43 protein-coding genes, 4 tRNA genes, 6 rRNA genes and 1 pseudogene (1 of these 54 only partly in view) are annotated in these 57671 nt (G+C 34.2%); 6 read left to right on the top strand and 48 right to left on the bottom strand.

Annotated elements, in window-relative coordinates; translation table 11 throughout:
* The 19 genes from AC1QSP_RS10245 to AC1QSP_RS10155 all read right to left on the bottom strand — a co-directional run.
* Nucleotides 1-642, bottom strand: partial view of a glycosyltransferase family 4 protein gene (locus AC1QSP_RS10245; RefSeq protein ID WP_484078606.1) — the 5' portion only. The gene continues 435 nt to the left of window position 1, outside the view; the window shows 642 of its 1077 coding nt (coding positions 1-642); the start codon lies at nucleotides 640-642; its stop codon lies beyond the left edge, outside the window.
* Nucleotides 639-2495 carry an acyltransferase family protein gene (locus AC1QSP_RS10240; protein ID WP_484078605.1) on the bottom strand — a complete coding sequence of 619 codons (1857 nt, stop codon included), beginning with the start codon at nucleotides 2493-2495 and terminating at the stop codon, nucleotides 639-641. Before AC1QSP_RS10240 ends, AC1QSP_RS10245 begins: the two co-directional genes overlap by 4 nt.
* Nucleotides 2496-2498: 3 nt before the next feature.
* Entirely contained in the window at nucleotides 2499-3536 is a 1038-nt protein-coding gene (locus AC1QSP_RS10235) for an acyltransferase family protein (RefSeq protein WP_484078604.1), read from the bottom strand.
* Entirely contained in the window at nucleotides 3529-4503 is a 975-nt protein-coding gene (locus AC1QSP_RS10230) for a glycosyltransferase family 2 protein (RefSeq protein WP_484078603.1), read from the bottom strand. The genes AC1QSP_RS10235 and AC1QSP_RS10230 overlap by 8 nt, the downstream gene beginning before the upstream one ends.
* A gap of 4 nt (nucleotides 4504-4507) precedes the next feature.
* Nucleotides 4508-5584 carry a polysaccharide pyruvyl transferase family protein gene (locus AC1QSP_RS10225; RefSeq protein WP_484078602.1) on the bottom strand — a complete coding sequence of 359 codons (1077 nt, stop codon included), beginning with the start codon at nucleotides 5582-5584 and terminating at the stop codon, nucleotides 4508-4510.
* Nucleotides 5581-6960, bottom strand: coding sequence for a Coenzyme F420 hydrogenase/dehydrogenase, beta subunit C-terminal domain (locus AC1QSP_RS10220; RefSeq protein WP_484078601.1), 1380 nt, complete (start codon nucleotides 6958-6960; stop codon nucleotides 5581-5583). Before AC1QSP_RS10220 ends, AC1QSP_RS10225 begins: the two co-directional genes overlap by 4 nt.
* Nucleotides 6945-7643: a hypothetical protein gene (locus AC1QSP_RS10215; protein ID WP_484078600.1), complete on the bottom strand. Its 699-nt coding sequence runs from the start codon at nucleotides 7641-7643 to the stop codon at nucleotides 6945-6947. Before AC1QSP_RS10215 ends, AC1QSP_RS10220 begins: the two co-directional genes overlap by 16 nt.
* Entirely contained in the window at nucleotides 7640-9073 is a 1434-nt protein-coding gene (locus tag AC1QSP_RS10210; RefSeq protein WP_484078599.1) for a lipopolysaccharide biosynthesis protein, read from the bottom strand. Before AC1QSP_RS10210 ends, AC1QSP_RS10215 begins: the two co-directional genes overlap by 4 nt.
* A gap of 486 nt (nucleotides 9074-9559) precedes the next feature.
* Nucleotides 9560-10726 carry a nucleotide sugar dehydrogenase gene (locus AC1QSP_RS10205; protein ID WP_484078598.1) on the bottom strand — a complete coding sequence of 389 codons (1167 nt, stop codon included), beginning with the start codon at nucleotides 10724-10726 and terminating at the stop codon, nucleotides 9560-9562.
* 18 nt (nucleotides 10727-10744) lie between these two features.
* A complete protein-coding gene (locus AC1QSP_RS10200; RefSeq protein ID WP_484078597.1) occupies nucleotides 10745-12049 on the bottom strand; it encodes a nucleotide sugar dehydrogenase in 1305 nt (434 codons plus the stop codon).
* A 101-nt stretch (nucleotides 12050-12150) separates the two neighbouring features.
* The gene (locus AC1QSP_RS10195; RefSeq protein WP_484078596.1) at nucleotides 12151-13119 is read right to left on the bottom strand and encodes an SDR family oxidoreductase; all 969 of its coding nucleotides are present in this window, start codon (nucleotides 13117-13119) and stop codon (nucleotides 12151-12153) included.
* Nucleotides 13120-13176: 57 nt separating this feature from the next.
* Nucleotides 13177-14184 carry an NAD-dependent epimerase/dehydratase family protein gene (locus AC1QSP_RS10190; protein WP_484078595.1) on the bottom strand — a complete coding sequence of 336 codons (1008 nt, stop codon included), beginning with the start codon at nucleotides 14182-14184 and terminating at the stop codon, nucleotides 13177-13179.
* Between the two features lie 20 nt (nucleotides 14185-14204).
* Entirely contained in the window at nucleotides 14205-14624 is a 420-nt protein-coding gene (locus tag AC1QSP_RS10185) for an adenylyltransferase/cytidyltransferase family protein (protein ID WP_322971408.1), read from the bottom strand.
* Between the two features lie 109 nt (nucleotides 14625-14733).
* Nucleotides 14734-15726: a mannose-1-phosphate guanylyltransferase gene (locus tag AC1QSP_RS10180; protein WP_484078594.1), complete on the bottom strand. Its 993-nt coding sequence runs from the start codon at nucleotides 15724-15726 to the stop codon at nucleotides 14734-14736.
* A 792-nt stretch (nucleotides 15727-16518) separates the two neighbouring features.
* A 5S ribosomal RNA gene (rrf, locus tag AC1QSP_RS10175) occupies nucleotides 16519-16626 on the bottom strand.
* A 147-nt stretch (nucleotides 16627-16773) separates the two neighbouring features.
* A 23S ribosomal RNA gene (locus AC1QSP_RS10170) occupies nucleotides 16774-19551 on the bottom strand.
* 216 nt (nucleotides 19552-19767) lie between these two features.
* Nucleotides 19768-19841, bottom strand: a tRNA-Ala gene (locus AC1QSP_RS10165).
* Between the two features lie 41 nt (nucleotides 19842-19882).
* Nucleotides 19883-19956, bottom strand: a tRNA-Ile gene (locus tag AC1QSP_RS10160).
* A 119-nt stretch (nucleotides 19957-20075) separates the two neighbouring features.
* A 16S ribosomal RNA gene (locus tag AC1QSP_RS10155) occupies nucleotides 20076-21592 on the bottom strand.
* The 16S, 23S and 5S rRNA genes sit together here with 2 tRNA genes alongside, the layout of an rRNA operon.
* Nucleotides 21593-22398: 806 nt before the next feature.
* On the opposite strand from AC1QSP_RS10155, the pseudogene AC1QSP_RS10150 reads away from it, so the two are divergent.
* Nucleotides 22399-23592: pseudogene (locus AC1QSP_RS10150) on the top strand (IS256 family transposase).
* Nucleotides 23593-24094: 502 nt separating this feature from the next.
* Here AC1QSP_RS10150 and rrf (AC1QSP_RS10145) read toward each other — a convergent pair.
* From rrf (AC1QSP_RS10145) to AC1QSP_RS10100, 10 genes are all read right to left on the bottom strand, one after another.
* Nucleotides 24095-24202 (bottom strand): 5S ribosomal RNA (rrf, locus tag AC1QSP_RS10145).
* Nucleotides 24203-24348: 146 nt separating this feature from the next.
* Nucleotides 24349-27126 (bottom strand): 23S ribosomal RNA (locus AC1QSP_RS10140).
* Between the two features lie 216 nt (nucleotides 27127-27342).
* Nucleotides 27343-27416: transfer RNA gene (locus tag AC1QSP_RS10135), tRNA-Ala, on the bottom strand.
* A 41-nt stretch (nucleotides 27417-27457) separates the two neighbouring features.
* Nucleotides 27458-27531, bottom strand: a tRNA-Ile gene (locus tag AC1QSP_RS10130).
* Between the two features lie 119 nt (nucleotides 27532-27650).
* Nucleotides 27651-29167 (bottom strand): 16S ribosomal RNA (locus AC1QSP_RS10125).
* Nucleotides 29168-30130: 963 nt separating this feature from the next.
* Nucleotides 30131-30424, bottom strand: coding sequence for a FoF1 ATP synthase subunit delta/epsilon (locus AC1QSP_RS10120; RefSeq protein ID WP_230477400.1), 294 nt, complete (start codon nucleotides 30422-30424; stop codon nucleotides 30131-30133).
* Between the two features lie 85 nt (nucleotides 30425-30509).
* Complete coding sequence (gene atpD / locus AC1QSP_RS10115; RefSeq protein WP_484078593.1) at nucleotides 30510-32018, bottom strand: F0F1 ATP synthase subunit beta; 1509 nt, start codon at nucleotides 32016-32018, stop codon at nucleotides 30510-30512.
* Between the two features lie 143 nt (nucleotides 32019-32161).
* Nucleotides 32162-32875 carry a GLPGLI family protein gene (locus AC1QSP_RS10110; RefSeq protein ID WP_484078592.1) on the bottom strand — a complete coding sequence of 238 codons (714 nt, stop codon included), beginning with the start codon at nucleotides 32873-32875 and terminating at the stop codon, nucleotides 32162-32164.
* Between the two features lie 6 nt (nucleotides 32876-32881).
* Nucleotides 32882-33529 (bottom strand): GLPGLI family protein, encoded by a 648-nt coding sequence (locus tag AC1QSP_RS10105; RefSeq protein WP_484078591.1) that lies wholly within the window; start codon nucleotides 33527-33529, stop codon nucleotides 32882-32884.
* Nucleotides 33530-33581: 52 nt separating this feature from the next.
* A complete protein-coding gene (locus AC1QSP_RS10100) occupies nucleotides 33582-33710 on the bottom strand; it encodes a hypothetical protein (RefSeq protein WP_484078590.1) in 129 nt (42 codons plus the stop codon).
* Nucleotides 33711-34017: 307 nt separating this feature from the next.
* Between AC1QSP_RS10100 and AC1QSP_RS10095 the strand changes: the two genes are divergently transcribed.
* Entirely contained in the window at nucleotides 34018-34944 is a 927-nt protein-coding gene (locus tag AC1QSP_RS10095; RefSeq protein WP_484078589.1) for a bifunctional riboflavin kinase/FAD synthetase, read from the top strand.
* Between the two features lie 42 nt (nucleotides 34945-34986).
* Here AC1QSP_RS10095 and AC1QSP_RS10090 read toward each other — a convergent pair whose 3' ends face one another.
* The 7 genes from AC1QSP_RS10090 to AC1QSP_RS10060 form a co-directional block, all read right to left on the bottom strand.
* On the bottom strand, nucleotides 34987-36561 hold the full coding sequence (locus tag AC1QSP_RS10090) for a S8 family peptidase (RefSeq protein WP_484078588.1): 1575 nt from the start codon (nucleotides 36559-36561) through the stop codon (nucleotides 34987-34989).
* Nucleotides 36562-36613: 52 nt separating this feature from the next.
* The gene (locus AC1QSP_RS10085; protein WP_484078587.1) at nucleotides 36614-37537 is read right to left on the bottom strand and encodes a hypothetical protein; all 924 of its coding nucleotides are present in this window, start codon (nucleotides 37535-37537) and stop codon (nucleotides 36614-36616) included.
* Entirely contained in the window at nucleotides 37534-38013 is a 480-nt protein-coding gene (locus tag AC1QSP_RS10080; RefSeq protein ID WP_484080402.1) for an RNA polymerase sigma factor, read from the bottom strand. Before AC1QSP_RS10080 ends, AC1QSP_RS10085 begins: the two co-directional genes overlap by 4 nt.
* A 204-nt stretch (nucleotides 38014-38217) precedes the next feature.
* On the bottom strand, nucleotides 38218-40470 hold the full coding sequence (locus tag AC1QSP_RS10075) for a CotH kinase family protein (RefSeq protein WP_484078586.1): 2253 nt from the start codon (nucleotides 40468-40470) through the stop codon (nucleotides 38218-38220).
* A gap of 98 nt (nucleotides 40471-40568) precedes the next feature.
* Entirely contained in the window at nucleotides 40569-41564 is a 996-nt protein-coding gene (locus tag AC1QSP_RS10070; RefSeq protein WP_484078585.1) for an aspartate-semialdehyde dehydrogenase, read from the bottom strand.
* Between the two features lie 241 nt (nucleotides 41565-41805).
* Nucleotides 41806-42855: a T9SS type A sorting domain-containing protein gene (locus tag AC1QSP_RS10065; protein WP_484078584.1), complete on the bottom strand. Its 1050-nt coding sequence runs from the start codon at nucleotides 42853-42855 to the stop codon at nucleotides 41806-41808.
* Nucleotides 42856-43122: 267 nt separating this feature from the next.
* Nucleotides 43123-43533 carry a BrxA/BrxB family bacilliredoxin gene (locus AC1QSP_RS10060; RefSeq protein ID WP_322971420.1) on the bottom strand — a complete coding sequence of 137 codons (411 nt, stop codon included), beginning with the start codon at nucleotides 43531-43533 and terminating at the stop codon, nucleotides 43123-43125.
* 109 nt (nucleotides 43534-43642) lie between these two features.
* Here AC1QSP_RS10060 and rnpA point away from each other — a divergent pair, with 109 nt between their 5' ends.
* Nucleotides 43643-44026, top strand: coding sequence for a ribonuclease P protein component (gene rnpA, locus AC1QSP_RS10055; protein WP_484078583.1), 384 nt, complete (start codon nucleotides 43643-43645; stop codon nucleotides 44024-44026).
* 38 nt (nucleotides 44027-44064) lie between these two features.
* Here the strand turns inward: rnpA and AC1QSP_RS10050 are convergent, their stop codons facing one another.
* The 12 genes from AC1QSP_RS10050 to AC1QSP_RS09995 all read right to left on the bottom strand — a co-directional run bounded on the left by AC1QSP_RS10050 (nucleotide 44065) and on the right by AC1QSP_RS09995 (nucleotide 55630).
* The gene (locus AC1QSP_RS10050) at nucleotides 44065-44271 is read right to left on the bottom strand and encodes a hypothetical protein (RefSeq protein ID WP_484078582.1); all 207 of its coding nucleotides are present in this window, start codon (nucleotides 44269-44271) and stop codon (nucleotides 44065-44067) included.
* A 14-nt stretch (nucleotides 44272-44285) separates the two neighbouring features.
* Complete coding sequence (locus AC1QSP_RS10045) at nucleotides 44286-44888, bottom strand: MarC family protein (RefSeq protein WP_484078581.1); 603 nt, start codon at nucleotides 44886-44888, stop codon at nucleotides 44286-44288.
* Between the two features lie 113 nt (nucleotides 44889-45001).
* Nucleotides 45002-45742: a LytR/AlgR family response regulator transcription factor gene (locus tag AC1QSP_RS10040; RefSeq protein WP_484078580.1), complete on the bottom strand. Its 741-nt coding sequence runs from the start codon at nucleotides 45740-45742 to the stop codon at nucleotides 45002-45004.
* Between the two features lie 55 nt (nucleotides 45743-45797).
* Nucleotides 45798-47246: a sensor histidine kinase gene (locus AC1QSP_RS10035; RefSeq protein WP_484078579.1), complete on the bottom strand. Its 1449-nt coding sequence runs from the start codon at nucleotides 47244-47246 to the stop codon at nucleotides 45798-45800.
* Between the two features lie 69 nt (nucleotides 47247-47315).
* Nucleotides 47316-47936, bottom strand: a complete 621-nt coding sequence (locus tag AC1QSP_RS10030; RefSeq protein WP_484078578.1) for a hypothetical protein — start codon at nucleotides 47934-47936, stop codon at nucleotides 47316-47318.
* A gap of 149 nt (nucleotides 47937-48085) precedes the next feature.
* Nucleotides 48086-49906 (bottom strand): BatD family protein, encoded by a 1821-nt coding sequence (locus AC1QSP_RS10025; protein ID WP_484078577.1) that lies wholly within the window; start codon nucleotides 49904-49906, stop codon nucleotides 48086-48088.
* Nucleotides 49906-50760: a tetratricopeptide repeat protein gene (locus AC1QSP_RS10020; RefSeq protein ID WP_484078576.1), complete on the bottom strand. Its 855-nt coding sequence runs from the start codon at nucleotides 50758-50760 to the stop codon at nucleotides 49906-49908. The genes AC1QSP_RS10025 and AC1QSP_RS10020 overlap by 1 nt, the downstream gene beginning before the upstream one ends.
* A 13-nt stretch (nucleotides 50761-50773) precedes the next feature.
* Entirely contained in the window at nucleotides 50774-51787 is a 1014-nt protein-coding gene (locus AC1QSP_RS10015; RefSeq protein ID WP_484078575.1) for a VWA domain-containing protein, read from the bottom strand.
* Entirely contained in the window at nucleotides 51787-52803 is a 1017-nt protein-coding gene (locus AC1QSP_RS10010; RefSeq protein WP_484078574.1) for a vWA domain-containing protein, read from the bottom strand. The genes AC1QSP_RS10015 and AC1QSP_RS10010 overlap by 1 nt, the downstream gene beginning before the upstream one ends.
* On the bottom strand, nucleotides 52803-53768 hold the full coding sequence (locus tag AC1QSP_RS10005; protein WP_484078573.1) for a hypothetical protein: 966 nt from the start codon (nucleotides 53766-53768) through the stop codon (nucleotides 52803-52805). The genes AC1QSP_RS10010 and AC1QSP_RS10005 overlap by 1 nt, the downstream gene beginning before the upstream one ends.
* A gap of 3 nt (nucleotides 53769-53771) precedes the next feature.
* Complete coding sequence (locus AC1QSP_RS10000) at nucleotides 53772-54644, bottom strand: DUF58 domain-containing protein (RefSeq protein ID WP_484078572.1); 873 nt, start codon at nucleotides 54642-54644, stop codon at nucleotides 53772-53774.
* Nucleotides 54645-54646: 2 nt separating this feature from the next.
* Nucleotides 54647-55630, bottom strand: coding sequence for an AAA family ATPase (locus AC1QSP_RS09995; protein WP_322971434.1), 984 nt, complete (start codon nucleotides 55628-55630; stop codon nucleotides 54647-54649).
* 290 nt (nucleotides 55631-55920) lie between these two features.
* On the opposite strand from AC1QSP_RS09995, the gene AC1QSP_RS09990 reads away from it, so the two are divergent.
* The 3 genes from AC1QSP_RS09990 (at nucleotide 55921) to AC1QSP_RS09980 (ending at nucleotide 57473) form a co-directional block, all read left to right on the top strand.
* Nucleotides 55921-56418, top strand: coding sequence for an FUSC family protein (locus AC1QSP_RS09990; RefSeq protein ID WP_322971435.1), 498 nt, complete (start codon nucleotides 55921-55923; stop codon nucleotides 56416-56418).
* Nucleotides 56419-56536: 118 nt separating this feature from the next.
* Nucleotides 56537-56791, top strand: a complete 255-nt coding sequence (locus tag AC1QSP_RS09985; RefSeq protein ID WP_484078571.1) for a hypothetical protein — start codon at nucleotides 56537-56539, stop codon at nucleotides 56789-56791.
* Between the two features lie 223 nt (nucleotides 56792-57014).
* Entirely contained in the window at nucleotides 57015-57473 is a 459-nt protein-coding gene (locus AC1QSP_RS09980) for a hypothetical protein (RefSeq protein WP_484078570.1), read from the top strand.
* Nucleotides 57474-57671 lie beyond the last annotated feature (198 nt).

Genomic DNA, 57671 nt, shown 5'->3' with positions numbered 1-57671 from the left:
GTGTACTTTTTCCCATGCTTTCACCAATAAGTCTTGTCCTTTTTGGTAAGAAATTTTACCAACACAAATCACTATTTTATTTCTTAGATTTGATGAAATTTCAGGATTAAAAGATAATGGATTTGAAATTACTTCCATATTTTTTAAAGAAGTCCATTCCTTTTTATTACCTTCTGTAAGAACTACAAAATAAGAAAACTTCTTCGCTAACATTTCCATTAAACCCCATTTTACTTTTATGGTAATTTTTTTTGTAAATGAATAATAATCCTTCCATTCTATCAATTTAGATACGTGACGTTCATAAATTAATTTTGCGTCCGTCTTTAGAAAATGAGGAATAAAGAAAGCTTTTAATCCATCATCACAAACCAAAACAATATCAGGATTAATTTGATCTACTACTTGCTGAATTCCTTTTTTGTAAGCTGAAATATATTGAATAGGATTTCCGCCTACAGGAATAGAAACCATTTTGATTTGATCACTGAAATTATAAAATGAGTTAAGATGTGCATCGTTTAGCGATAGAATTGTTACCTTATATCCTAACTTTTCTGCAAAATAGGATGCTTTAATAGAGAGAACACGTTCTAATCCCCCCGCCCCATTAATACCATTGGTAATGTATAAAAGCTTCATAAAGATTTTATTTTTGGATACACTAATAATTCTATTACTTGAGATGCTCCATAATGAGTAAAATGATTACTATCAAACATATAAGGCAATTGTTTTCGATTATTGAATTTCTCAATATTCTTATGATCATATATATCTATGTATCGATCTTTTGATATGATTCTTTTTAATTTATTATTTAATTCTCTTGTTTCTTCTTTTATAAATTCGGAATCTTCTCGCCCAAATTGATTTAACATCAGAATTTTAGGATAAGGTAAAGTATACGCTTCACTTTGTCCGAGAATTAAGTAATTTACCTTATAACTATCTAATTTGTTTACTAAATTTTTTACGCCTCTTATAACTTCCTCTTCGGATAAATTAATATTAGAATTATGACGCATTAACCAATGCACAGAAATAATTACTAAATCAACCTTTTTTTCAGGGGCGAAAATATATTGATTTAGGATGGAATCTTGAAATACTTTTCTTTCTTTAATACCATTAGATTCCAGAATTGGTAATACATATCCCAAGCTTATCTCTAACCAATTATACTGTGTATATTTTCTAAAAGCGGAGGAAAATTGAGCCATATGGCTATCGCCTACTAATAATATATTTTTTTTTGTCTGACTTACAATCAGACACTTCTCAGAATTATAATTATATAGATTATCATTATCACTTACATAGCATCCACATGGATTAAATTGGTTTGATCGATAATTATTTTTATATTCTTCAGAAAAATTTGCAATTTGAAAATTATCATTTTGGTAAATAGAGAATCGATTAAAAACATCAACCTTTATATATATTAAACCAGATAACAAAGCCAATAAAATCAAATTACAACTTAATACTTTTCCTTTACTAAAAAATTTATTATTTTCTATAAATTTATAAGATAACCAAGCAGATAAAAACGACAGGACAATAAGAACCGTTATATATACAGGACTTATCAATCCAAAATATTTAAATAGGATAAACCATGGCCAGTGCCATAAATAAATTGAATAGGATAAATTACCTAATACTGTAATGATTTTATTATCAAAAATTGGATTATTATTATTTACAATTAATATAGCTGTAGTAGCTAAGACAGGTATAATTGTTAAAAAAGATGGCCAAATATTACTGTCAGAAATAAAATAAACACTTATTCCAATTATAAGAACAGATATTAAAACTATATAATTTTTTATATTATTTTCAATTGTATATTTTCTACCAAAACCGTAAGCTAAACCACCAATACTTAATTCCCAAAAACGAGTAGGTAACATATAAAAAGCAAAATTATTTTCCATCTTATATACACCTAACATTAATAAGAGTGAGGATAACATAATAATAATAAGTATCATCCAAAATTTAGATTCTTTCGCTAAAAATATTTTTCTAAGTCCTAATAAAATCAGTGGATAAATTAAATAAAATTGCCACTCAACTCCTAATGACCATGTATGTAAAAGAATGTTATCATCAGATGAAAAATAGTTTAAATATTTCCAATAATAAATATTTGATCCAAAGAAATTTGAAAAAAATACATATTTAGCATTTAGTTTTAAATCGGCTTTAAAAAAGAATAAAATTGAAATTAATAATACAAACAATAACATTATTTGTAATGCTGGTATTATTCTTTTAGCTCTTTTAATATAAAATTCCTTAAGCGAAAACTTATCTTTTTCAAAAGCATTCAACGTTATAAGTGTCATCAAAAAACCTGAGATGACAAAGAAAATATCTACTCCAATAAAGCCTCCAGAGAAGCCCGAGATTTGAAAATGAAAAAACATAACCATTAAAACTGAAATGGCACGTAAAAAACTTATATCTGTTCTGAATTGCATGAATTACCTATTACCAACTAAAATGTTATACAATTTGGGAGTTTTTTTATCTACTAATTTCCCAATTGTAATAGAAGTTATAATTACAATTATCCAAGAAATAAAGTATATTATTAATCTTATAAAATCGTTAGAGACAAATATTTGGGTTGCTTTAGAAATCATTGTCATTGGAATTCCATGTAAAGCAAATATGAAAAAACTATATTTATAGTAAGAGTGGATTTTTGGGAATTTCTCTCCATTAATCCAATCATATAATCCCCATACAAAAATACATCCTGCAATATTTTTAAAATTATCTAACAACTTAAAGATTAACGATTGTTTTTCTAAGCACAAATCTAAATTACCATTTGCGAATAAAACACAAATTACTAAATAACAAATTCCAAATAATATGGTATAGTTTCTATTAAACTTTATATCTATTTTTTTTATTCCTAAATAGCATCCAACAGTAAAATAGAAAAGAGGATATATCTGAATAATCTTAATACCTAAATGAAATACATTATCTATAAACAACCCTAATACAAACAAAAAAAGTATAATAAGTATTCCCAGCTTGTCAATTAACAACTTGATAAATGGTGTAAGACATACGAAAAGTAAAAGTTCTCTTATAAACCAAAATGGATAATTATAAGGATAGATTAATGCATTTTTAAAATTTTCTATAAAACTTAGATCTATAAATTTATTCGGATACAAATTTCTTATTAAAGGAAGTTGTTGAAATATAAATACTAGACCGAAAATTCCTATACTCCAAATGATATAAGGGATTAATAAAGTTTTTACTCTCTTTTTAATTTTAGATAAATAGGGTATTTCTTGGTACACATTTCTAAAGAATAGAAAACCTGAAATCATAAGATATATAGGAATGATTATCCCTATTAATTGCTTAGAAATTAAATTTTCAAGAATATCAACAGTTGTAAATTTATCACTTATATTTTCTGCGTGGGCTAACACAACTCCAATCATTAACCAAAACGAGAAGAATTTTAATTTTATACTTAGGGATTTATCCATGAACGAAAGATTTTATAAGAGCAAGAAATTTTTTATAATAAAAAGCCGTAAAAAACATCTTCTTTTTCAAGAAAAAGAAATATGGTTTTACAGATAGTTGGTTTGTCGATTGTATATACAATATATAGTCTATATTTTTTATCTCAATTAAATATTCTTTGAACGAAATATTTGTTGGTATATTAATTATGTAATTGGAATAAAATTCTTGATTACGAGAATGTATAATTTTTTCTAAAGGTTTGTCTTTATACCATTTTAATAATTTTACTTGTACTTTCTGAAACTCTATTATTAAATTTCTTGAAAGTTTTGACGTAATACTATTTTCATTTAAACGATTATACCAATACACACTATCTGTAATTCCATAAACTCCTTTACACTGATGAACATATTGTACTAAAAAACATAAATCTTCTTGATAATGTACATCCGTAGGTAATTGTAAATCATTAAGCTGAATAATTTCTTTTTTAAACATTTTTCCCCAAAGGACACCCATGGTTCCCTTAAATAAAAGGGGTTCAAAATAAGATGTTGAAATAAATCCTACTTGTTGGATTTGGTTTATAAGAGCTCCCTTTACATTATAAGTAGAAAGTTCTTTATAATTACCAATCACTAAATCTACATTTTCTTGCGTTAAAAAAGGATTTAATAATTTAGTTACATAATTTAGATCCAAATAATCATCAGCATCAACAAAGCACACATAATCACCAGTAGCTTTTTGTATACCAATATTTCTTGTTTCTGAAGGACCTGAATTTTCTTTTTGAATCCAAACGATTCTCTTGTCTTTTAAATATTTTTTTATGAGAAACTTGGAGTTATCGGTAGATCCATCATCTATTACCACTACTTCTATATTCCTATAAGATTGCGCTAAAATAGATTGTAAACACCTCTCTATATATTGTTCAGCATTATAAACGGGTAAAATAATTGATACAAGAAAATTCATATTATTAAACAATATATTTATCGAAATAGTTTTGGGATTCTTTTCTTAATTCTTTTAATTTGACGTTTATTGATTGGTAATCAATTGGTTTTAACAATGTAGGAATGTTATCAAGGGATGTTATCAATCTATCTTCTAGTCCAAATAAATTAAGTAATGATTTAAAACGATCTAACCCCCTATTTTTATTACCTAACGTAATGAATTGTTTATTAAATAAAATTGAAAATACACAACCGTGAAAAGAATCTGTAATCACATAATCTGCTTGATAGATTGCTTTTAACCAGTCTTCTACAGTATCTACTGTTTCTTCAATTGATGTATAATTAGATTTGGAAATTTTTAATTTGTCTCCAACCTTATATAGTCTTTTACCTGTTAAACTTTGAACCTCTTTTAAGTATTCATCAGTTTGTGCTTCTTTATCTAAAACATAAGATGTTATACCATTTTTAAATTCTTTCTTACTATTTTGAAAAAGATTGATATAATCGTCTACTTCAAGTAACAAGGTTGGATCTATGTGATGTTCTGCCGCTATCCCAATTTTATTCAACATTATTTTAGCATCGTTTTCTCTAACAGAAATCCCATTAAGATTTGAAATTTTCGGTATTAGTTCTTGATCGGCAAATTGATTGGATCCAAAACTTGCTGCATATGAAATTTTAAGTGCAGCGTATGGAAAATTAAGAACTAAATCTTTATTTAAATTATTAGCATAATTTTTATTCCACACTTGATCACTGCCTGTTATTAAAAGATCTTTCTTACTTTTATTGAGATAATTTATAAAAGTTTCATTGGATTTAATTGGTTTAGATATTTGAATATTTGAATCTATAAATCCTTGCATAGGAGCATAATATTCTTTTACTTTTTGAGTATAGTTATAATTAAAAAGCTTGTATAATTCTGTTTTATAAGAATTAATCTTAGATATATTATAATGTCTATCAATATGTTCTACATCTACTTTATAAGTATTTCTAAGAAAAGTTTGCAGTGCAAAAGCCTGTAAAAGGCCTCCGTAGTTATAGTTACCTAATGGTAAGGTAATAATTGCAACATTTTTCATGAGAAGATTCTTTTAATTTTATTTATAATACGTTGGAGAATATTTTTCTTATAAAGTTTTGCATAATCATCATTAATTAATTGCATATGATTAATAAAAACATTTAAATCATTAGATTGTTTTGCTATATGAAATTGTTTATTACTTTCATCCCTAAGCTTTATTCTCAATTCTTGAATTTTTTTAAATTTTTTATCAAAATTACTTGAAGCCTCTACTCTTTTTCGTGGGCTTAAGTTTCCATTTTTTTGGTTAAGATAAAGTCTATATTTTAACCCATTACGTCTATGACTAATTCCAGAGCTTTGAGATTCTATGACTTTTTCGTGGGATAAATCCTCTATATATAATTGTTTTTTATTACGAGCATTTTGAATTAATTTATCTAATTCAGGATTTCTAACAATTATTATATTAGTACCCTCATAATCATTCACATATTCAGGTAACCATGCATCACCAATTGTAATGTCAGCAGTTTCTGCTGTTACATCATCACAAAAATCACAAGCCTTACTTTTAAAATAACCCAATCCCCAATTAGTACCAAACATCTCGTTAACAGGACCAGAAACAATAGTTTCTGATTTTCCACAAGCATCTTCTTTAGTGACTGTTACTCCATATTGATTAGAACCATATCCTTTTAATTTTGTTCTAAAATCAATCATTTTTAAATCTGTAGGAGCTACTCCTAGTTGCCAACCTAACATTTCAGCAAAAGCTTTACTTTTAAGATGCCCACAAACTAAACCAATACTATATTTAATTCTATCTTTTAAAATTTCATTATGATAAGATAAAAGTCTCAACGATTTAATCATACATGGGATACCGACAATTGCATATCTTCCTTCATTATTAGTTATAAAGTCTAATATTTCATCTAGTTTAACAGGATAGTATTTAGATTTTGAATTGAATTGAATTGATTCTGAAGATTTGGAAACTCCGTATTCAAAAAATGTTTTATCTGAATCTGAATGTATAAGATGAATAACAGCGTCTACCATTTCATTTTTTAATAACTCTTCACATATCCAAGACCCTAAACCTCCTGAACTACCATTAATCCTATAATCATCCACAGAAACATATCCCGCATAAGTTTTATATACGTAACCTAATGTGTTAACATAACTATTCTTAGAAAAAAGATCTTTTCCGATTTCATCTTCATTTAAAGCATTATCTGAAAAAGGACAAATTTGATTTAAAAGTTCTTCATTAAATTTATCTGAAATAATTTTAGATTCATATTGCCCAAAATGATTTAAATCTACCGTAAAAGCTTCTTTATCTGTAAATGCACAAGCTCCACAACCTATACAAAAATTCTCTTTAATTACTTCTTTAATTCCTATTTTTTTATCCATTTCAAAATTTCTTCTATTTTAGAGACAATCGCGTCTAAATCATTTTCTTCTACATTTATTTCAAATAATCTCTCACCGTAATAATTTTTAAGAATATCTATTTTTTGCGTGTAGATTTTATAATTTTTTGAAAAAACATCTAACATATGTTCTTGATCAGTTTGCCTTTCAGTTATATTAGATTTATTCTCTCTAATTCTTTTTAATCTATTTTTATTCACATAATCTTCAGAAGCGTGAAGATAAATAATGAATTGCGGAAGTACTATTGATTCAAGATTCGATTCTTTGATACCATAATTAAGGTGTAAAATTCCATCTTCAGAAAAGAAAATATCCTTTTTTTTAAGTTTAGTTTCTAAAAATTTTATCTCTTTAAATTTGTAAGAATAATACTCTTGTATACATTCTTTAATCTCTTCTTTATTAGAATATAATTGTAAACCTTCTTTAAAGATTTGCTGAGTATTTAAATCGTCATCAGAAAATTTTGGACTAAATTTACTTAAAGATCTATAAAATTGTCTTGCTTTATATTTTCTATATATACCATTACTCATCATAAAATTTGATGATGAAATTCCACATAATTCTATAGGTAATAAAAGTTTTTTCTTTATCAAATAATCATAGATATAACTTTTACCAATTCCTGATGGGCCTAATAATTCAATCCAAATCATTTTTTCTTTTTTATGATGGTTATAAGATGGTTTAAGGCTGATAATCCTATAATTTTAGATATAATAAAATAGAATCCTAAGGTTATTGTAGTAAATAGTATTAAAATACTCAAAGGATAACTAATATAGAAAAACTTAAAAATATAAGCGACCATACTTGCAGATATAAATGAAATTATAATATAGGGAAGAACATCTCTTAATTGCTCTATTAAAGAATAGTTAATCATTTTTTTAGTATAATAACTGTTTAGTACATATATAAAAATACTATTTACAACTTGTCCAATCAGAATTCCATAAATTCCCCAATTAATAGATATAATAAAAATAGTGATTGTAATTATTTTTTTATAGAATTCAAGTTTTAATATCAAATCTGTACGCCCTTTAACAGTTAGTACATTCAAATTATACTCACTTAATGGCATTAATAAACCACTTAAACATAAAATTTGTAAATAAGGTGCAGCTGATAACCATTTCTCAGTAAGCAATACAATTACTATATTCTCTGCTTGAAAAAACATAATTATTAAAATAGGAGATAGCACGAATAGAACTGATGTTAATATTTTTTTGTAATAAATTTTTAGCGTTATATCATCTGTAATTTTAGAAAATAATGGAACTAATACTCGTTTAAGAATATTCATAATATTTGAAACGGGTAAATTCTTAAGACTCTCTGCTCGGTTATAAAAACCTAAAATAGTAGGCGATAATTGCTTTCCTATATATATAGTATATATATTCTGAAATATTACATTTAAAATACTTGTAAGCGTTAAATTAATACCAAATCCAAAATGTTTTTTAAATTTTACTTTATCAAATTCGAACGAAGGAATATAATTAGATTTAATCCAAATTTGAAGAGTATCTAGAGTATATTGAATAATTCCCATATAAACTAAACTCCATACACCAAAACCATAATAAGCCATTAGAATTCCGCAAATTGAACTAATAATTAAAGATGGTAATTGAATAATAAATAACTTTTTAAATTCAAGATGTTTTGATATTAAGGATTTTTGAACTGCTCCAAAGGCTTGAATTACAAAAATTATTGAATAAATTCTAATTATTTGAGCTAATTCATCTATTTTATAAAAATCTTCAATTAACGGTGCTACTATATATATAAGAATATATAGTAGTATTGAAACAATGATATTAAATATAAAAACGGTAGATAAATCTTTATTATCAATATCTTTTGATCGTATTATAGATGTTGTCATTCCACTACTCATCAGTAGAACCGCAATACCCGTAATTATACCAAAAAGACCAATTATCCCAAAATCTTCAGGTTCTAATAATCTTGCTAGAATTATAGAGACAAAAAAAGAAATTAGTTGAGTACTAAATTGTTGAATGGCTGTCCATATTACACTAGTAACAGCTTGTTCTTTTAAAGACATGTGTTATTTTATTGTAGAGTCTTCAAAAGTAATTAAACTATTTTGTTTAAGAAAAGTTAAAATGGGTATTTCTGTCCGAATTAACAATTTATTGTTCTTTACAGAAAAATGCGTCCATTTATAAAAATGATTCAGGCAGTTAACTCCCAAGATAAAGGCAAGATAAAGGCAGGATAAAGGCAGGATAAAGGCAGGATACTTGCTTTCGAATGGCCGAATGTTAAAAACATTAACAACGGATGGAGATTGAAAATAGACAAACGATTGAATCCCCAATCCCTAGTCTCCAGACCCCAATCCCTAGTCCCTAATTCACATAACGCTCTGCATGACAAGGAGGTTAACGTTTTACGCCATACGTTTGATCTCAAAACCCATAACTCACCGCCCTCAACCGTTATCCGTTAAGCAAAGTTAGAACTTACAACAAAAAAGCCTGAACAGTTTCCTATTCAAGCTTTTATAATCTATCGTTAAAAAAATAATTTAATCTTCTCCGTATAAATCGCGCGTATACACCTTTTCAGCGACATCTTCCAATTCAGCAGCACGACGATTAGAAATAATCACATCCGACACTTTTTTAAATTCTTCTAAATCGCGAACGACTTGAGATCCGAAAAAAGTGTCTTCTTTTAAAACCGGTTCAAAGACGATGACTTCAATGCCTTTGGCTTTAATGCGTTTCATAATTCCTTGTATTGCTGAGGCACGGAAATTATCCGAACCCGCTTTCATAATTAAGCGGTAGATTCCGACTTTCTTAGGATTCTTCGCAATAATCGAATCCGCAATAAAATCTTTTCGGGTACGATTAGAATCTACAATGGCTTTGATTAAGTTATTGGGTACGCTGTTATAATTCGCCAATAACTGTTTTGTATCTTTTGGTAAGCAATACCCTCCATATCCAAACGATGGGTTGTTGTAATGCGTTCCAATACGAGGATCTAATCCTACCCCTTCGATAATTTGACGGCTATCTAAATTGAATGTTTCTGCATAACTGTCCAATTCGTTGAAATAAGACACGCGCATCGCCAAATAGGTATTGGAGAACAATTTAATAGCCTCCGCTTCTGATGAGTTGGTAAATAAGACTGGAATCTCTTCTTTTATCGCCCCTTCTTTCAACAATTGCGCAAATTGCTCCGCACGTTCGCTAATTTCTCCAACTATAATGCGAGATGGATATAAATTATCATATAAGGCTTTTCCTTCACGTAAAAACTCTGGAGAGAAAATCACGTTTTGGATGCCTAATTCATTTTTTATTTTCTCTGTAAACCCTACCGGCACTGTGGATTTAATCACACAAACTGCGGTTGGATTATATTGTTGCACTTCCTTTAAAACGCCTTCAACACTTTTGGTATTAAAGTAATTCGTCTCAGGATCATAATCCGTTGGCGTCGCAATAATTATAAATTGAGCGCCTTGATACGCCAAATTCTTATCTAAAGTCGCTGTAAAATTTAATGATTTTTGAGTTAAAAATTCCGTGATTTCTTTATCCTCGATCGGAGAAATCTTTTGATTTAATAAATCAACTTTTTCAGGAACAATATCTAATGCCACCACCTCATGATGTTGTGCCAATAGCATAGCGTTAGATAATCCTACATAACCTGTTCCTACAATTGTTATTTTCATTTTTAACGGATTTAAGTTTTATAATCGACGATCGATTTGTTCTAAGGGTAAAATCCCTTTTACATCATAAATGATTCCATTTTCATGCAAGTAATCAGATAAATTTAAATCTAAAAACGCTTGATGGGCTACCGTTAATACAATCGCATCATATTTCTGACCTTCTAAATCATTTAAAGCTTGGGTAGAAGTAATCCCGTATTCATGCATTACCTCTTCTGGTTTAGCCCATGGATCAAACGTTGTCACATTTAGCGAATAATCGTGTAACCCTTTGATTACATCTACCGCTTTCGTATTACGAACATCAGGACAGTTTTCTTTAAAGGTCACCCCTAAATTTAACACTTTTGCACCATTAACCTTAATGTCTTTCTTAATTAAGGTTTTAACAATTTCAGAGGCTACATACTGACCCATCGAATCATTCAAACGGCGCCCTGCCAAGATAATTTCGGGATGATACCCTTGTTCTTGTGCTTTTTGCGCCAAATAATAAGGATCCACTCCGATACAATGTCCTCCTACTAATCCAGGTTTAAACGGTAAGAAATTCCATTTGGTTCCTGCTGCCGCTAATACCGCATGTGTATCAATATCCAATAAGTTGAAAATTTTAGCCAATTCATTCACAAACGCAATGTTGATATCGCGTTGCGAATTTTCAATCACTTTCGCCGCTTCTGCAACTTTAATGGTGGGCGCAAGATGAGTCCCTGCTACAATTACGGAACGGTATAACGTGTCTACGATTTGTCCAATCGCTGGAGTAGATCCAGAGGTTACTTTTAAAATCTTTTCAACCGTATGTTCTTTATCTCCTGGATTAATTCGCTCTGGTGAATAACCTGCATAAAAATCCTCATTGAATTTTAACCCTGAAACCTTTTCCAACACTGGGATGCATTCTTCTTCCGTCACTCCGGGATAAACTGTTGATTCATAAATCACAATATCTCCTTTAGATAGCACTTTTCCTACCGTTTCAGAAGATTTATACAATGGCGTTAAATCTGGTCGATTGTTTTTATCCACAGGCGTAGGAACGGTTACGATGTATATATTGGCATCTTTTATCTCCTCCAAATTTGCCGAACAATATAACCCATGCTCCCCTGTTGCGAATGGATTTTGAGAAACAAGTACACTTTTTAAGACTTCTTCTTCAACTTCTAAAGTATGATCTTGTCCCTGATTTAATTCTGTAATTCGATTTTGATTGATATCAAATCCGATCACAGGGTATTTTGTTGCAAATAAACGAGCTAAAGGAAGACCGACATAGCCTAAACCAATAACTGCTATTTTATATGTTGAGTTCATGTTTAATTCTTGTTTAAATGGTTGTATGTTATAACGATGAATGGATTCCTTAAATTTTCCGATTGAATACGATTTAAATCGTTTAATCCATCCATCAAAATTTATTTAAGATTCTCCCAATACCACTTTACCGCTTCTTTTAAGCCTTTGTCTATCGTATGGGTGGGTTGATATCCTAGCAATTGTTTGGCTTTTTCTATGGAGGCCAAAGAATGAGGGATATCACCTTGACGATTTGGTCCATGAATCACTTCAACGGAAGCAATTTGAGGATCATATGCACTCAAATAATTTTTTAAATAGCCGATTAAATCGTTTAGAGTAGTTCGATCACCTACTGCGGTGTTATAAACAGTATTAATGGCTCCCGGATTTTCCGTTAACATGGCCAATTCATTCATTTGAATCACATTATCAATATAGGTAAAATCTCTCGAATAATCTCCTGTTCCATTGATTACTGGGGATTCGTGATTCATTAATTGTTTAACAAATAATGGGATAACTGCGGCATAGGCCCCGTTGGGATCTTGTCTTCTTCCAAATACGTTAAAGTAACGCAGACCAATACACGACATGCCATATGTTTTAGAAAAAATATCAGCATATAATTCATTCACATATTTAGTGATCGCATATGGCGATAAAGGTTTTCCAATGATATCTTCTACTTTGGGTAGATTTTCGGAATCTCCATAAGTTGAGGATGATGCCGCATACACAAAACGGTGAACTTTTTCATCTCTTGCCGCTGTCAACATGTTTAAAAATCCCGTCACATTGACCTCATTGGACGTTTGGGGATCTTTAATGGAACGGGGTACTGATCCCAAAGCAGCTTGATGCAAGACATAATCCACTCCTTGTACCGCTTTTTGACAGGTTTCAAAATCACGAATATCTCCTTCGATCAATTGATAATTCTCATGCGTCAAGAAAGGTTGGATATTGTATCGATGTCCTGTTGCAAAATTATCCAAGCAAGTCACACGATATCCTTTTCCTAAAAAATATTCTGTCAGGTTAGATCCTATAAACCCAGCGCCTCCAGTGATTAAAATATGTTTCATGAATTTATTCAATAAGAGATGGAAACAAATGTACCAACTCTTTTAAGATTTTATAGGTTATTTTTTATAATACGAACGATACCATTTGACAAAGTTTTCAACCCCTTTATCTATGGGATAATGGGGTTGATATTCATAATTCTCCATTAAATCATGAACATCCGCCCATGTCTGGTTCACATCGCCTGGTTGCATTGGTAACATTTCTAAAGTAGCTTTTAATCCTGTAGAATGTTCCACTTCTCGAATGAAATCCATCAATTGCACCGGTTTACTGTTCCCTATATTATACAATTGATAATGATTTATAGGCTCCTTTTCAACTAATCTTAGAATCCCTTGTATAATGTCGTCGATGTATGTAAAGTCACGGGATAAATCCCCATGATTAAATACCTTTATCGGGCGTTGGTTAAAAATGGCATCTGTAAATAGAAACATTGCCATATCCGGACGTCCCCACGGCCCATATACCGTAAAGAACCGTAATCCTATTGTTTGTATTCCGTACAAATGACTGTAGGCATGGGCCATCAATTCATTGGACTTTTTCGTGGCCGCATATAAACTAATCGGTAAATCTACATTTTGTTGTGTGGAAAAGGGTACATCAGTTGAATTCCCATAAACACTTGAACTACTGGCATACAACAGATGTTTCACCTTGAACGTTCGACAAGATTCCAAGACATTTAAAAATCCCACCAAATTACTTTGCCCATATGCATGTGGATTTTCGATACTGTAACGAACCCCCGCTTGGGCAGCCAAATGAATAACGCGATCAAATTGATAGGCTTCAAACAAGGAAGTCATAAATTCCAAGTCTTCTAAATTTGCACGGTAGAAGTGAAAGTTAAGCGCCTTCGAAGTACATTTTTGTTGAAAAATACGCGCTTCAGCACGATCAATGCCTAGTTCATTTAAACGACCATACTTTAAATTGACATCGTAATAATCATTGATATTATCATAACCGATTACGTGATGCCCTAAGGCACAAAGCGCTTGGGATAAATGCATACCAATAAATCCGGCAGCTCCTGTGACTAATATTTTTTCCATAGTTAAGTTCGTAGGTGGTATTATTTTATGCTCTCATTATTCGCCACAACTTGGCGTAAAGAAGAGCTTGAAAAACGATGGCTTCTTTTATTGTAATATATTTCAATTTGATTGTCGATACAAAATTGTTTTCCTGTAAAATCTTTATCACGGTATTCTTCTCCAATGATTCGGATGTCAATCGGAATCGCTCTTAAAATATCATCTAAATCTTGTTCGGTAGCATACGGAATTATTTCATCCACATATTTGCATCCCTGCAATTGAATATAACGTTCTACCACACTTTGAGTCGGTTGATTTTTATTCGGATCAATATGTTGTGGATCCGTATTTAATCCTACAATCAAATGGTCACACATTCTTTTTGCTTCTTCGAGCATCATAATGTGACCTGCATGCAATAAATCAAATGCCCCAAAGGTTATTCCAATCTTCATAAGATAATATTTTATATCAAAACGTTATACAAAAATAGAACTTCAAAAAGTTATAACAACAATTTCTGTTAAAAAAGAAAAGGAGATCCTAAGATCTCCTTTTTATTGATTAAACCAATTCTGGCTTTTTCTTTTCTAAATAATTATACACATTCTTCACTTCTTGTGAATCTTCTTTTTGTAAAATTAAATTCGCTGTCGGTGTTGAAACAAAAATACAATTGCTTAATCCAACAAATGCGGTATAAACATTTGTTCCGATTATCATATTTCCGTTACGATCTACCGGGTGCCCTCCTGAACGAAAATAATCATATAAAGCTTCAAATGAACCCAAATCATCCCATGAAAACTTAGCCTGTACCACTTTAATGCGTTTACTGCGTTCCATCACAGCATAATCGATACTATTCGCCGGAATTTCCATAGATAATGCTTCATCCAAATAACCATCTTGGTTAGCATTCCATGCTTGCAAAGATTTTTCGTAGATTTCCGGCTCAAACTGTTTTAATTCGTCCAATAAAATACCTGCTTTGAAACAGAACATTCCACTGTTCCATAAAAAGTTTCCACGTTCAATAAAATCTTGTGCAGTAATATGATTGGGTTTTTCACGGAACGATAAAACGGTATCCCCTTTATGTTCTATATACCCATAACCTGTTTCAGGATGCGTAGGCTCCACACCAAACGTTACAATGTAATCCGAATTCGCTAAATCAATGGCACGTTGAATCGCATCTTGATATTCATCCATGCGTTGAATCAAATGATCCGATGGAGTCACAATCAAAATATCATTCTTATCAACTGCTAAGGCAGCAAAAGCAATTGCTGCAGCCGTATTACGAGGAACTGCTTCGGTAATCTTAATGCAGTCGACGTTTAATTTCTCCAGAATCTTTTGAGATAAACTTTCGTTATCTTTATTTCCAATGACCATTAAATCCGTTGTAATGGCTTTATTTCTTTTAATAGTTAATTCAAATAAAGAACGATCATTGAATATTTCTAAGTATTGTTTGGGATGTGTTTTACGTGATAAAGGCCATAAACGACTTCCTACACCTCCCGACAATACCACATTATATATTTTCATGTATGCTACGACTTAAAATCAACCTACAAATTTAGAGGATTCTATAGAATTTCAACTATTCTTTAAAAAATTAATAGGTTCGAAACAAATGATTTAACTTTTTCTTAAAATATCAACCTATGAATCCCGATTAGCATAAAGCGAATGTTTAAATTCAAATTAATTTTAATTGGACAAATAGGATTCATTTCAGCTTCTGATCCTCCAAGAGCCAATCCGTCAAGCTGGACTTGTATCAGCTTCTCATCCTCCAAATAAAATTTTTAGTTTGTAATCTGAGGTAAGCCATGGTAAATGAAATTATGTTATATGTAATAAGTTATACGTTATACGTTTTTCATTTTTCATTTTTCATTTTTCACTTTCTATAAGCCTCCCTAAAATAAACACATCACCACTTAATCACTTAACCACTTAACCACTCTTCACGCACAAGCCATACAATGAAATTAGGAATTAGGAATGATGAATGATTGATGAGAAGTAAGGCGTAAGACGTAAAACGAAGTTAGAACAAAAGTAATTTTTCATTTTTCATTTTTCACTTTTCACTTTTCACTTTTAGTTATTCACTAATCTTTTTGCTCAAAATTATTTATTCACATACAAAAATCGGTCACTGAGGTTCTCGAAGTGCCGATTTCCTTTGTCTTCGAGAACCTCAGACACCGGAAATCTTTCATTCAGCACGAAACATTAGCAAAGTAAAGATTTAAAGCCTATAGCATAAAGCCTACAGCTTATAGCATAAAAAAATCCCCAACCAAATAAATGATTGAGGATTTAAATAAAGACTGGCGGCGACCTACTCTCCCGCAATAGCAGTACCATCGGCGCTGAAAGGCTTAACTTCTCTGTTCGGAATGGGAAGAGGTGAGCCCTTTCGCTATAACCACCCTAATTTCTTAGTTATTTTTAATTAGGTTTTGTTCCTAATCTATTTTTGACATTATTAGATAATTGAATACAAATACTATTGTTTTATACAATCCAGTATACAATTCAAATAAGATTAACTAACCTTCTCTATGACGGTTAAATTAATATTTGAAAAAGTTTATGGGTAATTAGTACTACTCGACTTTGACATCACTGCCTTTACATCTATAGCCTATCAACGTGGTAGTCTGCCACGACCCTTTAAAGAAGTCTAATCTTGCGGCGAGTTTCGCACTTATATGCTTTCAGTGCTTATCTCATCCAAACGTAGCTACTCAGCGGTGCACCTGGCGGCACAACTGATACACCAGAGGTTTGTTCAACACGGTCCTCTCGTACTAGAGTCAAGTCCGCTCAAACTTCTAACGATCACAACAGATAGAGACCGAACTGTCTCACGACGTTCTGAACCCAGCTCGCGTGCCACTTTAATGGGCGAACAGCCCAACCCTTGGGACCTTCTCCAGCCCCAGGATGTGACGAGCCGACATCGAGGTGCCGAACCTCCCCGTCGATGTGAGCTCTTGGGGGAGACTAGCCTGTTATCCCCGGAGTACCTTTTATCCTTTGAGCGATGGCCCTTCCATACGGAACCACCGGATCACTATGTCCTGCTTTCGCACCTGCTCGGCTTGTTGGCCTCACAGTCAAGCACCCTTATGCCATTACACTCTACGCACGGTTACCAAGCGTGCTGAGGGTACCTTTGAAAGCCTCCGTTACTCTTTTGGAGGCGACCACCCCAGTCAAACTACCCACCATGCACTGTCCTTCTATCTAGAAGTTAGGCTCCAAGTAAATAAAGGGTGGTATTTCAACAATGACTCCACAAATCCTAGCGAACCTGCTTCATAGTCTCCCACCTATCCTACACATTATTTACCCGAAGTCAATACAAAGCTATAGTAAAGGTTCACAGGGTCTTTTCGTCCCGTTGCGATTAACCGGCATCTTCACCGATACTACAATTTCACCGAGCTCATGGTTGAGACAGTGCCCAGATCGTTACACCATTCGTGCAGGTCGGAACTTACCCGACAAGGAATTTCGCTACCTTAGGACCGTTATAGTTACGGCCGCCGTTTACTGGGGCTTCAGTTAAGAGCTTCGCCGAAGCTAACCCCCTTCCTTAACCTTCCAGCACCGGGCAGGTGTCAGACCCTATACGTCATCTTTCGATTTTGCAGAGTCCTGTGTTTTTGATAAACAGTCGCCTGGGCCTTTTTACTGCGGCTGACTTACGCCAGCGACCTTTCTCCCGAAGTTACAGGTCTATTTTGCCTAATTCCTTAACCATGACTCACTCGAGCGCCTTAGGATACTCTCCTCGACCACCTGTGTCGGTTTACGGTACGGGCTGCACATCTCGCTATTTCTTGGAACAATTTTCAGAGGATTATCACGCCACCCGAAGGATTTGTGTACTATCCCTGCTTTACGCAGGTTCAACGTGCTATTCCGTCAGCACGCACCTCCTACAATCATTCGTCACTTTTATTGAGTGCAGGTACGGGAATATTAACCCGTTTGCCATCCACTACCCCGTTTGGGTTCGTGTTAGGACCCGACTAACCCTAAGCTGATTAGCATAGCTTAGGAAACCTTAGTCTTACGGCGAATAAGTTTCTCACTTATTTTATCGTTACTCATGCCTACATTTTCTTTTCTAAAAGCTCCACCACCCATTACCAGGTGACTTCTGCGCCGTTAGAATGCTCCCCTACCAGTCATACATAAGTATGAATCCATAGCTTCGGTAATATGCTTATGCCCGATTATTATCCATGCCGGATCGCTCGACTAGTGAGCTGTTACGCACTCGTTAAATGAATAGCTGCTTCCAAGCTAACATCCTAGCTGTCAATGCAATCCAACCGCGTTTTTTCAACTTAGCATATATTTGGGGACCTTAGCTGATGGTCTGGGTTCTTTCCCTCTCGGACATGGACCTTAGCACCCATGCCCTCACTGCCTAGAAACATATATTAGCATTCGGAGTTTGTCAGGAATTGGTAGGCGGTGAAGCCCCCGCATCCAATCAGTAGCTCTACCTCTAATATACTTCACTAAACGCTGCACCTAAATGCATTTCGGGGAGTACGAGCTATTTCCCAGTTTGATTGGCCTTTCACCCCTACCCACAGGTCATCCGAAGACTTTTCAACGTCAACCGGTTCGGTCCTCCACTTTGTGTTACCAAAGCTTCAACCTGCCCATGGGTAGATCACAAGGTTTCGCGTCTAATACCACTGACTATATCGCCCTATTCAGACTCGCTTTCGCTTCGGCTCCGTACCTGAAGTACTTAACCTTGCCAGTGACATTAACTCGTAGGCTCATTATGCAAAAGGCACGCCGTCACACTTACGTGCTCCGACCGCTTGTAGGCGTACGGTTTCAGGTTCTATTTCAACTATCTATTCGATATGCTTTTCACCTTTCCTTCACAGTACTAGTTCACTATCGGTCTTTGAGGAGTATTTAGCCTTGGAAGATGGTCCTCCCATATTCGGACAGAATTTCTCGTGTTCCGCCTTACTCGTTATCAACCTTATAACACTTTCGCTTACAGGACTATCACCCTCTTCGGTTAACCTTTCCAGGTTATTCTGCTAGCATTATAAAGTCTTTAGGGCTAATCCGCGTTCGCTCGCCACTACTTACGGAATCTCAATTGATTTCTTTTCCTATTGGTACTTAGATGTTTCAGTTCCCAACGTTCGCTCTGCTTGCGCAGTGACATGTCTTCAACATGCCGGGTTGTCCCATTCGGAAATCTACGGATTAATGCGTATGTGCCGCTCCCCGTAGCTTATCGCAGCTTATCACGTCCTTCATCGCCTCTCAAAGCCTAGGCATCCGCCGTACGCCCTTAGTAACTTTTTTCATAATTTAACCGTCATAATAATGAGCGGTTATGTTAATCTTACTCGTTTTTGTTTAATTGTATACCTTCAATTTGCCGAATTAAATCGTTTAATTATTTAATTCTATATTGCTTTGATTAATTTCTTAATCTCTGTTTGATTGTATGTCGTTAACAATTTCTTGTTATCTTTTTCTAATAATGTCAATGAACTCTTCTTGTCCGTTAGGACTTCGTGGAGAATATCGGAGTCGAACCGATGACCTCTTGCGTGCAAGGCAAGCGCTCTAGCCAGCTGAGCTAATCCCCCTCTTTTTACGTATTACGTACGACGTTAAACGTTTTACGTTGTAGTCTCAGGCAGACTCGAACTGCCGACCTCTACATTATCAGTGTAGCGCTCTAACCAGCTGAGCTATGAGACTCTTTAATACTCTTAAAGAGTGGTCTTTGTAATATATGTTTTTGAAATCAATTTTGACAGTAAATAAAACCGAATTAAGGTCAATCTTCTATAAATAGAAGAAAATTCGTCGTTCTCTAAAAATGAGATGTTCCAGCCGCACCTTCCGGTACGGCTACCTTGTTACGACTTAGCCCTAGTTACCAGTTTTACCCTAGGCAGCTCCTGTTACGGTCACCGACTTCAGGTACCCCCAGCTTCCATGGCTTGACGGGCGGTGTGTACAAGGCCCGGGAACGTATTCACCGCATCATGGCTGATATGCGATTACTAGCGATTCCAGCTTCATAGAGTCGAGTTGCAGACTCCAATCCGAACTGAGATAAGTTTTCGAGATTCGCATCCTGTCGCCAGGTAGCTGCCCTCTGTACTTACCATTGTAGCACGTGTGTAGCCCAAGACGTAAGGGCCGTGATGACTTGACGTCGTCCCCACCTTCCTCTCAACTTGCGTTGGCAGTCTCATTAGAGTCCCCGTCTTTAAACGCTGGCAACTAATGATAGGGGTTGCGCTCGTTGCAGGACTTAACCTAACACCTCACGGCACGAGCTGACGACAGCCATGCAGCACCTTGCATTCTGTCCGAAGAAATATCTGTTTCCAAATACGTCATTATGCATTTAAGCCTTGGTAAGGTTCCTCGCGTATCATCGAATTAAACCACATGCTCCACCGCTTGTGCGGGCCCCCGTCAATTCCTTTGAGTTTCATTCTTGCGAACGTACTCCCCAGGTGGGATACTTATAACTTTCGCTTAGCCACTGAACTTGCGCCCAACAGCAAGTATCCATCGTTTACGGCGTGGACTACCAGGGTATCTAATCCTGTTCGCTCCCCACGCTTTCGTCCATCAGCGTCAGTTGAGGCTTAGTGACCTGCCTTCGCAATTGGTGTTCTGCGTAATATCTAAGCATTTCACCGCTACACTACACATTCCAGCCACTGCAACCTCACTCAAGACCAACAGTATCAATGGCAGTTCCATCGTTAAGCGATGGGCTTTCACCACTGACTTATTGGTCCGCCTACGGACCCTTTAAACCCAATAAATCCGGATAACGCTTGCACCCTCCGTATTACCGCGGCTGCTGGCACGGAGTTAGCCGGTGCTTATTCATATGGTACCTTCAGCTACTCACACGTGAGTAGGTTTATCCCCATATAAAAGAAGTTTACAACCCATAAGGCCGTCATCCTTCACGCGGGATGGCTGGATCAGGCTTTCACCCATTGTCCAATATTCCTCACTGCTGCCTCCCGTAGGAGTCTGGTCCGTGTCTCAGTACCAGTGTGGGGGTTCACCCTCTCAGGCCCCCTACAGATCATCGCCTTGGTGAGCCGTTACCTCACCAACTAGCTAATCTGACGCATGCCTATCCTACTGCGATAAATCTTTCAAAATCTCATCATGCAATGAAATTTATTATAAGGTATTAATCCAAATTTCTCTGGGCTATCCCTTTCAGTAGGGCAAGTTGCATACGCGTTACGCACCCGTGCGCCGGTCTCAAGACAGCAAGCTATCTCTACCCCTCGGCTTGCATGTGTTAAGCCTCCCGCTAGCGTTCATCCTGAGCCAGGATCAAACTCTCCATTGTAAATAATTTCTTTTAGCATTTCTGCTTATGTTTTACAACTTCGAATTTCCTTATGACTCTATTATTTAAGGATTGACCTAATTTATATTCGGCTTTTATTTCTTCTGTCTATATTGTAATTTCAAATGAACTTCTCAATTCAAGCAAACTTCTTTCGTTGTTTGCGGTTGCAAAGGTAATACTTATTTTTAAACTGCAAAATCTTTTTTAAAAAATTTTTGAAGTTTTATTTTTTCAAGACTCTATTAAGAATAATCTTAATTCTCATCTCTCATTAACAAGTTACTTCTTCGCGATTTCAAGTTTTCAACACTACTCTTCTTTCGTATTGAGAGTGCAAATATAGGGCAACATATTTCGTTTTTCCAAATGGTTTTGGGAATTATTTTCACTTTTATCCCTAACTCACTGAACCTCGGTGAAATATTTTTTATACACCTGATATGTTTTACGTCAGACGTTCTACTTTTATCTTGTTTTTAACTGGTTTCCGTCTTACTTCTCGTTCTAATTATAAATTAGAAATGATGAATTATGAATGGTGAGGCGTAAGGCATAAGACGTAAGTCTTAAGGCGAACTTAGAACTAAGTTACATTTTACAAAAAAAACAAAACCTATAACGTAAAACGTACCACGTATAACGTAAGACGAAGTTAGAACAAAAGTAATTTTTCATTTTTCACTTTTAGTTATTCACTAATCATTTTTCATGGCAGTATCCAAAAAACTGTGTATATATAAAATAAGGTGGGTTATTATAACTCACATTTATTTTTTAATTACATTTATAAAATACAGTTTTTTATGAAGAAATCTATTGGCAAAATGATCAAAGATCGTGGTTTATTGGAAGTCGTTAAAACGCTAGAAGACCTTAGTAAATTACTAAAATAACTAGATTTAGAATTATTAGAAGCCATACTCCACTGTGAGCTTGAAGCATATTTAGGCTATACAAAAATGAAAAAAGTGATAATTCTAACTCACGAAACGGGACTACTTCCAAACGTATAAAAAGTGAATTCGGAGAATCTACAATAGAAGTTCCTCGTGATCGAGAGGGTAGTTTTGAGCCTATAATTGTACCAAAGCATCAATCCAAATCAGTTTCAGTCGAAAATATGGTGATATCGCTAAATGCTAAAGGTCTGATTGTTTTGGTATTTACAAACTATATGGTTTTGTACTCTCTACTTCTCCGATATATCTATCATCACCGATAAAGTGAATCAACAAGTATTAGATTGGCAAAACCGTCCATTAGAACCGGTTTATTGCTTTGTTTGGATGGATGGCATCGTTTTTAAAGTTTGACAAGTTGGAAAAGTGATAAATAAGACTATTTACTTAGATGTTGGTTTGAATCGTAAAGGGTATAAAGAAATCCTTGGATTGTGGCTTGAAGAGAACAAATCTGCTGCTTTTTGGCAATGAGTAATGAGAGATTTAAAAGTGCGTGGTGTGGAAGATATTTTGGTTTCTGTAACCGATAATTTGAATGGTTTTACACAAGCAATTAGCAATATTTTCCCTCAAACAAACACGCAAATTTGCGTAGCACATCAGTTCAGAAATTCAGCTCGAAATGTGGTGTGGAAAGATAAAAAAGAGTTTACTTCGGATATGAAGTTAATTTATAATGCGACAAGCAGAGAAATGGCGGCGCATGAATTAGATCGTTTTGCAGAAAAATGGAATCAAAAATATCCTTATGCAATACAATCTTGGAGAAAGAATTGGGACGAATTAACCGTATTTTTTGACTTCACGGGAGAAATTAGAAAAGTTATATATACCACTAATTTAATTGAAAATCTAAATGGAAAAGTCCGTAAATGCACTAAAAATAAGATGGTTTTCCCAACGGATGATGCGCTTAAAAAATCGGTATATTTATCCTTAATGCAGATATCCAAAAAATGGACAAAACCAATTCAAAACTGGGGATTAATTTTAAATCAATTTTTAGCTACATTTGAAAAAAGGGTTCAATTATAAAATAGTTAAACCCATCTGAAAATATGTTTACAGAAAATTTTGGAGAGTGTCTTTTTCATTTTACAAAAACAAAACCTATAACGTAAAACGTACCACGTATAACGTAAGATGAAGTTAGAACAAAAGTAAATTTTTCACTTTTCACTTTTCACTTTTCAATTTTCAATTTTCACTTTTAGTTATTCACTAATCTTTTTACATTTTACAAAAACCAAAACGTATAACGTAAGACGAAGTTAGAACAAAAGTAAATTTTTCACTTTTCACTTTTAGTTATTCACTAATCTTTTTGCTCAAAATTATTTATTCACATACAAAAATCGGTCACTGAGGTTCTCGAAGTGCCGATTTCCTTTGTCTTCGAGAACCTCAGACACCGGAAATCTTTCATTCAGCACGAAACATTAGCAAAGTAAAGATTTAAAGCCTATAGCATAAAGCCTACAGCTTATAGCATAAAAAAAAATCCCCAACCAAATAAATGATTGAGGATTTAAATAAAGACTGGCGGCGACCTACTCTCCCGCAATAGCAGTACCATCGGCGCTGAAAGGCTTAACTTCTCTGTTCGGAATGGGAAGAGGTGAGCCCTTTCGCTATAACCACCCTAATTTCTTAGATATTTTTAATTAGGTTTGATTCCTAATCTATTTTTGACATTATTAGATAATTGAATACAAATACTCTTGCTTATACAATCCAGTATACAATTCAAATAAGATTAACTAACCTTCTCTATGACGGTTAAATTAATATTTGAAAAAGTTTATGGGTAATTAGTACTACTCGACTTTGACATCACTGCCTTTACATCTATAGCCTATCAACGTGGTAGTCTGCCACGACCCTTTAAAGAAGTCTAATCTTGCGGCGAGTTTCGCACTTATATGCTTTCAGTGCTTATCTCATCCAAACGTAGCTACTCAGCGGTGCACCTGGCGGCACAACTGATACACCAGAGGTTTGTTCAACACGGTCCTCTCGTACTAGAGTCAAGTCCGCTCAAACTTCTAACGATCACAACAGATAGAGACCGAACTGTCTCACGACGTTCTGAACCCAGCTCGCGTGCCACTTTAATGGGCGAACAGCCCAACCCTTGGGACCTTCTCCAGCCCCAGGATGTGACGAGCCGACATCGAGGTGCCGAACCTCCCCGTCGATGTGAGCTCTTGGGGGAGACTAGCCTGTTATCCCCGGAGTACCTTTTATCCTTTGAGCGATGGCCCTTCCATACGGAACCACCGGATCACTATGTCCTGCTTTCGCACCTGCTCGGCTTGTTGGCCTCACAGTCAAGCACCCTTATGCCATTACACTCTACGCACGGTTACCAAGCGTGCTGAGGGTACCTTTGAAAGCCTCCGTTACTCTTTTGGAGGCGACCACCCCAGTCAAACTACCCACCATGCACTGTCCTTCTATCTAGAAGTTAGGCTCCAAGTAAATAAAGGGTGGTATTTCAACAATGACTCCACAAATCCTAGCGAACCTGCTTCATAGTCTCCCACCTATCCTACACATTATTTACCCGAAGTCAATACAAAGCTATAGTAAAGGTTCACAGGGTCTTTTCGTCCCGTTGCGATTAACCGGCATCTTCACCGATACTACAATTTCACCGAGCTCATGGTTGAGACAGTGCCCAGATCGTTACACCATTCGTGCAGGTCGGAACTTACCCGACAAGGAATTTCGCTACCTTAGGACCGTTATAGTTACGGCCGCCGTTTACTGGGGCTTCAGTTAAGAGCTTCGCCGAAGCTAACCCCCTTCCTTAACCTTCCAGCACCGGGCAGGTGTCAGACCCTATACGTCATCTTTCGATTTTGCAGAGTCCTGTGTTTTTGATAAACAGTCGCCTGGGCCTTTTTACTGCGGCTGACTTACGCCAGCGACCTTTCTCCCGAAGTTACAGGTCTATTTTGCCTAATTCCTTAACCATGACTCACTCGAGCGCCTTAGGATACTCTCCTCGACCACCTGTGTCGGTTTACGGTACGGGCTGCACATCTCGCTATTTCTTGGAACAATTTTCAGAGGATTATCACGCCACCCGAAGGATTTGTGTACTATCCCTGCTTTACGCAGGTTCAACGTGCTATTCCGTCAGCACGCACCTCCTACAATCATTCGTCACTTTTATTGAGTGCAGGTACGGGAATATTAACCCGTTTGCCATCCACTACCCCGTTTGGGTTCGTGTTAGGACCCGACTAACCCTAAGCTGATTAGCATAGCTTAGGAAACCTTAGTCTTACGGCGAATAAGTTTCTCACTTATTTTATCGTTACTCATGCCTACATTTTCTTTTCTAAAAGCTCCACCACCCATTACCAGGTGACTTCTGCGCCGTTAGAATGCTCCCCTACCAGTCATACATAAGTATGAATCCATAGCTTCGGTAATATGCTTATGCCCGATTATTATCCATGCCGGATCGCTCGACTAGTGAGCTGTTACGCACTCGTTAAATGAATAGCTGCTTCCAAGCTAACATCCTAGCTGTCAATGCAATCCAACCGCGTTTTTTCAACTTAGCATATATTTGGGGACCTTAGCTGATGGTCTGGGTTCTTTCCCTCTCGGACATGGACCTTAGCACCCATGCCCTCACTGCCTAGAAACATATATTAGCATTCGGAGTTTGTCAGGAATTGGTAGGCGGTGAAGCCCCCGCATCCAATCAGTAGCTCTACCTCTAATATACTTCACTAAACGCTGCACCTAAATGCATTTCGGGGAGTACGAGCTATTTCCCAGTTTGATTGGCCTTTCACCCCTACCCACAGGTCATCCGAAGACTTTTCAACGTCAACCGGTTCGGTCCTCCACTTTGTGTTACCAAAGCTTCAACCTGCCCATGGGTAGATCACAAGGTTTCGCGTCTAATACCACTGACTATATCGCCCTATTCAGACTCGCTTTCGCTTCGGCTCCGTACCTGAAGTACTTAACCTTGCCAGTGACATTAACTCGTAGGCTCATTATGCAAAAGGCACGCCGTCACACTTACGTGCTCCGACCGCTTGTAGGCGTACGGTTTCAGGTTCTATTTCAACTATCTATTCGATATGCTTTTCACCTTTCCTTCACAGTACTAGTTCACTATCGGTCTTTGAGGAGTATTTAGCCTTGGAAGATGGTCCTCCCATATTCGGACAGAATTTCTCGTGTTCCGCCTTACTCGTTATCAACCTTATAACACTTTCGCTTACAGGACTATCACCCTCTTCGGTTAACCTTTCCAGGTTATTCTGCTAGCATTATAAAGTCTTTAGGGCTAATCCGCGTTCGCTCGCCACTACTTACGGAATCTCAATTGATTTCTTTTCCTATTGGTACTTAGATGTTTCAGTTCCCAACGTTCGCTCTGCTTGCGCAGTGACATGTCTTCAACATGCCGGGTTGTCCCATTCGGAAATCTACGGATTAATGCGTATGTGCCGCTCCCCGTAGCTTATCGCAGCTTATCACGTCCTTCATCGCCTCTCAAAGCCTAGGCATCCGCCGTACGCCCTTAGTAACTTTTTTCATAATTTAACCGTCATAATAATGAGCGGTTATGTTAATCTTACTCGTTTTTGTTTAATTGTATACCTTCAATTTGCCGAATTAAATCGTTTAATTATTTAATTCTATATTGCTTTGATTAATTTCTTAATCTCTGTTTGATTGTATGTCGTTAACAATTTCTTGTTATCTTTTTCTAATAATGTCAATGAACTCTTCTTGTCCGTTAGGACTTCGTGGAGAATATCGGAGTCGAACCGATGACCTCTTGCGTGCAAGGCAAGCGCTCTAGCCAGCTGAGCTAATCCCCCTCTTTTTACGTATTACGTACGACGTTAAACGTTTTACGTTGTAGTCTCAGGCAGACTCGAACTGCCGACCTCTACATTATCAGTGTAGCGCTCTAACCAGCTGAGCTATGAGACTCTTTAATACTCTTAAAGAGTGGTCTTTGTAATATATGTTTTTGAAATCAATTTTGACAGTAAATAAAACCGAATTAAGGTCAATCTTCTATAAATAGAAGAAAATTCGTCGTTCTCTAAAAATGAGATGTTCCAGCCGCACCTTCCGGTACGGCTACCTTGTTACGACTTAGCCCTAGTTACCAGTTTTACCCTAGGCAGCTCCTGTTACGGTCACCGACTTCAGGTACCCCCAGCTTCCATGGCTTGACGGGCGGTGTGTACAAGGCCCGGGAACGTATTCACCGCATCATGGCTGATATGCGATTACTAGCGATTCCAGCTTCATAGAGTCGAGTTGCAGACTCCAATCCGAACTGAGATAAGTTTTCGAGATTCGCATCCTGTCGCCAGGTAGCTGCCCTCTGTACTTACCATTGTAGCACGTGTGTAGCCCAAGACGTAAGGGCCGTGATGACTTGACGTCGTCCCCACCTTCCTCTCAACTTGCGTTGGCAGTCTCATTAGAGTCCCCGTCTTTAAACGCTGGCAACTAATGATAGGGGTTGCGCTCGTTGCAGGACTTAACCTAACACCTCACGGCACGAGCTGACGACAGCCATGCAGCACCTTGCATTCTGTCCGAAGAAATATCTGTTTCCAAATACGTCATTATGCATTTAAGCCTTGGTAAGGTTCCTCGCGTATCATCGAATTAAACCACATGCTCCACCGCTTGTGCGGGCCCCCGTCAATTCCTTTGAGTTTCATTCTTGCGAACGTACTCCCCAGGTGGGATACTTATAACTTTCGCTTAGCCACTGAACTTACGCCCAACAGCAAGTATCCATCGTTTACGGCGTGGACTACCAGGGTATCTAATCCTGTTCGCTCCCCACGCTTTCGTCCATCAGCGTCAGTTGAGGCTTAGTGACCTGCCTTCGCAATTGGTGTTCTGCGTAATATCTAAGCATTTCACCGCTACACTACACATTCCAGCCACTGCAACCTCACTCAAGACCAACAGTATCAATGGCAGTTCCATCGTTAAGCGATGGGCTTTCACCACTGACTTATTGGTCCGCCTACGGACCCTTTAAACCCAATAAATCCGGATAACGCTTGCACCCTCCGTATTACCGCGGCTGCTGGCACGGAGTTAGCCGGTGCTTATTCATATGGTACCTTCAGCTACTCACACGTGAGTAGGTTTATCCCCATATAAAAGAAGTTTACAACCCATAAGGCCGTCATCCTTCACGCGGGATGGCTGGATCAGGCTTTCACCCATTGTCCAATATTCCTCACTGCTGCCTCCCGTAGGAGTCTGGTCCGTGTCTCAGTACCAGTGTGGGGGTTCACCCTCTCAGGCCCCCTACAGATCATCGCCTTGGTGAGCCGTTACCTCACCAACTAGCTAATCTGACGCATGCCTATCCTACTGCGATAAATCTTTCAAGTATTACTGATGCCAGTCTCACTATTATAAGGTATTAATCCAAATTTCTCTGGGCTATCCCTTTCAGTAGGGCAAGTTGCATACGCGTTACGCACCCGTGCGCCGGTCTCAAGATAGCAAGCTATCCCTACCCCTCGGCTTGCATGTGTTAAGCCTCCCGCTAGCGTTCATCCTGAGCCAGGATCAAACTCTCCATTGTAAATAATTTCTTTTAGCATTTCTGCTTATGTTTTACAACTTCGAATTTCCTTTAGCTCTATTATTTAAGGATTGACCTAATTTATATTCGGCTTTTATTTCTTCTGTCTATATTGTAATTTCAAATGAACTTCTCAATTCTAACAAACTTCTTTCGTTGTTTGCGGTTGCAAAGGTAATACTTATTTTTAAACTACAAAATCTTTTTTTAAAAATTTTTGAAGTTTTATTTTTTCAAGACTTTATTAAGAATAATCTTAATTCTCATCTCTCATTAACAAGTTACTTCTTCGCGATTTCAAGTTTTCAACACTACTCTTCTTTCGTATTGAGAGTGCAAATATAGGGCAACATAATTCGTTTTTCCAAATGGTTTTTGAAATTTTTTTCTGTTTTTAACTTAACTAACTGGGTTGAAGGGAAATATTTTTTGTGATATTTTTTGTTTTACCTCGTTCGGTGTTGAAGTTAGTAAGTTGTTACGTTTTTAAGGTACAAGTTGTGGTGAGAGATTAGGGATTAGGGATTAGAAGTTAGAAATAAGGTTTACACTTATTACTTATTACTTAATACAATCAAGGGGATTCTTCACTTCACTAACGCTTCGTTCGGAATAACAGGTTAATTGGGTAATTGGGTAATGTGATAATTAGATAATGTGAAAATGATTTGGAATTAATTTCAAATTTAAAGTAGCATACCTTAGGTCCTAAAACTTAGAACTTAAAACGTAATACGTCCTTTAACCGCGTTAGGGATAGAAGTGGAAATCCTTTGCGGTAGCAAAGATTGTAACGTATAGCCCGACCGAGCGTGCATAAGGAAATAGCGTTATAAAGAAAGATGGGATGGAGAATTAGAAAAGGAGTCGAGAAAAAGATGGGGATAGCGAGGGAACGCCCAAATATAAAAAAAGCATCTACAATAATGCAGATGCTTGATATTATATGAATATGTAATAGAATTAGTTTGCTAATACGATTACAGTATTGTTATTCATTTCTAATGTTCCTCCTTTGATGTCAAATAATAAAGTCTTTGCTTGAGATGGAGAAGTATATACTTTTCCTGAATTATTATCGAAATCTTTGAAAGTAGATTCGTGAACAGCAATTTTAATTGTTCCTTCACCTAAAGTTGCTACAATAGGGGCGTGGTTATTTAAGATTTGGAATTCACCATCTTTACCAGGTAAAGTGATTGCATCAATCTCACCGTCAAAAATTACTTGTTCTGGAGTGATAATTTGTAATTGCATATCCGATCTATTTTAAAAAAAAGAGTACTTCGTTGTCTTTATAAACAAGAAACGTAAGCACTCTTTCATATCGTTATTAAATTAATTATTTAACGTCTGCTAACATTTTCTCACCTGCTTCAATCGCTTCTTCGATTGTACCACGTAAGTTGAATGCTGCTTCTGGGTATTGGTCAACTTCACCGTCTAAGATCATGTTAAATCCTTTGATTGTGTCTTTGATGTCAACTAATACACCTGGGATACCTGTAAACTGCTCTGCAACATGGAATGGTTGAGATAAGAAACGTTGGATACGACGTGCACGGTGTACAACTAATTTATCCTCTTCTGATAACTCTTCCATACCTAAGATCGCGATAATATCTTGTAACGCGTTGTAACGTTGTAAGATTTCTTTTACGCGTTGTGCTGTTTCGTAGTGCTCTTTACCAACGATCTCTGGAGTTAAGATACGAGATGTAGAGTTTAATGGATCTACCGCTGGGTAAATACCTAACGAAGCAATTTTACGATCTAATACAGTCGTAGCATCTAAGTGCGCGAACGTTGTTGCTGGCGCCGGGTCAGTTAAGTCATCCGCAGGAACGTAAACCGCCTGTACAGATGTAATTGATCCGTTTTTAGTAGATGTAATACGCTCTTGCATTGCACCCATCTCAGTTGCTAATGTAGGTTGGTAACCTACCGCAGATGGCATACGTCCTAATAAGGCAGACACCTCAGAACCAGCCTGAGTGAAACGGAAGATATTATCAACGAAGAATAATACGTCTTTTCCTTTTCCTTGTCCATCACCATCACGGAAGTACTCTGCTAATGTTAAACCTGTTAAGGCAACACGAGCACGTGCACCTGGAGGCTCATTCATTTGTCCGAATACGAATGCCGCTTTAGAGTCTTTTAATAACTCCATATTGATTTTAGATAAATCCCATCCACCTTTTTCTGTAGATTCTACGAATTCATCACCATATTTGATAATACCTGATTCGATCATCTCACGAATTAAGTCATTACCTTCACGAGTACGCTCACCAACACCAGCGAATACAGATAAACCTCCGTGTCCTTTTGCGATATTGTTAATTAACTCCTGAATTAATACTGTTTTACCTACTCCGGCACCACCGAATAAACCAATTTTACCTCCTTTTGCGTAAGGCTCAATTAAGTCAATTACTTTAATCCCTGTAAATAAAACTTCAGTTGCTGTTGATAAATCCTCGAATTTTGGAGCAGAACGGTGAATTGGTAATCCATTCGCTTTGTCTAAATTCCCTAAACCATCAATAGCATCTCCAACTACATTGAATACACGTCCTTTAATTTCTTCACCGATTGGAACCATAATTGGTTGTCCAACAGCGATAACTTCTTGTCCTCTTTGTAAACCATCAGAACTATCCATTGCAATACAACGTACAGTATCTTCTCCGATGTGTTGTTCAACCTCAAGGATTAAAGTTTCTTTTCCAGCACGAGGAACTTCTAATGCATCATAAATATTTGGAAGGCCTTCAGCGTTATCAAAAATAACATCAATTACAGGTCCGATAACCTGAGCAATTCTACCTTTCTTTTGATTTGCCATTATATGAAATGATTTAGTTTATTTTATTTGGGTGCAAAGGTAAGTCAATTCTATCTTATTATTATTATAGTTTTTAAGATTTTTGTCATAATATTTTGATTATTAATCAAGAATTTATAATAATTAACTAAATTTTAATCATATTAATCTTTATCAATTCCACCTCCGTACATTTCTTGTACGTTTTTTTGGTAGGCTTTATAAATTTCGCTAAACTCTTCTTGTGTAATTGTTTCATTTGATATTTTAGAGAAATAAGGTTTTAATTCTGAATCATCTTTTAGGAAATCAATATTTTTCATTTTATAAATAACAGTAGGTTTATCATCCGATTTTGGTTGAATAAAAACTTCTAATACCAAACCTGGATAACCTAATATTTTTGATGGACCACATTTTGTTTTGATATCCTTAGCATACCAAACTTCTGTAAAATCATTGATTGATTCTAAGGTTAATTTAGTTGCTAAAATTCCGTTGATTGTTTTTGTTTCGCGATGATTTTGCCATCTATTGCTTAGTTTTAATGGAGACTTAACCTTATAGTTTTTATGCTCGATCGTAATATCTTGATAAATGTATTTTTCTGATGGATTTGTAACAATAAAATTAGTTGTGTAATTACCTATAGATTCTACACGATTTGTTTGACCTAATTTTTCTTGTTTTTTATACAAGCACAAATCGTCTTCATTTATTAGTAAAACATGTTCTTTAGGTGTCTCATAATTACTAATTATTACATCTGAAAGATTCTTTTTAGAACTTTCTGGTAACAAATAAATTTCATCATATTCAACTTTATAATTTTGAGAATAAACGAACACCCCGATAAATAATAAAAGAATATTTTTCATGATTAATTATTTTTTTAGTTCTAAATATTCTTGATAAGTAATTGCAGTTGAAAAATCGTATTCACTAATATATGATTGAACTAATTCGCTAGTATTTTCAAATTTTTCAAATTCAAAAAAAACTGTTTTATCTTCATTATACAATTCTAATATAATACCTTTCAATCCATTAATTGCGATTGGTCCATATGGCAATGGTAATTGTTCTGTAAACCATGCAAAATATTTTTTTTCATTAATAATCTTATACGCCTTAAAACATTTGAAATCTCCTATTTGTTTCGTTTCATCTGTCAAAATCCATTCGTCATTATTAGGAGTTATAGACATTAATATTTCTTGGTTTTTATTGATATTATTTAAGTAAAACTTATTTTTTTTTCTATCATAATAATTAAACAATCTTTTATTAGCTATAGAATCAATTGTATTACTTGGCTGAACAAGTGTTCCATATTCATCTCTGAAAGGTTTTGTTATAGCTTTATCTAATAATGTATAAAAAAATGATTCATGTTCGTCATAGATTAAAATTGAAGTATTCATTTTTCCATCAACATTTATTTTTTTATAAAATATCTTTCCTTGATTTTGTGAATATGTATAATTAGATATCAAAAAAAATATCAGTATTAAAAAACTTAATTTATTCATCTTTTGATTGTATTATTTTTTATTAAAATGGCATACAAAAAAGTCTGCCATTTTAATAAATACCTGGTGCAGATTCTTCTTCTGTATTAGGACAAAGTACTTGTACCCATGGAGTACATGATTTTTCTGTGTAAGTATTTCCATCAGGACCTACAGTAGTTGTAATTGTACATTCTCTCACAAAACATGCGTCAGGTGTCGATTTAGATTCTACAAATTTCTCTTTGTTAATTTTAACTCAAAGATTTGTAGAATTATTAAACTCTGCAATAGAAAAAGAGCTTACCAATAAGGCTCCTAGTAAAATAATTTTCTTCATAATAAATATTTTATATGTTAATAATATTATGAATTTAGTAAATGAATTTAGTAAATTCAAATTTATTTTAATCTCTTTATTTAAAAATCAATCAATTACATTTCACCTTAATAAAAAAGATAACTGAAGTTCGATTTGAATGCCTTAATTTTATGCAAAATTATATGAAGTGGAAGTACATCGATTAATAAAAAATATCAAAACCATCAAAAATCCTGTTTTAACTTTAGGGATGTATGATGGTGTACATATTGGTCATCAAACCATTATCAATCAACTGAATCAAATTGCAGATGAAATTGATGGAGAAAGTGTATTGTTGACATTTGATCCACATCCACGAATGGTGTTACAACCGAATTGCGATTTAAAGTTTATCTATACTTTAAATGAAAAAGAAGAAGCCTTAGAAAAATTAGGTTTAGATCATTTAATCATTCATCCATTTACAAAGGAATTTTCACAGTTAACTTCTTTAGAATTTGTAAGAGATTTATTAGTAAATCAAATCAATATTCATACGTTAGTTATTGGTTACGATCATCATTTCGGGAAAAATCGTGAAGGAAATTATGAACAATTAGAAATCTTATCGAAAGAATATGGATTTCAACTGGTTCAAATAGAAGCAGTGGATTGCGATGATATTGCTGTAAGCTCAACGAAGGTTCGAAAGGCTTTAACAGAAGGTAATATTGATTATGTAAATAAAGCTTTAGGTTGTAACTATCCTTTAAGTGGGGTAGTGGTACATGGCGACAAAATCGGACGTACACTCGGTTTCCCTACTGCTAATCTAAGAGTAAATAATTTGAAGATTGTCCCTGCTCATGGGGTTTACAGTGTGAATGTGTTTGTAGAGGATAAAAAATATTTAGGATTGCTAAGTATCGGAGTTCGCGCCACAGTAACAAATTCGCAGGAATTGCGAATTGAGGTCAATATTTTAGACTTTAATGAAGACATTTACGGAAAGACGATTCGATTAGAATTTTTGGATAAGATTCGAGATGAAAAGAAATTTAACGGCTTAGATGAATTAATCGAGGCAATGCATCAAGATAAAGCACATGCTCTTGCAAAATATGGGCATTAAAAAAGGAGGTTCGATTGAACCTCCTTTTTTATTCCAATGATTTTATTTAATCATTAATTTATAATTGTAAGCTTTGTTATTGATATATACGCGAACGAAATATAATCCTTTCGAAAGATCTTCGACATTCATTTCATTCGTATTGGAATTTACTTTTATCCTTTGACCTGACCAATCCAATACTTCAATGCGCTCTACGGGTTGATTGCTCTGTACTTTAAAAAAATAAGTAGCTGGATTTGGATACAATTGAATGTCTAAGCTTGAGATTTCTTGGTTATTCAACTGACCTAAAATCGTTTCAAAATTAGGTACACCATACCCCAATTGAACATCATAAGAAGGATAAAGATGAGCAGAAGTTTCAACCCATGTTTTGATTTCTTGAGTGGATGCATTTGGTAAAGCGGACATCAATGAAGCAACTGCACCGGCTAAAATGGGCGAGGCAAATGAAGTCCCATTCGCTGCCGTCATATTTCCAGATGGACTAAATGTAGGAGATTGTACACCTAATGCACTGACATTGGGTTTTTGGATTTGATTCGCATTTGGTCCATAAGAGGTAAACCATGCAGGATTGAGGTTCGCGTCTAAAGCACCAATCGAAAAAACATCCACGGCATCCGCAGGAGCTCCTAAATAATGCCAAGAATTATTTCCATCATTTCCCATCGCATTGACTAAAAATATTCCTCTTGATGCAGCAATTTGAGCACCTTTAGAAATTATCGTTGTTTCACCATTCATATCATCATAGGTAAAATCATATCGTGGATCATCAAAAGTGGTATAACCTAAAGAAGTATTTATTAAATCGACACCAACGCTATCTGCACGTTCAGCGGCTTGAACCCAATACAATAATTCTTTTGGTGTTTCTACTGGTGCATCTTCCGATACATATAATGCATACTGTGCATCAGGAGCAGATCCGATGTATTGGTTGTTGATTTTGGCAGCCATGGTTGCCAAAACATTGGTCCCATGGGAATGCATTTGATAAATTGAATTATTGTTGACAAAGTTTTTGGTGTCAACGATTCGATTTTCATGGCGTAAGGCCGAAAATGCATTAATCGTATTCACACCCGGAAATCCCGAATCAATCACTCCGATTAAAATATTCTGACCGGTATAACCTGCTTGATGCAATGGTCCAAGATGCATCTGTTCAATAAAAACTGAACTACTTCCGTAATCTAAAGTAGACTCTAGAAATTTTGAGGAGTGATTTCGCGCCAAAACTTGACGAGGATTTTCATTTCTTACCAAATTCTCTACGGATAGAACAAAAGGCAAATGACTGATTTGAGAAATGGTCGCTTCATTGGAAATTTCTACCATAACCGCATTCAACCATTTTGAAGCTCCAACATACGTTAGATCTAAATTTTTGATTTGTTGTATTAACTGGGTATCAATTGGTACATCTTTATCATCTAACATCACTTGTTTATTCGTTCTTCGATCCAAGGCACGCTGCGAAAGCATCTGAAGAGGATCCGAAAGATATAAAGCAGTATTAAGCTTTGGTTTTAAATGAATCAAATAATAATCTTGCCCCAACGCAAAGTAAGATAGAAGAAGTAATAAAAAAGTTGCTGTTAATCTCATATCGTATTAATTGTCAGCAACTAAAATAAGAATAAGTTTACAATAATTCTACTTATTTTGGAACTGGAATATTAATATAATAGTTAAAAATATTCTCTTTGTTATTGATTAGAATCTGTAAGAGATCCTTTTTAAATTTATCACTATTGGTTGATAGTTCAACTTGACCATTTTTTCGAGTAATGGAAAAGCGCTTGTTATCTTTTTCAAAAATAACTTTATTGTTTTGTTTTTTCACATACATTAAACTCACACGGTCCACTTTCGTCTGTAAAACAATGCGATTACGATTAAAAACAATAGGATCTAATGGTTTTTGCATGCTTGCAGATGGAGTTGTTGATGCAGGCGCAGCAAATGATCTTTTTTCGATCTCTTTAGAATCCACTTTTGCCATCACAATTGCCGTAGAAGCAATAGAATCAAGATTTTTTCTTTCTAATGCAACGTTTTCAGAAACTTTACTCGCTGCCATCGTTACTCTTGTCGAATCTTTGAGTTGATCTTTTAAAGTTTCTTCATCCAATACGGCAGAAGCATTCATCAGCATCATATCAGAAGACGATTCAATCGAAGGTGGCGTTGCAATTCCGTTTGTAGATTGCTTCTTTGTCGGAATTGTGGATTTTTTTACCATCTGTACTTCCGGATCTATCATTCCTGGAGGTTTGGTTTGTTGCACAATCACCGGAACTTTCTCTAAAATTTCATCTACACTTTCTTTTACAATTTCGATGGGCTCATCTCCTTCATTCATATTTTCAATGAAGAAATAGAAGTAAGGGATGGCAATCAGTGCAAATACAGCCGCCGATGACCAAACGCTTTGTATAAAATCGTGTAAAGGCTTTTTCGTTTTATTTTGTTGGAGCCCCGTTTCTATTTTTTGCCAAACAATATCGCGTGGCTTATCCTGAGGCGAATTTTCCTCTACTGCATTTCGAAATAATTCTTCTATGGAATCTTTTTGGTTCACAACAAATTCGCTTTTAGATTAGGATATTTTTCTAATAATTCTTTCAACTTTGACTTCGCTAAATTCAACTGAGATTTTGATGTCCCTTCCGAAATGTTTAGCTGTTCTGCAATTTCTTTATGCTTAAATCCTTCAATCACATGGAGGATAAAAACAATTCGACATCCTTCGGGGAGTACATTTAACAATTGCATTAGCCCACCATCTTCTTCCACAGGGGTGTCTTGTTGAAAAACATGAGAAGAATGATCTTCTATGGACATCCATATGGTTTTCTTCTTTCGCACTTCCATCAAGCATTCATTCACTATGATACGGTGCATCCAACCTTCAAAATTTCCATCTCCTGAGTAAGAATTGATATTCTGAAAAATCTTTAAAAACCCTTTTACCAATGCATCTTCAGCTTCATGTATGTTCACAAAATAGCGCTTACATACTGCGAAAAACCGCGAGTCGTATTTCTCATAAAGCAAACGTTGAGCTTTCGAGTCATTTTTCTTACATTCTTTTATCAGCTGCTGGAGATCCAAGGAATCTTTTACTTTTATATATAGATGCCAAATTAATAGAAAAGGTTGTATAAATTCATCATAATTTTCGTTAAAATTAACCCTAATCATCATAAAAAAAGCTGATAATGATGAAATTACCAGCTTCTATGGGTTGAAAGCAAAGAATTATTTTTTGATGAATTTCTTCACGACGCGTTTTTGGTCTTGATTTAATTCGATCAGATAAACACCTTTTGCCAAATGACTTACATTTAACGTTTGATCTTTCGTTATTCCAGCTTCTAATTGTTGTCCTAACATGTTCGAAATCGAGAATTTAATTTCAGATTTTGATGCTGAAGCGATATTTAAAACATCGGCTGTTGGGTTTGGATATACTAAGAAATCTACTTTATCAAGATCTCCTGTCGATAATTCATCCAATTCGAAAATTGCATGAATATTATATTGATATCCATGATCAATGTTTAATTCTAAGACAGGATCATAAGATAGTCTATCACCCTCCCAACGTAAAAATTTATATCCTGGTAAGGCTACAGCTTCAATTTTTACAGGTACATTATAGAAATACTGACCTGTCCATAAATCATAATTTGAATCAATACCAATTGTATTTTCATTAATTTCAATGGTATTAGTCTTAATAAAACCCTTTTCCTTTTCTGTCTGAAGAGTCAAATTATAAAATCCATCAAGATTAAAATACTCCATAATATGTGAACGCTGAAAATCGATTCTTCTTCGAGCAAATTCTCTCAAAGTTTCAACTTCATTCTCCCACGCTTCTAATGAAGGTATTAGATTCCAGCGTCGTATATGATTTGTCATTTCCGGCCTTAATACGTCTTGATATTCATTTATTAATTCATTGATTCTCTCGGGCTTATAGCTAGTATTTAACAAATCAGCAAAACGATTGATAAAATATTTTTTAAAATTCTCATTATCTAATAACCCCTTTAAAACATAATTTACATAGGTCTCATTTTCATAATTCGTAGTAGTGACCGCATTTTCTAAAGCATTATACATAAAAGTATGATTTAATGCTTCTGGCATACCATTAAAACCCAAATCTAAGTCTTTGAACAACCATCTAAATCTCCCATCTTGACCATAAGGTGCTTCGGGATTATACATCGTTCTTTTGCGGAAATACTCCATATTATTATGAGGCCAGTCAAAATTTGCAGCATAAATTTCTGCTATATGATAATCTGCCACATTGACTTCATCTACATATGTTAAAGCTTGTTGATAGTTTGATTCAATCGACAAATCATTAGTTTTAAAATAACGAATCATTTCTTGATAAAAGGTATCATCTCCTAAATCTACTATTCCATCATTTTCTAAAAAATCGACTTCTTCTTCTTCAATACCAAAAACGCGTTCAAAGTATTTTTCATCAAATCGCTCTCTTAAATTATAAATCCCATAATATTCACCATTAACAAAGTTAATCACAGGAGTATAATTTTGAGTTTCCATATTTAAATGTGCATTTAACCCTTGAATTAACGCATCTCTAAACAATGTTTTTTCAGTATCCTGTCCTGAATTTCTCAATATTAATCGTTTAAAACTTTCATAATGATAGTTTTTAAAAAAACCATAATTCATAGTGCTTTTTCCATAGGAAGATTTTGCATATAAACGATGAGATCGATTAGCATAAAAACGCGTTCCATTTCCATGTAATCGTAATCCTAAATTTTGGTTGATAACAGAATTATGTTGATCTAAGTAAATAAAATTAACTTCTATTTCCGATTCAGATCCACTCGCCCAATAATTGGCATCTGATCGATCATATGCCTCTACTGTAGGATTTTCTAGTCTCCAACGATCAAATAATTTTCCGGCCACAAACAATCCATTTTCATACCCAAAAAGTTTTTCATCGTCTGTGGTAATATTAACAATTGGAAGAGTATAGGCTTGTTCATTAAAGTAGTAAACATGTGTCACGGTCTCAGAACTATTTTCGGTACCATAAGCTTTTGCTCGTACAACAAAACTTTTATCTACTGATGCATTTGGAAAATAAGGATTGGTCTTAAAAGAAGTAGAAATATTAGCAATTCTATTGGGCTCAGATGATCGATTATAGACTAAAATGGGATTCTCGTATGCATTAGAAATTAAAGTGTTTTCAAAGAATTCATACGGTTGTTCTCCTGCAAATTGTGGATATCGTTTCTTATATTGATACGTTCTTCCATTCAAGTTATTAATATCAGGCTCAGAACCGTCTAACGTATAAATAATTTGAACCTCAGGATCTTCGTGTGTTAAGTTTAATTGGAATTCCTCGTTATAAAAACCACTTTCGTGAGAGAAGGTTGGTGGTTGAAGCGACTGCCCAAACAAAGGAGTAATAACTAAAATTGGCAATAAGTAAAATTGTTTCATAAAGTAATTTAAAAATTAATGAAACAAATTTAATAAAATAAAAAAGCTGATAAACAAATATTTATCAGCTTTACAATATCTTATATGCGTATTAAGAATTATCCTACTAATCCATTCGCCACTAAATATTCTGCAATTTGTACAGCATTTGTAGCAGCCCCTTTACGTAAATTATCAGCGACAATCCAACAGTTTAAAGCATTTGGTAAAGATAAATCACGACGAATACGACCTACAAAAACATCATCTTTTCCTTCTGAATAGAATGCCATTGGATACGTATTGGTATCTGGATTATCTTGTAAAGTTACCCCTTCTTGCGCTGCTAATAATTGACGTACATCTGCTAACTCAAAATCATTTTCAAATTCAATATTTACGGATTCTGAATGTCCTCCTTGAACGGGAACACGAACGGCAGTGGCTGTAATGTTCATTTCTTCCACGCGCATAATCTTACGAGGTTCGCGTGTTAATTTTAATTCTTCTTTTGTATACCCTGTTTCTTCATCAAAAACATCACAATGTGGTAAGGCATTTTTAAAGATTTGATAAGGGTATACTTTAGCTACATCACGTCCTTCAATTTCCCCATTCAATTGTTCAACAGCATCTTTACCCGTTCCTGTTACGGATTGGTAAGTCGATACCACCACACGTTTGATTCCATATTTTTTGTGTAATGGATTAAGCACCATTACCAACTGAATGGTAGAACAATTTGGATTGGCAATAATTTTATCTTCCTTTGTTAGAATATCAGCATTGATTTCTGGAACGACTAAAGGAATATGAGGTTCCATTCGCCAGGCTGAAGAATTATCAATAACAGTTGTCCCTACTTCCGCAAACTTTGGCGCCCACTGTTTGGAAGTTTCTCCACCTGCTGAAAAAATGGCGATATCTGGTCGCATATTTACAGCATCCAGCATTGATACAATGGTGTATTTTTCTCCTTTATATTCAATAGTTTGACCTACTGATCTTTCTGATGCTACTGGTATAATTTCAGTGATTGGAAAATTTCGTTCTTCCAAAACTTGGAGCATAACTCTGCCGACCATTCCGGTAGCGCCTACGACTGCTATTCTCATTCGTTTTATATTATGAATTATTAAAATTTGAATTGCAAAATTAAGGATTTAAACCATATCAATCCCTCTATATCACTGATTTTTATAGGATTCGTAATTTATTTGACTTTAATTCATTGAATGGATATTTTCATTGAATTATCATTTTAAAAAATGAATTTTATTAGAATTTTATTATTTAAGGGAACAAAAAAAGGAGCTTAAAAAGCTCCTTTTTTTGTTCTATTTTCAGTCAAAAAAATTATTTTTTGATGATTTTTTCGATTTTGAATCCTTTATCTGTTTTAATTTTTAACAAATAAACGCCTTTTGGTAAATCTTGAACATTAATTTTGTTCGAAGATTGATCCACATATTTTACTGTTCTACCTGTTAAATCACCAATTGTAATCGATTCAATTTTTTCTCCATCATTATTTTGAATGTTAATGAAAGAAGTTGTAGGATTTGGATAAACTGATAATTTCGATTCTTTTACATTATTATTTAATCCTAACGTTGCTTCACCAATTGTTAAATTATCAATTGACATTTGTGTTGATAATCCTGCATTATCGTGATTTAAATATAATTCCTTCCATTCAAATCCTGATGCATCAACGTCTGTTCTTGTGTGTACCACTTGGTTATCCACTTTGTACGTAATTGTTCTCGCAGTAGCATCTTTTACAATATCAAGTTTATACCAAGTTTCATCACTTAAAGAAATTGTCGGTACCCAACTTAAAATTTCAAAATCAGCAATATATAATATTTCACTAGTTAAATCTGGACTAATACGATCTCTATAGAAAGATCCATCCGAACTCACTGTAGCAAATTCATAATTTGTTGCACCATCTAAAGTTGTTTGGAAATATAAACTAATATTATCTGCATTTGAGTCCGCTTTTGTGTAATTTGCTCCTACAATTGGATTAGAATATCCCTCATCGTCAGTAATTTGTGGATAACGTGGATCTTGAGCAATAATTAAGGATTGTTCTCCTGCATAAGGTAAATCTGTAGCAATCAATTGATTCATAACAAATTCAGTTCCTGCTGCATTTGTACTTGTCACAGCCCAACCGTTTTGACCATTAATTGATCCTGTTGTAAAACCTTCAGAAGCTTCAAAACCAAAAGATGCATTTTGTAATGTTCTCTGATTTGCAGTTTGATTTGCTGAAACACGTTCTAATCCTTGTACAGATTTCTTTACTTGTTTTTCTAATGTTTGAGATTTATTAGATTGTGCTAAAGCAACAGAACAAGTAGCTATAATAGCTAAGGTAGTAAAAATTTTCTTCATAATATATTTAATAGATTATTAATTCAAAAGTGTTATGAAATACTAATTTACACCTTTTTTTTAATTCTCAAAAAATATATAAAATTTTTAAACATATAAATCTAAATAGAACTATTGCTTTCCATATGCCCATGGAATTGATGAATTCATTATTCATGTCCTAATGAGATAAATTTTATCTATATTAGTATTGTAAAGCTTAAAAATTTACCACAAAAAAAAAGCGAAATCTAAAGATTTCGCTTTTTTTTATCAATCAATAAATGATTATACAAATTCGTTGTACGCTGATTTTAAGTTTTCTGCAATCGCAGCTGCAGAATGTCCTTCGATGTGGTGACGCTCTAACATGTGAACTAATTCACCATCTTTAAATAAAGCTACAGCTGGAGAACTTGGTGGGAATGGTGCAAAAAACTCACGTGCTTTTGCGACTGCATCTTTATCAAATCCTGCGAAAACTGTTGTTAAGTTTGCTGGTACTTTATCGTTATCTAACGATTGTAAAACACCTGGTCTTGCAGCTCCTGCAGCACAACCACACACACTATTTACCATCACTAAAGTTGTTCCTGGTTTAGCGATAGCAGCTTCTACTTGCTCTGGAGTTGTTAAATCTTCGAAACCGTTAGAAGTTAATTGCTCCTTCATCGGCATAACTATTTCTGCTGGATACATATTTCTAAATTTTTATATTTAATTTTATTAAAAGTCAAAGTTACATATAATCTAAAACTTTTAGAATACTTACCTTTGAATTCTCAAATTTACGAAGAAGTTTACACACATGAAATTGACATTTGGTAAGAACGAAAAATTAAAAAGTAAAAAAGCCATCGAAGCTTTGTTTTCAGAAGGTCAGTCCTATGTGTCTCATCCCATACGCATTGTTTATAAAGTTAATCCCAAATCAGATTATACGATTCGTATTGCTGAAAGTGTAGCCAAGAAAAAATTTAAACATGCAGTGGATCGAAATTTACTAAAACGTAGAATCAAAGAAGCTTATCGATTAAATAAACATCTTATTGAAATTACAGAAGATGTTTCCATTGATATTTTATTTATCTACACTTCTTCTAAAATTCAATCTTACGAAAAAATTGATCAATCCCTTCAAGAAATTTTAACGAAACTGAATATAAAACTCAATAAAAAAGAGCAACACTAATTGTGTTGCTCTTTTATTATTGATTAAGTTTAAAATGTTTAAGCGATTTTGTTCACGTTTTTCTGAAGTTTAAAGAAACTAAAGAAAACGAAAGCTAAAATTAACCCACAAATAGAAGCCCCTAATCCAATAATCATTGGAAAATTTTCTTCTGCTAAAACTCCTGCTTCGTAATCCATCATGTATAGGTTGTACCCTAATGCTCCAACTAATACAGCAGTGATGATATAAATATATGTTTTCATTGTCAAATGACTTATTATAAATTAAACTCTTGGATAAATAATGCCCCAATATTTGATGTAAATAACTTGATTGCAATTGAAAGCAAAATTACACCAAAAACTTTCTTTAAAACTGATAAAACACCAGGTCCCATCCATTTTTCTAGTTTTCCAGCAAACTTTAACACAAAATAAACAATTAACATGTTCAAAATAATTGCCATGACAATATTAATATCTGCATATTGAGAACGTAACGATAAAACTGTTGTTAAAGATCCTGCTCCAGCGACTAATGGGAAAGCAATAGGTACAATAGATGCTGATTTGGATTCGACACCTTTTTGAATTTCGATTCCTAAAATCATTTCTAAGGCAATTATAAAAATTACAAATGCCCCTGCCACGGCGAAAGATTGGACATCGACCCCTACAAGATTTAAAATTTTAGTACCGAAAAATAAGAATGAAATCATCAAAACTCCGGCAGCAATTGATGCTTTCTCGGATTCGATGTGTCCTACTTTACTGCGAATTCCAACAATAATCGGAATACTACCTAAGATATCAATGACAGCAAATAATACAGCAAATGTTGTCCCGATTTCGTTAATGTTTAGTTTAGAAAAAAATTCCATTGATTGGTTGATTTATCATATTTTTTAACAATTGCAAAGTTAGAGCAATTCTTTTGTCTATAAAATATTTTTTAAGATACAACTATCTATAAATCAAAACCCTATTTATTTTATTAATTTTCTAACCAATTTCTAAAATCATTCACTTTTTCTCGACTAACAACGCATTCTTGTTCGGAATAGTGATTTAAAAAAATTTTTAACCGCGAATTGGAGTACACAGAAATGTCTCGGATGGCCTCCAATTTTATCATTTGACCTCTATTAATGCGAAAAAATTGCTTTGGATCAATCAATTCTTCGAGCTTATCTAGGGTATAATCCAGTACATAATTTCTTCCTTCTTTGGTATGAGCATACGTGGCCTTATTTTCACTGTAAAAAAGCTCTATATCTGAAGTCAGAATCATTTTAATCGAAGTTCCTATTTTAGTCGTAAAGCGCTCTTTAAAGGTTTTATTCTGATCCAAAAGATTTCTAAGTTGAGAAAAATTGACTTTTACTTCTCTTTGTTTTTCAAACTTTTCGATCGCAAATGCTAACTCTTCTTCGTCCACAGGTTTTAATAAATAATCCACGCTGTTGAGTTTAAAAGCTTTTAACACATATTCATCATAAGCAGTGGTGAAAATAATTGCGGAATGGATTTCAACTTGATCAAAAATTTCAAACGATAATCCATCGGATAATTGAATATCTAAGAAAATTAAATCTGGTTGTGGATTATTTGATAACCATTCGACACTTTCTTCTATCGAGTGTAAAGATTTAGAAACTTCTAATCCTAATTTTTCGATGCGACGTTGGAGTAGGCGAGCGGCTGGTTTTTCGTCTTCTATGATTATAATTTTCATCCTAACTCCATTTTTTAGTTTGATTATTTTTATCTAAAATTTCTTGTGCTTTACGTTATTCCCAGTTTTCTTCGATTCCATTTACTTTAATCCATTCGGTAAATATGTTATATAAAATAAAAAGTGATACAATTATCGAAAATTTTAATTGATTTAAATAATAAAAAGATATTCCGATAGCTAATAAGTTCCAAAATAAATTTATATAAAATTTTTTTAAAGCTTTGACTTTATCTTTTGCTTCTTCATAATCTAAATTATCTTCTGGTTCAATATTAATTTTTTGCGATAAAATAGGAAGTTTTACACTAAAATTTTCTTCGGTTTGTTGGATATCAATTCTTTGATTTGAAATCAATTGATAACGATTTTTAATATTATTTAATCCAACACCTGTCGAATCTTTCACTGAAGTTTTTAATTGGAGAGAATTTTCAACTATTAAATGTTGACCTTCTTTATACATTCTAATTTTTAAAGGTTTTGATTCGGATACAATATTATGTTTAATCGTATTTTCTAATAAAATCTGTAACGCCAAAGGGATGATAAATTCATTTTCCGGAAATTGGTAGACATCTAATTCAAAGTCGATACTATTCTCGAAACGGAGTTTTAATAATTTGATGTAGGTTTTTGCAAAATTGATTTCTTCCGATAGCGGAACAACTTCTTTGTCTTTTTGTTCTAGTAAATAACGATAAATTTTAGAAAGCGAAGTTGTAAAATCAATGGCCTTATCTGGATTTTCTTCGATTAGACCGGTTAAAACATTTAAACTATTGAACAAAAAATGGGGATCTAACTGATTTTTTAACGTCTCGAAATTAGCAGTTGCCTTTTCCGCTTTTGTCGATTGTTGGATAATCTCTGTTTCTAATCTGTTTTTCTTTCGATCGATAAAATAAAAAACACCCAAAAATATTGCAGAAATAAGTCCAATCACCATGTAATTTCCTAAACTATCGTAAAATATTTCTTGTTTTAGATTGGGATTAATGAATTGTATAAAAACAAAATATAAAACTAAATTAAAAACAATTGCTTGAATAAAAAATTTCCAAAACACATAACGATGATACCCATTTTTATTTATTTCTTGTCGATAATCGTAAAAGATCTTCGAGCCTATAAATGATGCCCAAACACTATAAACGAAATACCATTTGAAATAGATAATACTTTCGTCTGAAAGGTAATTTTCAATAGTAGTATTCGGATTAACAAAGAATATAATGGTATAAATAATAAGATTTCCAACTAAGAGAACAAGCAAATTTCTAATTATATTTTTATTATTAGAAACCATTTTTCCAACAATAAACATATATAACAATAATCCTAAAAAGATATATGCTAATAATCTATTAAAAATATCTTTTGTGATATTTGAACCCTTATTGAAACCATATTCTGGTATATTTTCAAAAAAATCAAAATACATCAAAAATACAACTATCGCAATCGATACGATATAAACATAGGCATCTTTCAATTTTGTCATCACCCAATCCTTTCTATAATCCAAACAATTAACTCATTCAGAAAATTCAACATTAAATAAATCATTGCATTACTTTTTACACTCCTTATTTAATAAATTTTCCGCTCGATCTTTTCCCCAGTTTGGTTCAAATTTCCCTGTTTGCTCTGTTGCAAATAAAGCTAAAGCTTTTTCAACAGCTTTGCAATCATTTGTTAGATCTCCTCCAACAAATTTTGAAGCAACAATATTAAATTCTGCTTTTCCTAATATCGTTCTAGGATTATTTGGATTCAAAAGTTTAGCTTTCGCATAAACCGATTGTACTTCATCCATCAAAGCAAAACCATTTCGCATCGGATTCAACATAATTTCAGAAGATAAATTCAGTGCTTTGAGGTTGAAAACTTCTTCATTGGTTGGATCATCTTTTTCTAATTGAGCAATAATTAATTTCGCGGCATCAATCAGTTCTTCTTTTTTGATGGGATTTGTTTCTTCAAACGATTTTAAAGTTTGTGTAAATGCTAAATAATATTGCGGTAATCTTTCTTTCGGAAATAGATGAGCGACTTTTTGGAATTGTTCAATTCCTTGATCATTTCCTTTTTTCCAAGCTTTGAAAGCATTTGTCATTACTTCATCAAAATTGGTTTGACCAAAAGTTACTGATGTTAGAATTATCGATAGTGTAAAGAATAGTTTTTTCATTGGATTTTATTTTTCATTTGATGATGTAAAGTTGTATCAAAAGAAAATCGAAAGAAAAAGAAAGTGGATGAACTGTTGATTGTGTGGGATGGAGTGTAATTAAAAAAGGAGATCAAAAATTGATCTCCTTTTTATGACTATAATTTGAATTATCTCGTTACTTCTTTGAATAGTTTTTCGGTACGGAAATAGATTTCCGTTAAATCGTCGTTAGTTGATGAAATGGCTGAATATTTCGCCTGACGAGCTTTATTCAATAAGTTTTTCCATTCTTCAACTTGCGGGGTTTCCCATCCGTATTGCATGAGTTTTTCACCAACTGAATAATCCGAAAAATGGGCCAATTCCGTTCCGGTAAATTTCATTCCCATTTCACATAAAAGATCTTCTTGCAATTGGAAGAACATTTTAAAATCTGGATGTTGAATATTATCTTGTAATTTTTCTAATTTTTGTTTTAAAATACGTTTACTTTCTTCTGAAACCTGAATTGTTGTCGGTTGCACTTCTACATTAGGAGAGGTTACAGCTTTTGGAGCAAAACGCTGCTTATCATCCATCTCCGGATGTTTTTCAACATATTGTTCCTCATTGCCCTCTTTTTTACGACGTAATAAGAGTAAACCTAAAATACTTGCAAATAATAAACCTCCAGCTGTCCATAGCCATTTTCCATTTCCACTGCTTACTGTTTCAGAAATTTCAGCAACTGATTCTACTAAAGCATTTTTAGAAGTATCTTCATTATGACCTTTAAATGCCATATCATTGCCTGTTCCTAATTCTTGGGCTGTTTCACCATTGACGGTTAAATGAACTTCTTCTGATTTTAACGTGACAAATTTTTCTTTCTTGGGATCAAAATAAGAAAACTCTACCGGAGAGATGGTATAGTTTCCACCATATTCTGGCACCATAACAACTTCGGAAGTTACACTCCCTTGCATTCCTTCTTCATACGTCTTAAAATTATTATGACGTTTTGGTGCATACGTTTCTATATTTTTTGGTGCTTTTACTTCTGGTAGGGCAATTTTATTAAAATTACCTGTACCTGAAATTTCAACCTTTAAATTAGCGCTTTCATTTGCATTAATTTCAGTTTTGTTAATGCTCGATTTTAACTTAAAATCGCCTACAGCTCCAGCAAAATTCTTTGGACGACCTTCCATCGGAATTCCTTTTGCGTGAATGGTTACCGGATTACTGCGAATTTCGTAAGCTTCAGTTCCATAAATTCCTGAAACTAAAATATCCACTGAAAATGGATCAATTGTTATCTGACCTTCTTTTTCTGGGAAAACCACATATTTAGCAATTTCCTCCGAAAAATATGGTTTCCCTGAAACCATTTCTTGTTTGATGGATTCAGGACGACTTGTTACCATTTTAGGGCTCAAACCTTCTAATTTCCCTTGGCGGAAATTACGTTTTCGATTCAGTAATCCTAAATCTCTTGAGAACATTTTCACCGTTAAATTTACCTGTTCATTCACATACGGATTACTGTTAGATACATTAGTTTGTAAGAAAACAGGTTGATTGGTATTTGAACGATTGGATAGGGTAGAAGTACCCGATTTTGTTACTTCAATGTCGATTGGTTTTGTAGTATATGTTTTTCCATCGATAACAATTCGTGCAGATCCTATGCGAAGTTTACCTTCTTTTTCTGCATTAAAAATCAAGATGATTCCATCTTGTATTTGTCCCTTTCCATTGACATATTGGACATTCTGTGTTTTATTTTCACCCACCAAACGCAATCCTTGATGCTCAGGATATCGCATAGGACTATCGATACTATAATCCATGGCATCCGCTTCAATGAAAAAGCCGACTTGTAAACTTTCGCCTACTGCTAATGACTTTCTATTGGCTTCCGCTTTGAATGTAACATTTTGAGCTAACGTTACAATTGACGTTAGAACAAATAAAAGCATCGTATGTGTAAACCTTGATGTTCCCATTACCAATCTTTGGATGTTTTTGTTCTTTGCTTTTCTGCTTTTTGTTGTATAATGCGTCGTTGAGTTCGAGCTTCTTGCTCTTGCAACGCTTTTAGCATGCCATCACCAACTCCAACTGGAGCATTATCTTGCTCTGAACCATCACCTTTCGAACCATTTTTTATTTCTGGTGATTGTTGATTCCCTTGTCCTTTTTGGTCACCATTTTGTCCACCACTTTTTGGATTACCGCCTTCATTTTCACGCTGCGATTTACCCGCTTGATTCTCTTGGTCTTGTTGATTTTTATTATTCTGTTGATTTTGGTTTTGCTGATCTTTATTTTGTTGTTGATTCTGTTGATCTTGTTGGTCTTTGTTTTCCTTTTGATCTTGTTTCGAATCTTTTTTATTTTCTTTCTTTTCTTTTTGTTGCTGTTTTTCCAGCATTTTTTTGGCGTAAGCTAAATTATAACGAGTGGATTCATCATGTGGATCATTTCGTAATGCATTTTTAAAACTTTCAACTGCTTTAGCATACTCCTTTTCTTCCAAATAAGCATTTCCTGCATTATGGTAAGCTTGATGTTTTTCAGTTTTTGATTGTGCAATCTCAGCTGATCGATTATAATGAGAAATACTTTCTTTAAATCTTTTTTGTTGATAAAGGGCATTACCTAGATTATAGTTTGCCTTAACAGAAGTAGGATCTTCTAATGCAGCTCGTTTATAAACATATTCTGCTTCATCAAATTTCCCTTTACTGTAATAGTTATTTCCTTCAATAATATAATCCTTCACTTTCGGTTGAGCGAAAGCGAATGAAGCCATTACTAAAGCCAATAAAAATCCGTATTGTTTAATAAAGTAAACCATGTCTCCTACAAAACTACTTATTTCTCGTCTTAAAAAACTTATATTCAGATGTTAATAATTCTATAAAAAGTAACAATATAGCAAATCCTAAAAACCATTGATAGATGTGATTCATATCCTTAGTTGTAGATGTAGCAATTTCATTTTTACTTAATCTTGTTTTATATAATGCCAATTGCGAAATGGCATCTGAAATGGAATTCAATTGAATATAAGTTCCATTAGTTTGTTCAGCTAATTTGAGAAGATTTTTTGATTCTAGTTTACTGATAACCGTATTTCCTAATTGATCTTGTTTTAACCCTCCTTCAAAACCATCATAATATACCGGTATTGGACCACCTTTTTCTGTACCAACCCCTACAGATACGACATGGATGTTTTGATCATTCGCTACTTCAATCGCATTGCCTACACTATTTTCATTGTCCTCACCATCAGAGATTAAAACCACTAATTTGCTTTGATTAGCTGATTTACTCAAAAGTTTTGAAGCTTCTTGAATGGCATTTTGAAAATCTGTTCCTTGACTCGAAATTAATTCTGTATTAACACTGGTTAAATAACTTTCAATGGCTGCATAATCATTGGTTAAAGGTGCAATAGTATACGAATTCGCAGCAAAAACCACTAATCCTACACGATCTCCACCCAATTGTTGCATCATATCAGCGATGAATTTTGTCGATTTTTCGATGCGCGATGGTGCAACATCTTGTGCATTCATACTGGTTGATAAGTCCAATACAAACACCATATCAATTCCTTCTCGCTTCACCTCAACTTCGCGTTGTCCTTGCATCGGATCCATTAACGCAATGATAATTAAAAATAAAGCGGTACACGTTAGCGCTAATTTGATTAAAAATCTTCTGGAAGAAATCATCGGAAAAATGAAGGGTAACAAATGCGGATCTGCAAAAGTTTTCTTCACACGAGATCTCCATCGATAAACATTTACCGATAAAATAAGGATAAGTACTAACGCGATCATCCATACGATCTGTCCAAAATCACCCCACTGCATTAGATTAATTCTTTAAATATGGTTCTTCTTAATACAATTTCTGCAAGTAATAAAATCAATGCAGGTAATAAGAATCGAGCAAAGAGCTCTGTATAATTGTAATATTTAATTTCGTTGATTTCAGATTTTTCTAATCGGTCAATCTCGTTATAAATATTTTTTAAGGTTTCATTATTTGTTGCTCTAAAGTATAAACCTCCTGTTTTATCTGCAATATCTTGCAATAAAACCTCATCGATCTCAACAGGTCGCATCTCGAAAATAAAATTCCCGTATAAATCATAACTGGTTGGAGAAGGAGCTTGACCATTTGTTCCAATCCCGATGGTATATACCTTAATGCCTTTAGAAGCTGCAATTTCAGCCGCTTGTCTAGGTGAGAAGTACATTAAATCAGCCGAAGGATTAATACTTTCTACCCCATCCGTAATTAAAATAACCACCTTAGAAACTGCTTTACTGTCTTTTAAGTGGTTGATTGCTGTTGCTAAACCCACACCAATGGCAGTACCATCTTCAAGATTCCCGGATTGTAATCGATCTATTTCTGCCACTAACATTTCTCTGTCTGTCGTTAATGGAACTCTTGTTAAGGCTTCTCCCGAATATTCGACAAGTCCAATCCGATCGGTCGGACGTTGCATCGAGAATTCTTTCGCTACTTCTTTTAAAGCTGAAAGACGATCTGGTTTTAAATCTTGTGTTAACATACTCAATGAAGTATCTACGGTCACAAGAATATCAACGCCTTCATCCGCCTTAATTTGCGTCGTTACATCAACAATACGTGGACGAGCAAATGCTACGATGCATAAAGCCATGGTGATCATTCGCATGGCGAAAAGTAATGGTTTATAACGCGATAGATTACTTTTTGTAGCTCCAAATGGTTTTAATGTACTGATTTTTAGAGCAGGTGCTTTCACCTTTGATCTACGAATTTCTCGATAAATAAAAAAAGGTAAAATCAACAGTAACGCTAAATACCATGGATTTTGAAACTCGAAATTAAACATTAGCTATTGTCCCATTTTTTGTATTTTTCACCCGTTACACTATCTTCAGTAGCTAAATCTTCTACTGGAATATCTAACGGTTTAATACGTTCTACAAATTCTGCTATCCACTGACGATAGTCTTGATGCTTTTCCTCTGGAAGTTCATGTTTTGCGAATTTTACCAAATCAGCATCAAATAAAAATGCTTTTAATTTATGTTTATCCTCCGTTAAAACATCTTCTTTTTGTTGAATGTACTGAATCAAATCATCAGACAATACTTCAAGTGCAGAAAATTGATATACTTTACCAATATAACGTCTTAAAATAAAAGATAATTGGGTATAATATTCTTTCTGCTCATTGCGTTTCAAATACTTTTTCGCATCCAATGATTTTAATCCTGCTAGCATTTCTTCATACGGCGTTTTAGGTGCTGCATTTTTAAGGTTCTTGGATTTTGAACGAATATATAACACGACTAAAACAAGAGCTATAATAAAAAGAATTAAAGCAGCTATACCATAAATCCAATACCTGTTCCAATAATCCTTCCATGAGTATTCTTCAGTCATGACTGGTTTAATGGGTTGAATTTTTGCTTGTGCCGTATCCACTTCAACATCTTGTACTTCTAATTGAAATGGTTTTGTTTTTAATTTCTCACCATTCTTTTCGATTTCAATGGTACGAACTAAAAATTCACCTGCATCAAATGAAGTCAAATCCAAATGATGGATGATTTTTTTTTGTTCACCTTCTACAAGTGTATCAATGGTATGATTTAAAATTTCAATATGATGCGTTAAGCTATCCTTTAAATCAGGGCCTACAATTTTATCTCCTTTCTTGTAATCGACAGAAAAAGTTAAACGAGCGGGTTCACCAATCTTAATTTTATTCATTTCTAATTTCGACTCCAATTCTTGAGCATACCCAAAGATGGAACATGCTAAACATCCTAATAGCAAAAGTTTCTTCATAATCTAAAAACGATGACTTTTAAAATAGTTTAACAATGGAAAAACATAATCTTGATCCGCTCGAATGGACAAGCTTCCTGAATTATTTTTCTTAAAGATGGCATGATAACGTTGTTCTAAATCGTGAAAATAGGCCGCGTACATTTTACGAGTTTCTGGAGATGATGTATCGATTAAACGAATTTCTCCAGTCTCTTGATCTTGGATATTCACTAAACCAATATTTGGGAAAAATGTTTCTTTTTCATCATAGATGCGTAATCCTGTAATATCATGCTTTTTTGAGGCCACACGTAGTGGACGTTCATAATCGGATGAATCAATAAAATCGGAAAGAATAAAGACATTCGCTTTACGTTTCGCATATTTTAGAAATTGTTCGATGGTTTGCGCCAGATTAGTTGATTTACTAATTGGTTCATGCGTAATGATTTCACGTACGATGCGTAAAACATGTTGTTTTCCTTTTTTGGGTGGAATCATTTTTTCGATATGATCGGAGTATAGTACCAACCCAACCTTATCATTGTAAGTAGTTGCCGAAAAAGCCAAAGAAGCAGCAATTTCAGCGATAGTTTCCATTTTTTGTTGCTTACGTGTACCAAAAGCGCCTGATGAAGAAACATCCACCAACAAATACATGGTCAGTTCACGTTCCTCTTCAAACACCTTTACATAAGGTTCGCTGTAGCGAGCGGTTTTATTCCAGTCGATGTTACGTACATCATCGCCATATTGGTATGGACGTACTTCGCTAAAAATCATACCTCGTCCTTTGAACGAACTTTGATATTCGCCCATGAACAAATTGCTCGCTTTGCGTTTGCTTTTTAATTCAATACGTTTGACACGCTTTAAGATTTCTTTTGTATCCACGACTAAGGAACTGGCACCACATTAAGGATATTATCAATAATCTCTTCGGCAGTTACATTTTCTGCTTCTGCTTCGTAGCTAATTCCGATTCGGTGACGTAAGACATCTTTCGCCATCGCTCGAACATCATCCGGAATGACATATGCTCTTTTACGTAAAAAAGCATAAACTTTAGATGCTTGTGCTAAATTGATAGATCCACGTGGAGATGATCCAAAGGAAATCATAGGAATTAATCGATCTAATCCTACACGATCCGGAAAACGAGTCGCATGGATAATATCTAAGATGTATTTTTCAATTTTTTCGTCCATATAGACTTGCTTCACCATTTCACGGGCTTCTAACAATTCTTGAATCGAAATGACTTTTTCGACTTTCGGAAACGATTGATTGATTGAATTTCTTAAGATTAAACGTTCATGTTCTAGTTCAGGATAAGTAATCACCGTCTTTAGCATAAAACGGTCAACCTGCGCTTCAGGCAAAGGATAAGTTCCTTCTTGTTCAACAGGGTTTTGTGTCGCTAAAACTAAAAATGGATTATCTAAACGATACGTTTCGTCACCAATTGTTACTTGCTTTTCTTGCATAGCTTCTAGCAAAGCTGATTGTACTTTTGCTGGTGAACGATTGATCTCATCCGCTAAAACAAAATTGGCGAAAATTGGACCTTTCTTAATCTTAAAATCGTTTTCCTTTACATTGTAAATCATTGTACCCACCACATCGGCTGGTAACAAATCGGGTGTAAATTGTATACGAGAAAAAGAGCCGTCAACAGCATCAGAAAGCGTTTTAATAGCCAACGTTTTTGCTAATCCTGGTACACCTTCTAATAAAACGTGTCCATTTCCTAATAAACCGATTAATAAACTTTCGACCATTTTTTCTTGGCCAATAATTGTCTTATTAATCTCTGAAGTTAAGCGAGTAATACTTGAGCTTTTTGCTTCAATCTGTTCGTTGAGTTGTTGTATATCCAAAATTTCGTTGAAATTTATTTAGTTCGGTTTGATATTCAAATTTCTTTAAAATTATGGACTATGTCTAAGTTTAAACAATAAAAATTTATTGATTTTATGTTAAACTTTGTTAAATTGGAAGTAGAATATTCTAATGTTTGAATAAATACCTAATAATTATACATTTTATTAAGGATTTTCAAACGATCCGTTTATTCTTATTCCGGTATAGAAAGAGCTGATGAAATCCCATTAGATTAATCTTAAATGTTGCCGTAAATTTGCACTCCCAAAAACCAAATTTTCCTCTTATGTTTAAAAGTCTAGTTTTAAGAACAATAAATTCTCAATTTATCGTCTATCTTTTACGATGCCTGATCGGTTTTATGATTGGATGGTTACTTCTTCTAAAATTTACGGAGTTTGATTTATTTTGGGCACTGCTTTCTATTATTCTAGTTATATCACCAGAAGAGAATCAGGCCAAACAATTAACCATTGATCGATTTAAATCTAACTTTTTAGGTTCATTATCAGGTTTAGCAGTCTTCTTTATTCAGGTCGAACATGTTTATAAAGTCATCTTAGGAATCATATTAACTTGTGTTTTGTGTCGAATTTTTTCATTACTCAATGTGGCACGAAGTGCAATTGTTGCTTTACTAATTATCGTTGTCGAACACGGGACTGAAGATTTTATGACTCCTATTTTACGTTTTTCTACAACAGCTATTGGTTGTTTTATCGGATTAGGAGTAACGTTAGTTACTTCTGCTATAATTCAGGAAATTAACAAAGATTTGAGTTAAAAATTTGAGTTACGTTTGAGCGGATTATGGAATAAATATTTTAGTTTATTTCATAAAAACAGCCTAAAATGGCTGATTTAGGTATAATAATTGTTTATAACTGATTAAAAATACAATTATGAAATTATATACCGCAATTATTGCTTTATTGATTAGTATATGTTCGTTTGCTCAAAGTAACGTAAGAGTTTCAGCAAACATTAACTTGGGAGATGTTGTACATGTAGATACAAGACCACGTGTTCATCACAGACATCATGCACCACCTCCACCACCAAGAAGACATCATCACTACAAACCAAAGAAATACCATCACCGTGCAAAAGTGAAACCTCATTATAAACCTCATCACAGACCACACAGACATCATTAATAGAATTAAAGGCTTTAAATTGTAAAGCCTTTTTTTATGCCTTGTAGGGAATAAAATAGCGTCATAGATGTTTATTTGACGTGTTTACCGACACTTTTTGCCGGTTTACCTCATTCTTTTTTGAGAGAAAAATTTGTTTCGCACCTTTGAACCAAGAAATAAGAATAAGATCATCAACGAATGATTTTAATTAAAAAAGTAGAACATACAAAAACATAAAATTATGAAACAATTTTTCGCTATCGCAGGTTTATTCGCTGTATTAAGTGTATCAGCTCAACAAAGACCAGAAAGAAAATTAGTAGATCCAAAAGCTAAAATGGAAATGCAAAAGGATCACCGTTTTGATCACAAAAAAGTGAAAAAACAAAGACCATCTGCTGAACAACGTGCAAAACATTTTGATCGATATGGAATCTCAGCAGCTCAGAAGAAAAAATTACATGATTTATTCGAGAGCAGAGATCGTGAAATGAAAAAAGAGTTTGAACGTCGTGGAAAAGAGATGGCCAAATCTAAAAAAGAGCATGAAAAAAGAAGAGCTGATTTTGACAAAAAAATCGAGAAAATTTTAGATAAAAGACAGTATGCTCAATATAAATTAGATAAACAAAAACGTTTGGATAAAAAAGATAGTTTAAAAGGGAAAAGAGCTCAAAGCCATCCACGTTTTAAAGGATAAAAAATGATAGTAAATAATTTATTTTTTTATATTCAAATTTAATCCATTAAATTTCAATAGATTAACTTAAAATAAGCGAGCCATTCGGAATCGAATGCTCGCTTATTTTTTGTGTTTAAGCGTTTTTAAGTAATTTTTGGTATGATATTTTCTGTTGTTCCAATAGATTTAGAAATTTTTCAAACACTTGATATAAAA

The organism is Faecalibacter sp., from assembly GCF_057177045.1.
Note: the sequence above shows the minus strand (reverse complement) of the source record. Positions and strands in the feature narration are given on the sequence as shown.

What these genes read in the sequence shown, in the direction of transcription:
- AC1QSP_RS10240 (WP_484078605.1), bottom strand. Translation starts at nt 2,495, where the DNA reads ATGCAATTCAGAACAGATATAAGTTTTTTACGTGCCATTTCAGTTTTA.
- AC1QSP_RS10235 (WP_484078604.1), bottom strand. Translation starts at nt 3,536, where the DNA reads ATGGATAAATCCCTAAGTATAAAATTAAAATTCTTCTCGTTTTGGTTA.
- AC1QSP_RS10230 (WP_484078603.1), bottom strand. Translation starts at nt 4,503, where the DNA reads ATGAATTTTCTTGTATCAATTATTTTACCCGTTTATAATGCTGAACAA.
- AC1QSP_RS10225 (WP_484078602.1), bottom strand. Translation starts at nt 5,584, where the DNA reads ATGAAAAATGTTGCAATTATTACCTTACCATTAGGTAACTATAACTAC.
- AC1QSP_RS10220 (WP_484078601.1), bottom strand. Translation starts at nt 6,960, where the DNA reads ATGGATAAAAAAATAGGAATTAAAGAAGTAATTAAAGAGAATTTTTGT.
- AC1QSP_RS10215 (WP_484078600.1), bottom strand. Translation starts at nt 7,643, where the DNA reads ATGATTTGGATTGAATTATTAGGCCCATCAGGAATTGGTAAAAGTTAT.
- AC1QSP_RS10210 (WP_484078599.1), bottom strand. Translation starts at nt 9,073, where the DNA reads ATGTCTTTAAAAGAACAAGCTGTTACTAGTGTAATATGGACAGCCATT.
- AC1QSP_RS10205 (WP_484078598.1), bottom strand. Translation starts at nt 10,726, where the DNA reads ATGAAAATAACAATTGTAGGAACAGGTTATGTAGGATTATCTAACGCT.
- AC1QSP_RS10200 (WP_484078597.1), bottom strand. Translation starts at nt 12,049, where the DNA reads ATGAACTCAACATATAAAATAGCAGTTATTGGTTTAGGCTATGTCGGT.
- AC1QSP_RS10195 (WP_484078596.1), bottom strand. Translation starts at nt 13,119, where the DNA reads ATGAAACATATTTTAATCACTGGAGGCGCTGGGTTTATAGGATCTAAC.
- AC1QSP_RS10190 (WP_484078595.1), bottom strand. Translation starts at nt 14,184, where the DNA reads ATGGAAAAAATATTAGTCACAGGAGCTGCCGGATTTATTGGTATGCAT.
- AC1QSP_RS10185 (WP_322971408.1), bottom strand. Translation starts at nt 14,624, where the DNA reads ATGAAGATTGGAATAACCTTTGGGGCATTTGATTTATTGCATGCAGGT.
- AC1QSP_RS10180 (WP_484078594.1), bottom strand. Translation starts at nt 15,726, where the DNA reads ATGAAAATATATAATGTGGTATTGTCGGGAGGTGTAGGAAGTCGTTTA.
- AC1QSP_RS10120 (WP_230477400.1), bottom strand. Translation starts at nt 30,424, where the DNA reads ATGCAATTACAAATTATCACTCCAGAACAAGTAATTTTTGACGGTGAG.
- atpD (WP_484078593.1), bottom strand. Translation starts at nt 32,018, where the DNA reads ATGGCAAATCAAAAGAAAGGTAGAATTGCTCAGGTTATCGGACCTGTA.
- AC1QSP_RS10110 (WP_484078592.1), bottom strand. Translation starts at nt 32,875, where the DNA reads ATGAAAAATATTCTTTTATTATTTATCGGGGTGTTCGTTTATTCTCAA.
- AC1QSP_RS10105 (WP_484078591.1), bottom strand. Translation starts at nt 33,529, where the DNA reads ATGAATAAATTAAGTTTTTTAATACTGATATTTTTTTTGATATCTAAT.
- AC1QSP_RS10090 (WP_484078588.1), bottom strand. Translation starts at nt 36,561, where the DNA reads ATGAGATTAACAGCAACTTTTTTATTACTTCTTCTATCTTACTTTGCG.
- AC1QSP_RS10075 (WP_484078586.1), bottom strand. Translation starts at nt 40,470, where the DNA reads ATGAAACAATTTTACTTATTGCCAATTTTAGTTATTACTCCTTTGTTT.
- AC1QSP_RS10070 (WP_484078585.1), bottom strand. Translation starts at nt 41,564, where the DNA reads ATGAGAATAGCAGTCGTAGGCGCTACCGGAATGGTCGGCAGAGTTATG.
- AC1QSP_RS10065 (WP_484078584.1), bottom strand. Translation starts at nt 42,855, where the DNA reads ATGAAGAAAATTTTTACTACCTTAGCTATTATAGCTACTTGTTCTGTT.
- AC1QSP_RS10060 (WP_322971420.1), bottom strand. Translation starts at nt 43,533, where the DNA reads ATGTATCCAGCAGAAATAGTTATGCCGATGAAGGAGCAATTAACTTCT.
- rnpA (WP_484078583.1), top strand. Translation starts at nt 43,643, where the DNA reads ATGAAATTGACATTTGGTAAGAACGAAAAATTAAAAAGTAAAAAAGCC.
- AC1QSP_RS10050 (WP_484078582.1), bottom strand. Translation starts at nt 44,271, where the DNA reads ATGAAAACATATATTTATATCATCACTGCTGTATTAGTTGGAGCATTA.
- AC1QSP_RS10045 (WP_484078581.1), bottom strand. Translation starts at nt 44,888, where the DNA reads ATGGAATTTTTTTCTAAACTAAACATTAACGAAATCGGGACAACATTT.
- AC1QSP_RS10040 (WP_484078580.1), bottom strand. Translation starts at nt 45,742, where the DNA reads ATGAAAATTATAATCATAGAAGACGAAAAACCAGCCGCTCGCCTACTC.
- AC1QSP_RS10035 (WP_484078579.1), bottom strand. Translation starts at nt 47,246, where the DNA reads ATGACAAAATTGAAAGATGCCTATGTTTATATCGTATCGATTGCGATA.
- AC1QSP_RS10030 (WP_484078578.1), bottom strand. Translation starts at nt 47,936, where the DNA reads ATGAAAAAACTATTCTTTACACTATCGATAATTCTAACATCAGTAACT.
- AC1QSP_RS10025 (WP_484078577.1), bottom strand. Translation starts at nt 49,906, where the DNA reads ATGGGAACATCAAGGTTTACACATACGATGCTTTTATTTGTTCTAACG.
- AC1QSP_RS10020 (WP_484078576.1), bottom strand. Translation starts at nt 50,760, where the DNA reads ATGGTTTACTTTATTAAACAATACGGATTTTTATTGGCTTTAGTAATG.
- AC1QSP_RS10015 (WP_484078575.1), bottom strand. Translation starts at nt 51,787, where the DNA reads ATGCAGTGGGGTGATTTTGGACAGATCGTATGGATGATCGCGTTAGTA.
- AC1QSP_RS10010 (WP_484078574.1), bottom strand. Translation starts at nt 52,803, where the DNA reads ATGTTTAATTTCGAGTTTCAAAATCCATGGTATTTAGCGTTACTGTTG.
- AC1QSP_RS10005 (WP_484078573.1), bottom strand. Translation starts at nt 53,768, where the DNA reads ATGAAGAAACTTTTGCTATTAGGATGTTTAGCATGTTCCATCTTTGGG.
- AC1QSP_RS09990 (WP_322971435.1), top strand. Translation starts at nt 55,921, where the DNA reads ATGTTTAAAAGTCTAGTTTTAAGAACAATAAATTCTCAATTTATCGTC.
- AC1QSP_RS09985 (WP_484078571.1), top strand. Translation starts at nt 56,537, where the DNA reads ATGAAATTATATACCGCAATTATTGCTTTATTGATTAGTATATGTTCG.
- AC1QSP_RS09980 (WP_484078570.1), top strand. Translation starts at nt 57,015, where the DNA reads ATGAAACAATTTTTCGCTATCGCAGGTTTATTCGCTGTATTAAGTGTA.